At 72.4% G+C, this 57,029-nt stretch carries 50 protein-coding genes, 3 tRNA genes and 2 pseudogenes (1 of these 55 running past the window's edge); 26 read left to right on the forward strand and 29 right to left on the reverse strand.

Features of this window, described 5'->3' with window-relative positions; all coding sequences use genetic code 11:
• A pseudogene (locus AB0A97_RS22500) lies at positions 1–318 on the reverse strand (DUF4232 domain-containing protein); the annotation flags it as partial.
• A 569-nt stretch (positions 319–887) separates the two neighbouring features.
• Between AB0A97_RS22500 and AB0A97_RS22505 the strand changes: the two are divergent.
• The 5 genes from AB0A97_RS22505 (at position 888) to AB0A97_RS22525 (ending at position 7,957) form a co-directional block, all read left to right on the forward strand.
• Positions 888–4,265 (forward strand): ALF repeat-containing protein, encoded by a 3,378-nt coding sequence (locus tag AB0A97_RS22505; protein WP_361152731.1) that lies wholly within the window; start codon positions 888–890, stop codon positions 4,263–4,265.
• A gap of 72 nt (positions 4,266–4,337) precedes the next feature.
• Entirely contained in the window at positions 4,338–4,739 is a 402-nt protein-coding gene (locus AB0A97_RS22510) for a hypothetical protein (protein ID WP_361152734.1), read from the forward strand.
• A gap of 114 nt (positions 4,740–4,853) precedes the next feature.
• Entirely contained in the window at positions 4,854–5,360 is a 507-nt protein-coding gene (locus AB0A97_RS22515; RefSeq protein ID WP_361152736.1) for a hypothetical protein, read from the forward strand.
• 427 nt (positions 5,361–5,787) lie between these two features.
• Positions 5,788–6,984, forward strand: coding sequence for an acyltransferase (locus AB0A97_RS22520; RefSeq protein ID WP_361152738.1), 1,197 nt, complete (start codon positions 5,788–5,790; stop codon positions 6,982–6,984).
• A gap of 22 nt (positions 6,985–7,006) precedes the next feature.
• Positions 7,007–7,957, forward strand: coding sequence for a pirin family protein (locus tag AB0A97_RS22525; RefSeq protein ID WP_361152741.1), 951 nt, complete (start codon positions 7,007–7,009; stop codon positions 7,955–7,957).
• 90 nt (positions 7,958–8,047) lie between these two features.
• Here the strand turns inward: AB0A97_RS22525 and AB0A97_RS22530 are convergent, their stop codons facing one another.
• Entirely contained in the window at positions 8,048–8,455 is a 408-nt protein-coding gene (locus AB0A97_RS22530) for a hypothetical protein (RefSeq protein ID WP_361152743.1), read from the reverse strand.
• Positions 8,456–8,546: 91 nt separating this feature from the next.
• Positions 8,547–8,789 carry a Sec-independent protein translocase subunit TatA gene (gene tatA, locus AB0A97_RS22535; RefSeq protein WP_361152746.1) on the reverse strand — a complete coding sequence of 81 codons (243 nt, stop codon included), beginning with the start codon at positions 8,787–8,789 and terminating at the stop codon, positions 8,547–8,549.
• 182 nt (positions 8,790–8,971) lie between these two features.
• Between tatA and AB0A97_RS22540 the strand changes: the two genes are divergently transcribed.
• Positions 8,972–10,606, forward strand: coding sequence for an LCP family protein (locus tag AB0A97_RS22540; RefSeq protein ID WP_361152748.1), 1,635 nt, complete (start codon positions 8,972–8,974; stop codon positions 10,604–10,606).
• Here the strand turns inward: AB0A97_RS22540 and AB0A97_RS22545 are convergent.
• The gene (locus tag AB0A97_RS22545; RefSeq protein ID WP_361153373.1) at positions 10,597–13,566 is read right to left on the reverse strand and encodes a cation-transporting P-type ATPase; all 2,970 of its coding nucleotides are present in this window, start codon (positions 13,564–13,566) and stop codon (positions 10,597–10,599) included. The two genes, AB0A97_RS22540 and AB0A97_RS22545, sit on opposite strands and share 10 nt — an antisense overlap.
• A gap of 100 nt (positions 13,567–13,666) precedes the next feature.
• A complete protein-coding gene (locus AB0A97_RS22550) occupies positions 13,667–14,035 on the reverse strand; it encodes a metalloregulator ArsR/SmtB family transcription factor (RefSeq protein WP_361152751.1) in 369 nt (122 codons plus the stop codon).
• 615 nt (positions 14,036–14,650) lie between these two features.
• Between AB0A97_RS22550 and AB0A97_RS22555 the strand changes: the two genes are divergently transcribed.
• The 7 genes from AB0A97_RS22555 (at position 14,651) to AB0A97_RS22585 (ending at position 20,794) form a co-directional block, all read left to right on the forward strand.
• Positions 14,651–14,815 carry a hypothetical protein gene (locus AB0A97_RS22555; protein WP_167745376.1) on the forward strand — a complete coding sequence of 55 codons (165 nt, stop codon included), beginning with the start codon at positions 14,651–14,653 and terminating at the stop codon, positions 14,813–14,815.
• 82 nt (positions 14,816–14,897) lie between these two features.
• Positions 14,898–15,191: a Dabb family protein gene (locus AB0A97_RS22560; RefSeq protein WP_030017599.1), complete on the forward strand. Its 294-nt coding sequence runs from the start codon at positions 14,898–14,900 to the stop codon at positions 15,189–15,191.
• Between the two features lie 212 nt (positions 15,192–15,403).
• Complete coding sequence (locus AB0A97_RS22565) at positions 15,404–16,213, forward strand: RNA polymerase sigma factor SigF (RefSeq protein ID WP_031012303.1); 810 nt, start codon at positions 15,404–15,406, stop codon at positions 16,211–16,213.
• Positions 16,214–16,404: 191 nt separating this feature from the next.
• On the forward strand, positions 16,405–17,241 hold the full coding sequence (locus AB0A97_RS22570; protein WP_030017597.1) for an RNA polymerase sigma factor SigF: 837 nt from the start codon (positions 16,405–16,407) through the stop codon (positions 17,239–17,241).
• A 478-nt stretch (positions 17,242–17,719) separates the two neighbouring features.
• The gene (locus AB0A97_RS22575) at positions 17,720–18,334 is read left to right on the forward strand and encodes a hypothetical protein (RefSeq protein ID WP_361152755.1); all 615 of its coding nucleotides are present in this window, start codon (positions 17,720–17,722) and stop codon (positions 18,332–18,334) included.
• Positions 18,335–18,534: 200 nt separating this feature from the next.
• Positions 18,535–19,638 carry a methyltransferase domain-containing protein gene (locus AB0A97_RS22580; RefSeq protein WP_361152757.1) on the forward strand — a complete coding sequence of 368 codons (1,104 nt, stop codon included), beginning with the start codon at positions 18,535–18,537 and terminating at the stop codon, positions 19,636–19,638.
• Positions 19,639–19,834: 196 nt separating this feature from the next.
• Positions 19,835–20,794 (forward strand): serine protease, encoded by a 960-nt coding sequence (locus tag AB0A97_RS22585; RefSeq protein WP_361152760.1) that lies wholly within the window; start codon positions 19,835–19,837, stop codon positions 20,792–20,794.
• Between the two features lie 9 nt (positions 20,795–20,803).
• On the opposite strand, the gene AB0A97_RS22590 is transcribed toward AB0A97_RS22585, so the two are convergent.
• Positions 20,804–21,214 carry a hypothetical protein gene (locus tag AB0A97_RS22590; RefSeq protein ID WP_361152762.1) on the reverse strand — a complete coding sequence of 137 codons (411 nt, stop codon included), beginning with the start codon at positions 21,212–21,214 and terminating at the stop codon, positions 20,804–20,806.
• Positions 21,215–21,420: 206 nt separating this feature from the next.
• On the reverse strand, positions 21,421–22,065 hold the full coding sequence (locus AB0A97_RS22595) for a CatB-related O-acetyltransferase (RefSeq protein WP_361152765.1): 645 nt from the start codon (positions 22,063–22,065) through the stop codon (positions 21,421–21,423).
• 222 nt (positions 22,066–22,287) lie between these two features.
• On the opposite strand from AB0A97_RS22595, the gene AB0A97_RS22600 reads away from it, so the two are divergent.
• From AB0A97_RS22600 to AB0A97_RS22610, 3 genes and pseudogenes are all read left to right on the forward strand, one after another.
• Positions 22,288–22,737 (forward strand): cupin domain-containing protein, encoded by a 450-nt coding sequence (locus AB0A97_RS22600; RefSeq protein WP_361152767.1) that lies wholly within the window; start codon positions 22,288–22,290, stop codon positions 22,735–22,737.
• An 88-nt stretch (positions 22,738–22,825) separates the two neighbouring features.
• On the forward strand, positions 22,826–23,275 hold the full coding sequence (locus tag AB0A97_RS22605) for a MarR family transcriptional regulator (RefSeq protein ID WP_361152770.1): 450 nt from the start codon (positions 22,826–22,828) through the stop codon (positions 23,273–23,275).
• A 133-nt stretch (positions 23,276–23,408) separates the two neighbouring features.
• A pseudogene (locus tag AB0A97_RS22610) lies at positions 23,409–23,965 on the forward strand (Uma2 family endonuclease).
• A 75-nt stretch (positions 23,966–24,040) separates the two neighbouring features.
• Here the strand turns inward: AB0A97_RS22610 and AB0A97_RS22615 are convergent.
• From AB0A97_RS22615 to AB0A97_RS22630, 4 genes are read right to left on the reverse strand one after another with little or no spacing between them, the layout of a single operon-like run.
• Positions 24,041–24,352, reverse strand: coding sequence for a hypothetical protein (locus AB0A97_RS22615; protein WP_361152772.1), 312 nt, complete (start codon positions 24,350–24,352; stop codon positions 24,041–24,043).
• A gap of 54 nt (positions 24,353–24,406) precedes the next feature.
• Positions 24,407–24,607, reverse strand: a complete 201-nt coding sequence (locus tag AB0A97_RS22620) for a GntR family transcriptional regulator (RefSeq protein WP_361153376.1) — start codon at positions 24,605–24,607, stop codon at positions 24,407–24,409.
• Positions 24,555–24,911: a GntR family transcriptional regulator gene (locus AB0A97_RS22625; protein ID WP_361152774.1), complete on the reverse strand. Its 357-nt coding sequence runs from the start codon at positions 24,909–24,911 to the stop codon at positions 24,555–24,557. Before AB0A97_RS22625 ends, AB0A97_RS22620 begins: the two co-directional genes overlap by 53 nt.
• 15 nt (positions 24,912–24,926) lie before the next feature.
• On the reverse strand, positions 24,927–25,220 hold the full coding sequence (locus AB0A97_RS22630; protein ID WP_361152777.1) for a winged helix-turn-helix domain-containing protein: 294 nt from the start codon (positions 25,218–25,220) through the stop codon (positions 24,927–24,929).
• Positions 25,221–25,655: 435 nt separating this feature from the next.
• Here AB0A97_RS22630 and AB0A97_RS22635 point away from each other — a divergent pair, with 435 nt between their 5' ends.
• Positions 25,656–25,832, forward strand: coding sequence for a hypothetical protein (locus tag AB0A97_RS22635; RefSeq protein ID WP_361152780.1), 177 nt, complete (start codon positions 25,656–25,658; stop codon positions 25,830–25,832).
• 191 nt (positions 25,833–26,023) lie between these two features.
• Here AB0A97_RS22635 and AB0A97_RS22640 read toward each other — a convergent pair whose 3' ends face one another.
• From AB0A97_RS22640 to AB0A97_RS22650, 3 genes are all read right to left on the reverse strand, one after another.
• Positions 26,024–26,245 (reverse strand): hypothetical protein, encoded by a 222-nt coding sequence (locus AB0A97_RS22640; RefSeq protein WP_361152782.1) that lies wholly within the window; start codon positions 26,243–26,245, stop codon positions 26,024–26,026.
• Between the two features lie 107 nt (positions 26,246–26,352).
• Complete coding sequence (locus AB0A97_RS22645; RefSeq protein ID WP_361152785.1) at positions 26,353–26,706, reverse strand: RidA family protein; 354 nt, start codon at positions 26,704–26,706, stop codon at positions 26,353–26,355.
• 77 nt (positions 26,707–26,783) lie between these two features.
• Positions 26,784–28,295, reverse strand: coding sequence for a monooxygenase (locus tag AB0A97_RS22650; protein ID WP_361152787.1), 1,512 nt, complete (start codon positions 28,293–28,295; stop codon positions 26,784–26,786).
• A gap of 64 nt (positions 28,296–28,359) precedes the next feature.
• Between AB0A97_RS22650 and AB0A97_RS22655 the strand changes: the two genes are divergently transcribed.
• The 4 genes from AB0A97_RS22655 (at position 28,360) to AB0A97_RS22670 (ending at position 33,410) form a co-directional block, all read left to right on the forward strand.
• Positions 28,360–29,064: a TetR/AcrR family transcriptional regulator gene (locus AB0A97_RS22655; RefSeq protein ID WP_361152790.1), complete on the forward strand. Its 705-nt coding sequence runs from the start codon at positions 28,360–28,362 to the stop codon at positions 29,062–29,064.
• 227 nt (positions 29,065–29,291) lie between these two features.
• A complete protein-coding gene (locus tag AB0A97_RS22660; protein WP_361152792.1) occupies positions 29,292–29,765 on the forward strand; it encodes a MarR family transcriptional regulator in 474 nt (157 codons plus the stop codon).
• An 11-nt stretch (positions 29,766–29,776) separates the two neighbouring features.
• Positions 29,777–32,341 (forward strand): MFS transporter, encoded by a 2,565-nt coding sequence (locus tag AB0A97_RS22665; protein WP_361152794.1) that lies wholly within the window; start codon positions 29,777–29,779, stop codon positions 32,339–32,341.
• Positions 32,342–32,552: 211 nt separating this feature from the next.
• A complete protein-coding gene (locus AB0A97_RS22670) occupies positions 32,553–33,410 on the forward strand; it encodes a YceI family protein (protein ID WP_361152796.1) in 858 nt (285 codons plus the stop codon).
• Between the two features lie 99 nt (positions 33,411–33,509).
• Here AB0A97_RS22670 and AB0A97_RS22675 read toward each other — a convergent pair whose 3' ends face one another.
• The 7 genes from AB0A97_RS22675 to AB0A97_RS22705 form a co-directional block, all read right to left on the reverse strand.
• Positions 33,510–33,746 carry a chaplin gene (locus AB0A97_RS22675; RefSeq protein ID WP_361152799.1) on the reverse strand — a complete coding sequence of 79 codons (237 nt, stop codon included), beginning with the start codon at positions 33,744–33,746 and terminating at the stop codon, positions 33,510–33,512.
• Between the two features lie 303 nt (positions 33,747–34,049).
• Positions 34,050–34,931, reverse strand: coding sequence for a TetR/AcrR family transcriptional regulator (locus AB0A97_RS22680; protein WP_361152801.1), 882 nt, complete (start codon positions 34,929–34,931; stop codon positions 34,050–34,052).
• 43 nt (positions 34,932–34,974) lie between these two features.
• A complete protein-coding gene (locus AB0A97_RS22685; RefSeq protein WP_361152803.1) occupies positions 34,975–36,591 on the reverse strand; it encodes an MFS transporter in 1,617 nt (538 codons plus the stop codon).
• 116 nt (positions 36,592–36,707) lie between these two features.
• Positions 36,708–38,912, reverse strand: coding sequence for a glycosyltransferase family 39 protein (locus tag AB0A97_RS22690; protein ID WP_361152805.1), 2,205 nt, complete (start codon positions 38,910–38,912; stop codon positions 36,708–36,710).
• Positions 38,909–40,396, reverse strand: a complete 1,488-nt coding sequence (locus AB0A97_RS22695; RefSeq protein WP_361152808.1) for a bifunctional glycosyltransferase family 2/GtrA family protein — start codon at positions 40,394–40,396, stop codon at positions 38,909–38,911. The genes AB0A97_RS22690 and AB0A97_RS22695 overlap by 4 nt, the downstream gene beginning before the upstream one ends.
• 26 nt (positions 40,397–40,422) lie before the next feature.
• Positions 40,423–42,078 carry an ATP-binding protein gene (locus AB0A97_RS22700; RefSeq protein ID WP_361153378.1) on the reverse strand — a complete coding sequence of 552 codons (1,656 nt, stop codon included), beginning with the start codon at positions 42,076–42,078 and terminating at the stop codon, positions 40,423–40,425.
• A 414-nt stretch (positions 42,079–42,492) separates the two neighbouring features.
• Positions 42,493–43,242, reverse strand: a complete 750-nt coding sequence (locus AB0A97_RS22705; protein WP_361152811.1) for a response regulator transcription factor — start codon at positions 43,240–43,242, stop codon at positions 42,493–42,495.
• A 253-nt stretch (positions 43,243–43,495) separates the two neighbouring features.
• On the opposite strand from AB0A97_RS22705, the gene AB0A97_RS22710 reads away from it, so the two are divergent.
• Positions 43,496–44,065 (forward strand): NAD(P)H-dependent oxidoreductase, encoded by a 570-nt coding sequence (locus AB0A97_RS22710; protein WP_361152813.1) that lies wholly within the window; start codon positions 43,496–43,498, stop codon positions 44,063–44,065.
• Here AB0A97_RS22710 and AB0A97_RS22715 read toward each other — a convergent pair.
• The 3 genes from AB0A97_RS22715 to AB0A97_RS22725 are packed head-to-tail and all read right to left on the reverse strand — an operon-like array spanning position 44,032 to position 46,935.
• Positions 44,032–44,916 (reverse strand): amidohydrolase family protein, encoded by an 885-nt coding sequence (locus tag AB0A97_RS22715; protein WP_361153380.1) that lies wholly within the window; start codon positions 44,914–44,916, stop codon positions 44,032–44,034. The genes AB0A97_RS22710 and AB0A97_RS22715 overlap by 34 nt on opposite strands.
• A 37-nt stretch (positions 44,917–44,953) precedes the next feature.
• Positions 44,954–45,904, reverse strand: coding sequence for a DUF2797 domain-containing protein (locus tag AB0A97_RS22720; RefSeq protein ID WP_361152815.1), 951 nt, complete (start codon positions 45,902–45,904; stop codon positions 44,954–44,956).
• On the reverse strand, positions 45,901–46,935 hold the full coding sequence (locus AB0A97_RS22725) for a helix-turn-helix domain-containing protein (RefSeq protein ID WP_361152818.1): 1,035 nt from the start codon (positions 46,933–46,935) through the stop codon (positions 45,901–45,903). Before AB0A97_RS22725 ends, AB0A97_RS22720 begins: the two co-directional genes overlap by 4 nt.
• Before the next feature lie 79 nt (positions 46,936–47,014).
• Between AB0A97_RS22725 and AB0A97_RS22730 the strand changes: the two genes are divergently transcribed.
• Complete coding sequence (locus tag AB0A97_RS22730; protein ID WP_361152821.1) at positions 47,015–47,794, forward strand: NAD(P)H-dependent oxidoreductase; 780 nt, start codon at positions 47,015–47,017, stop codon at positions 47,792–47,794.
• 64 nt (positions 47,795–47,858) lie between these two features.
• Here the strand turns inward: AB0A97_RS22730 and AB0A97_RS22735 are convergent.
• From AB0A97_RS22735 to AB0A97_RS22750, 4 genes are all read right to left on the reverse strand, one after another.
• Positions 47,859–47,932 (reverse strand) — tRNA-Met (locus AB0A97_RS22735).
• A gap of 188 nt (positions 47,933–48,120) precedes the next feature.
• Positions 48,121–48,193, reverse strand: a tRNA-Arg gene (locus AB0A97_RS22740).
• 133 nt (positions 48,194–48,326) lie between these two features.
• On the reverse strand, positions 48,327–49,067 hold the full coding sequence (locus tag AB0A97_RS22745) for an HD domain-containing protein (protein WP_361152823.1): 741 nt from the start codon (positions 49,065–49,067) through the stop codon (positions 48,327–48,329).
• 318 nt (positions 49,068–49,385) lie between these two features.
• Positions 49,386–49,476 (reverse strand) — tRNA-Ser (locus AB0A97_RS22750).
• Between the two features lie 340 nt (positions 49,477–49,816).
• Between AB0A97_RS22750 and AB0A97_RS22755 the strand changes: the two genes are divergently transcribed.
• From AB0A97_RS22755 to AB0A97_RS22765, 3 genes are all read left to right on the forward strand, one after another.
• Positions 49,817–50,335: an SSI family serine proteinase inhibitor gene (locus AB0A97_RS22755; RefSeq protein ID WP_361152826.1), complete on the forward strand. Its 519-nt coding sequence runs from the start codon at positions 49,817–49,819 to the stop codon at positions 50,333–50,335.
• A gap of 193 nt (positions 50,336–50,528) precedes the next feature.
• A complete protein-coding gene (locus AB0A97_RS22760) occupies positions 50,529–54,854 on the forward strand; it encodes a PAS domain-containing protein (protein WP_361152829.1) in 4,326 nt (1,441 codons plus the stop codon).
• Positions 54,855–55,066: 212 nt separating this feature from the next.
• Positions 55,067–55,696, forward strand: coding sequence for a DUF6886 family protein (locus tag AB0A97_RS22765; protein WP_361152832.1), 630 nt, complete (start codon positions 55,067–55,069; stop codon positions 55,694–55,696).
• 24 nt (positions 55,697–55,720) lie between these two features.
• Here AB0A97_RS22765 and AB0A97_RS22770 read toward each other — a convergent pair whose 3' ends face one another.
• Positions 55,721–57,029, reverse strand: partial view of a long-chain fatty acid--CoA ligase gene (locus AB0A97_RS22770; protein WP_361152834.1) — the 3' portion only. It continues 344 nt past the right edge of the window; 1,309 of the gene's 1,653 nt are visible here — the last part of the coding sequence; its start codon lies off the right edge, out of view; the stop codon is at positions 55,721–55,723.

The following is a 57,029-nucleotide window of genomic DNA, read 5'->3' on the forward strand; positions in this document are numbered from 1 at the left end:
CGCGCCGCCCGGCTTGGCCCCGGCCTTCGCCCCGGCACCGCCCTGCGCCCCCGAACCCTGCGTGCCACCGGAAGAGCCGGAGCCCGTGCCGCCGGTGCCCGTGCCACCGGAGGAGCCGGAGCCTGTGCTGTCCGGGTCCGTGCCGCCGACGTTCGCGGCGGCGGCTTCCGGGTCCAGGTGGGTCGCGGCCTTGGTGCCCGTGCCGGTGTCCGTGCCGGAGCAGGCGGTCAGCGTCAGGCCGGCGACCGCGGTCAGGGTCGCGGCGGCGATGCGCAGGGTGCGGCGACGGGCGGTGCGGGCGGTGGTGGTGGCGGTCATGGCGGGCCCCCCGGGGCGGTCGGTTTTCCGTGGTCTCCTCGGTACGTCACCCACTCTGTCCACCGGCCTTGGCACCGGGCTGCCGCACCGCTAACACCCCGCTAACGCCCACGCGGACCGGCGACAACGGGACTTCGCCACGCACAAGGGCCCAGTAGGCGCGAGAAGTTGAACGGCTACTGCTACTCCCATCCGTCCCGCTCCGACGCCTGCCCGCTCGGCGCCAGCGGCTGCGCGCATGCGCGTCCGCCTCCTTCCCGCAGGACGTCACCGCCATCGGCTACGTCGTCGCCGACTTGCCGTCACATCCCGTACAGGGGGCGGGGCCTGTCGCCGCCGTCACTGTCCCCCCACTGCCGCCGCGCCCGCCCCGCCAGCCCTACCTGCCAAAGCCCGCCCCTCTCTCCCGGACTCCGTAGGGATACCTGTACCCATCAGGTAATGTGCCCGCCGGTTGTCCCAGATGCAGCATGAAGCCCAGAACTGCCACCGTTTCCCAAGTTTGCGGCTTCCCGTGCGCGTGTGAACGCAAAAACAACAAAGAACTCTGCATGAGAAGGATGTGCGTTTTGACGACGTCGTTATGGAGCAGACGCCGCTTACTCACCACGCTCGCCGGGGCGGCCGCGGTCCCCGCCCTGCCGTCCATCCTCACCTTGTCCGCCGCTCCTGCCAGCGCCGCCGGGGCCGACGGCGGCGCGCCGGACGACGTGCTGCCCGACACCGAGCGCGGCCGGGCCGTATGGGCGTACAAGACCGGTGGCCGGGCGGTCCGGGAGGCGGCCGCCACCGCGCTGATCGGCGGGCCGGCCGTCGTCTCCGCGTTCCTCGCCCGCGACCTGCCCACGGCAAAGGCCGAGGACAATCGTTTCGCCCTCCTCACCGGCATCTCCCAAGCGGGCAAAGCCGTCAGCGAGACGGGCGGCGCGGCGCTGACCGCCGGTGACGCGGCAGTCGCGGCGTACCTGAGCGACGGGTACAAGAAGCCCGTCGAGGAGGACCTGCGGGCAGCCGTCTTCACCGTCATGAACAACAGTGGTGCCGCTGTGCGGCGGGAGGCCGCCAAGGCTCTGGAGCAGGGCACCCCGAAAGCCTTGAAGCAGTTCCTCGCGGAGACGCAGTACACCGCGCAGCAGGAGGACGAGCGGGTGGAGGTCTTCTCCATCCTCAGCAGCGCCTCACCCGAGGTGAAGAAGTACGCGCAGCGTGCCATGGACGACGGGTCGCCCGAAGCGGTGCACCAGTTCCTCACCTCCGGCCAGTTCATCGCCCGCGCACGCGACGAAGAGTCCGCGACCATCGACCAGTTGGTCACCATCGTGCAGCGCGAGGGCCGGCTGGCGAAGCTGCAGACCGAGCAGGCCGTCACGGCCTCCGCACGCGCGCAGGCCGCCGCCGAAAAGGCCAAGGAAGCCGCGCTGCGGGCAGCGAAGGAGGCGAAGGAGGCCCAGCAGGACGTACGCAAGTCGGCTCTGGCCGCGAACAACGCCGCCAGAGCCGCCGGCGGGGCCGCCGACGCCGCAGCCGCCGCCATCTCCGCCTCGCGCACCGCCCAGTCCGCCTCCCACCGCGCCGCCCAGGCGGCCCAGGCCGCCGCTGCCGCCGCCGCGATGGCCGGCCACGCCGCCGCCCGTGCCTACAACGCCGCCATAGCCGCGTCGAAGGACGCGTCCAAGGCGTCCGCCGCTCGGGCCGCCGCCCAGGGCGCGAGGGACGCCGCCGCCCGTGCGCGTACGGCGGCGCAGGCAGCCGACCAGGCGACGATCGCCTCCCGGCAGGCCGCCGACGCCGGTTCGTCCGCCGCGGGGGCGGCCCGGAACGCCGCCGCGGCCGCCCGGGCTTCCGCCGAGTCCGCCGCTGCCGCCGGTGCCGCCAAGTCCGAGGCGGCCAAGGCGCGCCAGGCCGCCGCCGAGGCCGATGCCGCCGCCGCGCGGGCCACCCGGGCCGCGGGTACGGCCCGCACCTTGGCGAACGCGGCCGCCGACGCCGCCCGCGTGGCACGCGATGCCGCCTACAGTGCCGCCGCCCACGCGGAGAAGGCCGCGGACGCGGCGGACGAGGCGGCGAAGAACGCGGGCAAGGCCGTGGAGTACGCCAAGCGGTCCACCGCCTTCGCCGAAGCCGCGATGACGGCGGCCACCACGGCCGCCGACGCGGTCAAGAAGGCCCAGCAGGTCGAGAAGGCGGCCCGCGAAGCGGAAGCCGCCCGGATCGACGCGGACACCGAGCTGGGCGTCGCGGAGGCGCGCCTCAGGGCGAAGGCGGAGACCGAGGACACGAACCGGGCCGACCGGCAGCGTACGCAGGCGGCACGGATCGCGCAGGACGTCACGGACCTGATCACCGCCGCGGAGACGGCGCTGCGGGCCGGTGACACCGCCAAGGCCGTCTCCGCCGGACGCCAGGCCGCGGTCGGACTGCTGGACTCGACGGGCACCTGGACCCGGGAGGCCGCGGAGTTCGCGCTCGCGGGCACCGACCAGGACGTGGCCCACTGGATCGACACCGACCGCCTCATCGCCCAGCAGCAGGACGACCGGGAAAGCGTCCTGGCCATCGCCAAGTCGGCGACCGCCGCCGTCGCCGACGCCGCGCACAAGGCGCTGGCCGCCGACACCCCGGACGCGGTCCGCGGTTTCCTGGACCACGGGATCACCGACGCGGCGGCCACGGACAACCGCGTCACCGTTTTCAGGATTCTCAACGAGAACCCGGGCGCGGCCGTCAAGGCGAAGGCCGAGGCGGCACTGAGTGACGGCAGCCCCGCGGCCCTGCACCGCTTCCTCAGCCTGGAGCTGGCCGAAGCGGTGAAGGAGGACGACCGGGTCGAGGTGTTCGCCCTCCTCGAATCGGGCGGCCCTTACATGCAGTCGGCGGCGAAAATCGTCCTGGAGGGCTCGGCCCGTATGCGGCGTGGCTTCGTCAGTCACGACAAGTACGACATCGCACGGCTCGACCAGGACCGGGCGACCCATGTCGCCGCCATACGGGCCTCCATCGCCCTCGCCGCCAAGACCGCCGCGGAGGCGCTGGAGAACGCCGCCCGGGCGTCCAAGGCGGCGGCGGACGCCCGCAACGCGGCGGCCGAGGCGACCTCCTGGGCGGCCAAGGCGAAGGGCTATGCCGAGGACGCCGCCGGATCGGCGAAGGAAGCGCGCGCCAACGCGGACGCCGCCGACAAGTCGGCCGCCGCCGCGGCCCAGTCGGCGAAGGACGCGAGCAAGGCCGCGCTGACGGCACGCGGAGCGGCCCGGTCGGCCAACTTCTCGATGCGGCAGGCGTCGGCGTCCGCGCAGCAGGCGGTGGCCTCCGCGTGGCAGGCCCAGGCCTCCGCCTCCCGGGCCCAGGCCGCCGCGACCCAGGCGGGCAAGGACGCCAAGGCCGCTGCCGCGGCTGCCGGCGAGGCCCGCCAGATCGCCCTGGCGAAGCGGAAGGCCGAGGTCGAGGCCGAGGCGAGGCGGGCGGCCCAGAAGGCGAAAGAGGATGCGGCGAAGGGGACCCATCCGTCCCAGGGCGCGGACAGCGACAAGCCGTGGTACGTGGAATCGGGCATGTGGCCCGAGGACGCGTCCAGCGTCAAGGACTGGGCCCAGGTCACCGGGCACTGGAGCACGGTCGTCGGTTCGGCCGGGCTGGTGCTGGCCGCCGGTGGCGTGTTCTTCCCGCCCCTCGAAGCGGTTGCCGGGGCGGTCGGCCTGGTGTCCTGGGGCCTGCAAGGAGTCAGTGCCGTACTGAACGGGTTCGGCAACGGGTGGGGCAGCCCGGAATTCATGCAGGCGGTCGGCGCGTTCGCGCTCGGCGGTATTTTCCAGGGCACGGGAGCCGTGCTCAAGAAGTTCGGAGAGTTGCCGGAGTTCGGGGCCCAGGTCGGCAAAAAGGTCGGGGAGAAGGTATCCAGCGTCGCGCACGACGTGACGACCACCGTCGTCGGCTGGCTCACCTGGTAGCCCTTTTCCCCGTACCGCCCGGGTGAGGCGGGGCCCGGCCCCGCCCACTCCGCACTGCTTGTCCATCCGGCTGTGAAGAAGAGAGAAAGTGCCGTGCTGACCTCCACGCTGACCACCACCGCCCAGTGGTGGGTGGCCGCCGTCGTTTCCGGGATCGCGCTGGCCGTGGCCGCGCAGTCCATGGCCACCACCGCGCGCGACCGAGTCATCGCGGCCTCGCTCCCCCTGGTCGGCGCCGCGGCGATCGCCGTGAATTCGGCGGTGCGCGGTTACGAGGGGCGGCTGCCGCTGCTCCTCTACACCGCCACCATGGTCATTCTGGTGATCCTGCGGTGTCTGTTCGCCGGATACGTCAAGCGCCAGCTCGCCCTGAAACGCTCGGGGAAGCCGATGGACGAGGTCACGGGCAAGCAGAAGGCCATCTTTCTCCTCACCTTCATGGCCACTCTCGCCCTCGTCGCTTTCGCCATATGAAGACCGTCATCTCCGGCTACGGCAGGCGCCTTTTCGGCACCGGCCGAGCCACTCCCGGCCGGCCGTGAATCCCCTGGCCCGGCCCGTATTTCCCTTACCCACGAAGGAGAAATCATGAAAACGGCACGACGCGTCATCGTCACCGGAACGGCCATCGCGGCCTGCGCCGCCACCGTCGTCACCGTGGCCCATGCCACCGAGAACCCGGCCACCGCCCGGCCGGCCGGCGCCTCCGCCGACCAGCCCGGATACGCCGTGGAGGACTTCGCCTACCCGGGGGCCGACAAGATCGAGAAAGAACGCGGCATCATACTCAAGCGGGGCGACGGGCACATCGTGCTCGCCGACTGCACCTCCACCGGCGAGCTGATGGAGGTGTACGCGCGAGGCAAGGACAGGATCTGCTTCCGGGTCACCGGGCGGACCGGCTATCTGAGCCTGGAGATCCCGGGGGTGTACGGCGTGAAGGCGGACGCCGCGCACAAGGCGGAGATGACGCTGACCGCCGACGGCAACAAGCAGAACATCAGCCTGGCGAAGAACCAGTGGAAGGCGGCCGGAGAGACCGCCGACCCGCAGGGCCGTCCGCACTTCCTCATGGAGATATCCACCTCCCTCTGACCGGACGGCCACGGGCCGGACGACCATGGCGCGGGCCCCCGGCGGCACGGGGGCCCGCAGCGTGCTCACGGGCGGCCGGTCACGTACGAGCGGCCACTCACGTACGGGCGGCCGATCACGTACGAGCGGCCGGTCACGCACGTACACGCCGCACCCGCCGCCCCACCGCCCCCGCCCTCACCCGGACTTGCCAAAGCTGCCACAGGTCTCCTATTGACCGTTTCGAGATGAACCCCGCCCGCCCCGCGCTCATCATCATCGGCAGACGCGACCGGCTCTGCCGGATTTTCCAAATTTCGCATCCATCACCTGCTGACCGGTGAATGCAGGAGACGCAGACGTCCCGGGCACCGGTCCCCGCGACCGGTGCCCGTCTCCATCTGTAGGCATGAAGCGCCCGTGACCCGGGCGTTCAAGGGGGTACACGATGGCCGGGCTCCGCTCGGGAAACAGGCTCGCCGCGCTGGACGGGCTACGGCTGCTGGCCGCGCTGATGGTGGTCTTCTACCACTACGTCGCACTCGCCCGGCCGTGGGGACACGACACGAGCACGATCTTCCCGGCCGTGCGCGGCCCGGCCCAGTACGGGTGGCTCGGCGTCGAGGTCTTCTTCCTCATCAGCGGCTTCGTCATCTGCATGAGCGTGTGGGGCCGCTCGCTGGGCGACTTCGCCGTCTCCCGCGTCTCCCGGCTGTTCCCCGCCTACTGGGCGGGCATCCTGCTCACCACGCTGGTCGTCAAGATGTGGCCGGAGGTCGATTCCTTCCGCGGCCTGGACCGGGTGATCAACAACCTGTCGATGCTCCAGTCCGGGGACGACTCCCCCGACGTCGACCCGGTGTACTGGACGCTCTTCGTGGAGCTCAAGTTCTACCTGATCATGGTCGCGGTGGTGTGGTGCGGAGTCACCTACCGCAACTGCCTGATCCTGTGCGGCGTGTGGACGGCGGCCGCCGCGCTCGCCCCGGGCCTGAACACGCCGCTGCTGACCGCGTTCGCGATGCCGCAGTACGCGCCGTTCTTCATCGCGGGCATCGTCTTCCACCTCATGCGGCGCCACGGACAGAACGCGGTCCTGTGGGCCCTGATCGCCGTACAACTGGTGCTCGCCCAGCGGTACATCGACTACCGCATGGCCACGAGCCTGGGCAAGGCCGCCGCGTCCGCCCTGCCCGGCTGGCCGGCCCGCCTGGTCATCATCGCGGGCTTCGCCCTGGTCGGCGCGATCGCCCTCGGCGCCTTCGACCGGATCCGGTGGAAGTGGCTCACCACCGCGGGCGCGCTCACCTACCCGCTCTATCTCATCCACATGAACATCGGCATGACCCTGATCCACCATTTCCGGAACCGGGTCTCCGCGCCGCTCCTGGTGATCTCGGTGACGGCGCTCATGCTCGTCGCCGCCTGGCTCATCCACCGCTTCGTCGAACGCCCCTTCGGGAAGTGGCTGCGGACCGTCCTGCGGAAGGGCGTCGACGACGCCCGCCGGCACATGGCTCCGCGCCGCAAGCCCGCCCGGCCGCCCGAGGCGCCGCCGGTACGGGTGTCGGTACCCGCCGGTTCCCGGGCAGCGGACAGCGCCAGGGGCGAAGAAGTTGAACGTACAATTACCATGTCACGGTGACCCGCCCGGGAAGGCTGCGCACATGAGCAACGAGTACGCCGGGCCTGCCGAGTTGCCCGGCATCGACGTCCTCACCCCCCGCGACGTCCCCCTGGGCGGCCCGCGGGCGATGACCGTGCGCCGTACGCTGCCGCAGCGCTCCCGCACCCTCATCGGCGCCTGGTGCTTCGCCGACCACTACGGCCCCGACGACGTCGCCGCGACGGGCGGCATGGACGTCGCTCCGCACCCGCACACCGGCCTGCAGACGGTGAGCTGGCTGTTCAGCGGCGAGATCGAGCACCGCGACAGCCTGGGCACCCACGCGTACGTACGGCCCGGCGAGCTGAACCTCATGACGGGCGGCCACGGCATCAGCCACTCGGAGGTCTCGACGGCGCGGACCACCGTGCTGCACGGGGTGCAACTGTGGGTCGCGCTCCCCGGCGAACACCGGCACACGCGGGCGGACTTCCAGCACCACGTGCCCGGTTCCGTACGGGTCGGCGGGGCCGAGGTCAGCGTCTTCCTCGGCACCCTGGCCGGGGTGACCTCCCCGGTACGTACGTCCAGCCCGCTGCTCGGCGCCGAGATCGTCCTCGCCCCGGGGGCGACGGCCACCCTCGCCGTCGACCCGGCCTTCGAACACGGCCTGCTCGTCGACCACGGCACCGTCCGCCTGTCCGGCACACCGCTGCGCCCGGCCGAACTCGGCTACGCCGCCCCCGGCCGCGACGACCTCACGCTGACGAACGCGTCGGACACGCCCGCGCGGACGGTCCTGCTCGGCGGCCCGCCGTTCGAGGAGGAGATCGTCATGTGGTGGAACTTCGTGGGCCGTTCCCAGGAGGACGTCGAAGAGGCCCGGCGGGACTGGATGACCGGCTCCCGCTCCGGCTCCCGGTTCGGCGAGGTCCGCGGATACGACGGCGGCCGGCTGCCCGCGCCCGAACTCCCCACGGTGGCGCTGAAGCCGCGCGGCCGGGTGCGCTGAGCGGCGCAAGACCCCGGCAGCACGGCGCCCCCGCCGCGAGGCCGGGCTCGCGGCGGGGGCGTCGCGGACCGCTCGGTGCCGCGCGGGACGTCAGCGGTTGCGGCGGCGGAACGCCTTGCGCACGAAGTGCACGATCAGCCAGATCACCACGATGATGACGACCAGGAAAATGATCAGCAGCACGATGAGGAAGATACCGAGCTTCTTGAAGAAGCCCTTTTTCTTCTTCTTGTCCTTCTTGTCGCCGTCCTTGTCCTTGGACCCGAAGGCCGCCGTCGTCACGTGATGGGCGGAAGCCGGAGCGGCCTCCGCCTGCGCGGCCGGTGCGCCGCCGGCCTGCTGCTGGACACTGCGGGCGACCGCCGGAGCGGCGGGCGCCGCCGCTGCCGCCGAGCCCGCGGCGCCCATCAGGCCGAGCAGCAGGGCCACGACCACCGCGGTGACCCGCCTGCCCCTTGCGCGTACGGCGTGTTCGGAAGGCTTGCGCTCGGTGCTCATCCGGTCCGGTATCCCCTCGTGGTCGGTGCGGGCGCGGCACGCTGATCGCGACGCGCGTCAACCATTATGGAACTCCGGGGCGACCGGCCGGTCAGTGAGCCGCCGGGCCGCGGTCGTTCGCGGCCGCCGTCTCCCCCGCCCGCACGACTCCCGCGCCCGGCCCGTTCCTGTCGTCGCCGTTCTCGTCCTTCATCGCCTTGGTCTCGCTCTTGAGGATGCGCAGCGACTTGCCGAGGGCGCGTGCCGTGTCCGGCAGCTTCTTCGAGCCGAACAGCAGGATCACCACGATCGCCACGATCAGCAGGTGCCAGGGCTCCAGTCCGTTCCGCAGCATCGCCGTCCCGCCTTCCTCTTCCGTCTGCTTCCGTCTGCCCACGCGTCCGGCCGCCCGCATGTCCGCTGGTCCGCGTGGCCGCTTGTCCGCTTTATAACTTGCTACATTGCGCAACTGTACAACCAACGGGCCGGATCTTCCGTCTTCCCCGGTACGAAGAGCCACGCGGGTGAGGTGCACACATGACAGCAAGCAGCCACAAGGCGGTGGCCGCGAGCTCCGGGCGGTCCGGGAGGACGGGCCGGAGCGGGGCGGGCCGGGCGCAGGGCCGGACCGTACGCGGCAGGCGGCGCCCGCTGCGGACGGCCGGCATCGTCGCCGTCTCGCTGCTCGTACTGATCACCGCGGGCGCCGGCTGGTTCTACTTCAAGCTCAACGGCAACATCACCACCTTCGGGGCGGAAGGGGTCAGCCCGCAGCGCCCCGCCGAGGGCGCCGGCGGCCAGAACGTCCTGGTCATCGGCTCCGACTCGCGGTCGGGCGACAACAGCTCGCTGGGCGGCGGCGAGGGCGACGTGGGCCGCTCGGACACCGCCTTCCTGCTGCACATATACGGCGACAGCAAACACGCGGTCGCCGTCTCCATACCCCGGGACACCCTGGTGGAGATACCCCCGTGCCGGCTCCCGAACGGCAAGTGGACGGCGGCGCAGCACAACGTCATGTTCAACGCGGCGTTCTCGGTCGGCGAGAGCGCGCGGGGCAACCCGGCCTGCACCCAGAACACGGTGGAGAAGCTGTCCGGCGTACGCGTCGACCACACCGTCGTCGTCGACTTCGAGGGCTTTTCGAAGATGACGTCCGCGGTGGGCGGCGTACCCGTCTGCCTGCCGAAGGACATCTACCAGGGCGACCTGAACCCGAACCGGCACTCCCGCGGCGAGCGGATCTTCGCCAAGGGCCCGCAGAACGTCTCCGGCCGGCAGGCGCTCGACTACGTCCGCATCCGGCACGGCCTCGGCGACAACTCGGACATCGGCCGTATCCAGCGCCAGCAGGCGTTCGTCGGCTCCCTCATCAAGAAGGTCAAGGAGCAGGGCTTCAACCCCACCACCCTGCTGCCGCTGGCCAACGCCGCCACCCAGTCCATGACCGTCGACCCCGGCCTGGACTCGGCCGACAAGCTGCTCTCCTTCGCGATGTCCCTGAAGGACATCGACCTGCACAACACCAAATTCGTCACGCTGCCCTGGCGCTACCAGGGCGCCCGGGTCGCCATCGTGCACCCGGCGGCGGACGCGCTCTGGGCGGACATCAAGGCGGACCGCACCCTGGACGGGAAGGACGCGGGCGGGCCGGGGTCGGCCGGGGGCGGCGGAGCGGCGTCCCCGGGACCGTCACCGTCCTCTTCCGCGGATGCGAAGGCTCCGGGTACGGGCACCGGCCCCGGTACCGGTACCGGTACCGGTACCGGTACGGGCATCAGCGTCACCGTCTACAACGGCACCACCGCCACCGGCCTCGCCGCCCGCGCCGCCGACCAGCTCAAGTCCGCGGGCTTCACCGTCACCGGCACGTCGACCGCGCGGACCCAGGACCACGCGACCACCGTCGTGGAGTACGGCGCGGGCAAGGAGACCGAGGCCAAGACCGTCGCCGCGCACTTCCGCGGCGCCCGGCTGGTGCCGACGGCCACCGCGGGCGTCAACGTCGTCCTGGGCACCGCGTACGCGTCCGACCCGGCGCTGGAGTCCCCCGCCGCCACCGCCCCGGGCCCGGCCCCCTCGCCCGGGTCGTCGGCGTCCGGATCGTCGGAGATCGCCGGCAAGGCCCGCTCGGCCGACGACAACATCTGCTCGGATTTGTCCTACGGCTGAGGTGACGCGCCGGGGCCGGGGCCCGTGTTCTCCGCGGGCTCCGCGTCCGCTGCGGCCGCTTTACGGTCGTACCGGTCCTTGGCCCGTGCCAGCCCGGCCCCGTACAGCACCAGCACCGCCGCCAGCAGCCCGTAATAGAGGGGAGGCAGGGGTGCCATCCCCAGCAGCGGGCCCAGCGGCGACGGGGGCAGCAGCAGCCCGATGACGGCGAGCGCGCAGACCGCGATCCGGATCGGGCCGGGCGCCCGGCCTTCCGCCGAGCGGCGTCCCGTCCGCAGCAGGTACATCACCAGCGCCTGCGTCAGCAGGTTCTCCGTGAACCAACCCGCGTGGAACGCGTCCTGGCCGCCCGGATCACCGGAGCCGTGCACCGCGAGGACCAGCACGCCGAAGGTGGCCAGGTCGGCCGCCGCGTTGAGCAGGCCGAAACCGGTGATGTAGCGGAGCAGGTCGGCGGGGCGCAGGGCCGCCGGCCGGCGCAGCGCGGCGGGACCCGGCCGGTCGAAGGCGAACGCGAGCTGGACCGCGTCGAAGCACAGGTTCTGCACCAGGACCTGCGCCGGAAGCATCGGCAGGAACGGCAGCAGCAGCCCGGCGCCGAGCATCGCGATGACGTTGCCGAGGTTGGAGGAGAGGGTGATGCGCAGGTACGTGGCGATGTTGGCGCTGCTGCGGCGGCCCGCGACGATCGCGCCGTCGATGGCGCCGAGGTCCTTCGAGGCGAGGACCACATCGGCCGCCTCACGGGTCACGTCGACGGCGTCGCGCGGGGCGATGCCCACGTCGCAGGCGTGCAGCGCGGGCAGATCGTTGACACCGTCGCCGAGGAAGCCGACGGTACGGGGCGGGGTCGCCGCGGTATCCGGACCCACCGCCGCACCCGGGCCCTGACCTGTGTCCGGTCCCGGGCCCGCGCCCTTTCCCGGCCCCGCGCCCGCCCGCAGGGCCTCCACGATCCGCGCCTTGTGCTCCGGTGTGCAGCGCGCGAAGGCCGTCGTGCGGGCGGCGAGCCGGGCGAGTTCCGCGTCCGTGAGGCCGTCGGTCCGGTCGGCCGTGACCACCGCGCCGGGGCCGGTGTCGAGTCCGAGTTCCCGGCAGACGTGGGTGACGGTGCCCGGGTGATCGCCGGTGAGGATCTTCACCGCGACGCCGCGACGCGCGAGGCCCGCGCAGGCCGCGGCGGCGGTCGGCGTGAGCGCGTCGCGCAGGCCGACGAAGCCGACGAGGGTCAGGCCGCGCTCGTCCGCCGGCGTGTAGCGGCGGCCGGGCCTGGCGGGCCGCTCGGCGACCGCGACGGCCAGCAGCCGCAGCCCGTCCGCCGTACGGTCCGCGACGAGCCGGGCCAGGCGGGCGCGGGCCGCGTCGTCCAGGTCGGTGTCTTCGAGGGGGGCGGGGGTTGCGGGGGAGGCGGGGCCGTCTCCCCCCGTACGGACACGGGCACAGCGCTCCAGTACGTCCTCGGGCGCGCCCTTGACCACCAGCGTGTGTGCGCCGAGCCGGAGGTCGGCCCCCGCGGCAGCGTCCGTACGGACCACCGCGCACGACGTACGGCGTACCGGGTCGAAGGGCAGCGCGGCGATGCCCTCGTACGCCAGCAGTTCGTCGAAGTCGTTCTCGGCCGCCTCCAGGACCGCCTCGTCGAGCGCGTCCGGCGTCGGCAGTTCGGCGAGCTGGAGTGTCCACAGGCTGTTGACAGCCGCCCAGTGCAACGGCCCGGGCGCCGGCCGGCCGTCGGGGCCGAAGGAGCAGTCCAGGACCGGGCGGTCCTGGGTGAGGGTGCCGGTCTTGTCCGTGCACAGCACGTCGATCGCGCCGAGGTCGTGCAGCGCGGGCAGCCGTTTGACGATCACCTCGCCGCCGCGCGCGAGCAGCGCCGCGCCCCGGGCGAGCGCGGTGGTGACGATGACCGGCAGCATCTCGGGCGTGAGCCCGACCGCCACCGCGACGGCGAACGGCAGCGTCTCCAGGCCGCGGCCGCGCAGCGCGGCGTTGGCCATCAGCACCAGCGGCGGCGTGAGCAGCATGAAGCGGATGAGGGTCCAGGAGACGCCGTTCACGGAGCGGTCGAAGGCGCTCGTGGGGCGCGTACGCCGGGTGCCGCGCGCCCCGGACGCGCCCTTTCCGGACGGCCGCCGGTACGTACCGGTCCGGTACGTACCGGCGAAGACCGTGTCGGCGCCGGTCGCCAGCACCACGGCGGTGGCGCTGCCGGACGCGACGCTGCTGCCCTGGAAGCACAGCTCGGGCCGTTCGAAGAGGTCCGGGCCGGTACCGGAGGCGCCGGTACCGAAGGCCCCGCTGCCGGAGGTGTCGGTACCGGAGATGTCGGTACCGGCCTCCACCGGATGCTTCGCCACCGGCGCCGACTCCCCCGTCAGCGGCGCCTGGCGTACCGTCAGCCCGCTCGCGCGCAGCAACCGCAGGTCGGCGGGGACCAGGTCGCCCGGCCCGAGGCGGATCACGTCGCCCGGCACCAGCTGATCGACCGGTATCTCCCTGGTGGTCACCTCTCCCGAGAAGCCCGCGCCCTGTGACGCACCCGGAGCCCGCGCCGCCCGTACGCCGAATGCCGCGACCCCGGCAGCCCCGCCCTCCGGCCGCCGCTGCACCGTCGCCGTCGTGGCGATCAGCTCGCGCAGCGCCGCCGTGGACCGTTCGGCGCGGTACTCGCCGCTGGACCGCAGCACCGCGCTGACCACCACCAGCACCGCGATCACACACGCCGCCCCCCAGGAGGCGACGGCGGCCGAGACCAGGGCCAGACACAGCAGTACGGTCGTGAACGGATCGCGCAGGCTGCGCACGAAGCGCCAGGGCCGGCCGGCGGGCCGCCGTTCGGGCACCGCGTTGTCGCCGTACCGCAGCAGCCGCTCCTCGGCCTGCGTCTCGGTCAGGCCGCGCGGGCCGCTCTCCAGGGACCGCAGGGTTTCCAGCGCCGTGAGGCCGGGGGTGTCGCGCAGCCGGGCGCCGCCGTCCGCCCGTACGCCCGGTGGTGCGGTGGTGCGCCGGCCCGGCTCCGTCTGCCCTTGCGTACGAGCGGACGCGGAGCCCACGGCCCTCTCAGGCGCCCAAGCCACGGACGCGTCCCGGCACCACCGGGCCGTCGGCCCGGCCCGTCCGGTCGGTCAGCTGCCCCACCAGCCACCGCACCATCGACACCACGTCGGGGTCGTCCACCAGGTACACCACGCGGCGGCCCTCGCGCCGCGACCGCACCAGCCCCGCCAGCTTCAGTTTCGCCAGGTGCTGGCTCACCGCGGGCAGCGCGCCGCCCACCCGCTCCGCCAGCCCGCTCACGTCGCACTCGCCGCCCGCCAGCACCCAGACGATGTGCAGGCGCGCGGGCGACGCGAGCAGCCCGAACGTCGCCGCGGCCTCCGTCAGCACCTCGGCCGACGGATCCGCCACGTCCTCGACGCCACTCGTCACAGCCGCTCTCCATCCGCCCAGGGCCGCCCAGGGACGGGCCCGTGCCCCCGAAAGGTCCCAGTCTAGGCGCCGGGCGCCTTGCACTCCCGTACGAACGGGGGCCTGCTTCCGGCCCCGCTCCCGAACGGCAGAAGCCCCGGTCCCGGGCCCGGGGGCCCGGAGCCGGGGCTCCGTCGTACGGTCGGGGGAAACGGCAACGGGGGGACATGCCGTTTCCCCCGATGGTGGACCGGGCCTCAAAGTCCGCGCCGCCGTCAGGGGGGAAGCTTGCGGCGTGGACCCCGCAGTGAGGCTCGGGTCCCGTACCCCGCGCATTCCTGCCAGATCCGCCGGGCACACGACCATCCTGCTCCGCGCGCCCCTTTACCGGACGCAGGCAAAGGGCCTGCCTCCAAGGGCCTTTGGTCCTTAAAGTCCCGGTCAGCACGCGAACCCCACCTCTCACACCTCTCTCCTTCTTCCCCTCACCTCTCCCGCCTCCTTCTCCCCCTCCTCCCGCCTCCCGCCTCCCTCCCGTCGACTCCACCCCCTGTTACGGAAGTGGTTACACTCACCCGGTCTGCTCTCTGGGGAAGGGCGGGCGGGAGCTGCCGTAGGGGAGACGGGGACAGTCAGATGGCGCAAGCGAAGAAGATCGCGCTGTACGTGGTCGTCGTCTTCGTCCTGTACACGATCATCACGTCCCCGGCACGCGCCGCCGATCTCGTGCAGATAGGGTTCGAGGGCATTTCGTCGGCCGCGCACGGCGTCGGCGAGTTCATGACCCAGCTGATCTCGTAGGACGCGCCGGCCGTACGCAGACGTACGGAGCGGGACGTACGGCGCGGGACGGCCACGGGCCGACCGTACGGAGGACCGCCCAGTGATACGCCACCTGGTTCTTTTCAAGCTCGCCGAGGGTGTCGGACGTGACGAGCCGCGGGTCGTGGCCGGCGTGAAGGCGTTCCAGGAGCTGGCCGACCAGATTCCCGAGCTGGAGTTCTGGGAGTGCGCCTGGAACATCACGGACCGGCCGATCGCGTACGACTTCGCCGTGAACTCCGCCGTGGCCGACACCGACGCCCTCAAGCGCTATATCGAACACCCGGCCCATCAGGCCGCCGCAGGGCAGTGGCGCGAGTTCGCCACCTGGGTGATCGCCGACTACGAGTTCTGAGCCGCGGCTCCGGCCGCGCGCACGTCCCTCGTCCCGCCCCTCGTCCCGCCTCGCGGGCGAGGGGCTTCGTCATGCCCGGTCCCGGCCGTGCGTACGCCTGCTCGTCGATCAACTCTGCGATCAACACGGCGTTATGCGGTGCTTGCACACAGTGCACATGTCTTGTGATGCTATGACCGCTTTTGCCGGTTGAATGGACTGAGAAGGGTGGCGTGACCGTGACGGCCCGAACTGCGCCCAAGGCGCCATCCCGCGAGAGCAGGAGCGCGGACACACGGGCACTCACACAGGTGCTGTTCGCCGAGCTCACGAGCCTGGAGCCGGGCACGCCGGAGCACGCCCGGGTGCGCGCCGCCCTGATCGAGGCCAACCTGCCGCTGGTCCGGTACGCGGCGGCACGTTTCCGCAGCCGTAACGAACCGATGGAGGACGTCGTCCAGGTCGGCACGATCGGCCTCATCAACGCCATCGACCGCTTCGACCCCGGCCGCGGGGTCCAGTTCCCCACCTTCGCGATGCCGACCGTGGTCGGCGAGATCAAGCGCTATTTCCGGGACAACGTGCGCACCGTCCACGTGCCACGCCGCCTCCACGAGCTGTGGGTGCAGGTCAACGGCGCCACGGAGGACCTGACCGTGCTGCACGGCCGGTCGCCGACGACCGCGGAGATCGCCGAACGGCTCAAGATCGGCGAGGACGAGGTGCTGGCCTGTCTGGAGGCGGGCCGCTCGTACCACGCGACCTCCCTGGAGGCCGCTCAGGAGGGTGACGGCCTGCCGGGCCTGCTGGACCGGCTCGGGTACGAGGATCCGGAGCTGGCCGGGGTCGAGCACCGGGACCTCGTCCGGCACCTCCTCGTCCAGCTCCCCGAGCGCGAACAGCGCATCCTGCTCCTCCGTTACTACAGCAACTTGACGCAATCTCAGATCAGCGCCGAGCTGGGGGTGTCGCAGATGCATGTGTCGCGGCTACTGTCGCGGAGCTTCGCACGACTGCGGTCCGCAAACAGGATCGAAGCCTAACCGGGACGGGCTACCCGTTCCTGCACAGATATGTCGACATGGCGCTACAGCGTGTTGCCGACATGTGACATTCTGCAGGAACCGCGTTTGCCGTGGCGCCGCCTCCGGTATTCAGGTGGAGGCATAAGTTCTCGGTTCCGCCGCGGACCGAGGGCGCCGCAGCGACCCGACCGCGACCTCAAGGGGGTGGCATGTCCGTAGAACTGGGCAGCTCGAAGGTGCTTCCCGCGATTCCCGCGCCGGCACCACATGTGCACGACGACGACGCTCTCAACACCCGTACGCTCTCCCGCTCCCTCTTCCTGCGGCTGGCCACGCTCGACAAGGACAGCCCGGAGCGCACGTACGTACGCGACACCCTCATCGAACTGAACCTGCCGCTGGTGCGTTACGCGGCGGCACGTTTCCGCAGTCGCAACGAGCCGATGGAGGACATCGTCCAGGTCGGCACGATCGGCCTGATCAAGGCCATCGACCGTTTCGATTGCGAACGCGGTGTCGAATTCCCGACGTTCGCGATGCCGACGGTGGTCGGCGAGATCAAGCGTTTCTTCCGCGACACCTCGTGGTCGGTCCGCGTCCCGCGCCGCCTTCAGGAGCTGCGCCTGGCCCTGACGAAGGCCAGCGACGAACTGGCCCAGAAGCTCGACCGCTCCCCCACCGTCACCGAACTGGCCCAGTGCCTCGGCGTGTCCGAGGAGGACGTCGTCGACGGCCTCGCGGTCGGCAACGCCTACACCGCTTCCTCGCTCGACTCCCCCTCCCCCGAGGACGACGGCGGCGAGGGCTCCCTCGCGGACCGACTGGGCTACGAGGACAGCGCGCTGGAGGGCGTGGAGTACCGCGAGTCCCTCAAGCCCCTGCTGGCCAAACTCCCGCCCAGGGAGCGCCAGATCATCATGCTGCGCTTCTTCGCCAACATGACACAGTCCCAGATCGGCGAAGAGGTCGGCATCTCCCAGATGCACGTCTCCCGCCTGCTGACCCGCACCCTGGCGACGCTGCGCGACGGCCTGATCTCGGACTGAGCCGGGGCGAGGCCCACACCCTCGGGCGGCTCGGCCGGCCGGCACCGTCCGGCTCCCCGCTTCCCGTACGGGCCGACGCCCTGCCGTACCGGGCCTATGCAACTGACGCGCCGTCAGTGACACTGGCCCGATGCGACGGATCACGCGCGCCCTGAGACCCGCAAGTGCTCCCCGTAATCCCCGCAATCCCCGTACTCCGCACGCCCAGCAGCCACACCTGCCCACGCGCGCACCACACTCCCTGTGTGCCCCGTGCCTCCCGCGTGTCGCATTCCTCCTGCGCGCCCCCTACCTCCCGCGCGCATCACACTTCCCGCGCGCCCTTCTGCCGGTCACCGCCCTGTGCCTGGCCGCGCTGCTCAGCGCCTGCGGCAGCGACGACGGCCGCGGCCACGCCGCGGTGGGCGCCGCCGGCCCGGCGGACGGCCGGTCCCCGACGAGACCGGTACCCCCGCACGACGGGATCACCCTCACTCCCTTGGACGGAGCCGGCACCCCCGCACCCGGCAACGGCTCGCCCCCGTACGCCTCCCCACCTCCGGCGGCCCCCGGCACGGCCAACACCCCCGACTCCGGCCCGGCTCCCCCGGCCACCCCCCGGAACCAAGCCAGAGGCAGCGGCACCGATCGTGACGCCGACCACGACACCGCCTCCACCCCCGGCCCTCCTCCCGGCCACCCCTCCGGACACCCTTCTCAGCGGCCCTCCGCCACACCCCCCGCCTCCAGGCCGGGCCCCAACCCCGACCCGAGCCCCACCCCTTCGCCCACCCCCAAGCCCGACACCCCGCCCCACCTCACCACCGGCCCCGTCAACCGCACGGGCACCGACGTCCGATGGTGCGAAAAGGTCTCCGTCTCCCTGCACAACACCGGCGACCGGCCCGTCACTTCGGGCACCATCACCTTCGGCACCCACATCATCGGCGCCCTGGGCATCGACTGGGCCACCCGCACCTCCACCCACCCGCTCCCGGCCCCCCTCACCGGCCACGCCCGCCGCACCGCCACCTGGCGCGTCTGCGTGTCCGCCTGGCGCGTACCTCTGGGGATGCACATCGAGACCCGGGACGTGGATGTCGATTGGCGCTGACGGACCAGGGCGGCCGGGGCGGAGTGATCGGGGGCGGGGCAGACGGAACCGCGGCACACGCTGCCGGCACAAGGAGCTGGAACCTATGGGCTCACACGGTAAGCCGCCTCCCCCGACCCCCCCCGGCCTCAGCAGCCGTCGCCACGGGACAGTGACGGGCAGCACCCTGACGTGTCCGAGCCCGGTGGCGGCAAGCACCGGTGACGACCGACCTGTCGCACCACCACACCCGGACCCTGCGTCTGCTCGACGCCCGGGACGCGTTCGCCCCCGACACCGTCTGGGTGTGGCACCCCGACGACGACCGCAACCACCCCGTCGCCCGCGCCGACGACGAGCAACGGTGGGCGGCGCCGGTTCACCACCCCACCGAGCCCGTGGTCACGCAGGTGGACGTCGGCCGGCCGGTGCACGCCGACGGTACGGGCCGGCTGCCCACCAGTTCGCTCAGCGCGGCCGATGCCGTACTGACCACCCTCGCCGCCACCGACCCGGACGCCGGCAGCCGCGTACTGCACATCGGTACAGGTACGGGCTACGACTCGGCGCTGCTGTGCGAGCGGGTCGGCCACGCCGATCTCACCACCGTCGAGATCGACCGGACGCTGGCCGACGCGGCCCGCACGCGGCTGCCCGGCCTCGGCTACCGGCCCCGCGTGGCCTGCGCGGACGGTGAGCGCGGCCATGCGCAGGACGCGCCGTACGACCGGGTCCTCTGCACGGCGTCGTCGTCCCGCGTCCCCGCCGCCTGGATCGCCCAGTCCGCCCCCGGCGCGCGCATCGTCACGCCGTGGAAGTCCACGCTCCAGCCCGCCGGCCTGGCCGTCCTGACCCTCGGTGCCGACCGCCGCGTCGCCGGCGGCCGTTTCGGCATACCGCTGACCTTCATGGATCTGCGCGGCCGGCGCCGCACCGACAAGCCGCTCCCGCGCGTCTGCACCCCGCGGCGATGGGCGGAGAGCCGGTACGGGACGTCCGCCCTCCCGCCGGACCTCCTCGACGACTTCCACGCCCGCTTCGCCCTCGGCCTCCAACTGCCCGGCGTCCACGCGATCCGTACGCTCACGCCGGACGCCGCCCCCGCCTGGTGGCTGTCCGCGGACGCCGCCTGGGCCTACGTGTGCGCCGGGGAGTCGTACCAGTGGGGCGACCGCGACCTGGCCACCGAGGCCGAACGGGCCTACGCGTGGTGGCTGGAGACGGACAGCCCGGAGGAGTTCGAGTTCGGCATGACGGTGGACGGTGCCGAGCACCGGACGTGGTTCGGCTCGGAGGACGGGCCGAGCTGGCCGGTGGGCCCGTAAGGAGCCGAGGGGGTACGGATGTCCAGGCGTGCGCCCCCGAGAGCGCATCAGGGTCGTCACCCCGCAGGCTGACCCCTGACGCGACCGCAGGCTGACTCCTTCCGCATGCCTGCGCGCTATCTTCAACTCCCGTAACAGTCAGGGGCGCAGGAACGGGCCGAGCAAGCCCCAGCCTGCCGGGAGCGGGGAGCGGCACGTGGGGCAGAAGCAACGACGGTACGGGCTCGCGGAGCGCCGGGCGGGCGGGCGGGCCGGTGTGGCGCTGGGGGCGGCCGCCCTGACCGCCGTCACCCTCTTGGCCACAGCCATCGGCACCGCAGGCCCCGCCCGGGCCATGTCCGGCGGCACGCAGCTACCCCGGCCAGGCGCCGCACCCTGGCTGGCGACGCTGGCCAAGAAAGGCGACACCCCGCTGCTGGACCGGGCGTCCTGCGGCGGCGTCCTCGTCGCGCCCGACCGCGTCCTCACCGCGGCCCACTGCGTGGACGGTGTGGACGTTCACCGCATGGAAGTCCACCTGGGTTCCTCGGTCCTCTCGCAGGACCCCGGCACCGTACGCGACGTACGCAGCGCCACCCTGCACCCGCGCTACAAGCTCCTGCCGTCCCCCGCGGGCCCCGACCACCCGGAACTGTCCTCGGCCGCCCACGACCTGGCCGAACTACGGCTCAGCGCACCGATACGCGGCGTCAAGCCGCTCCCCGTCGCACAGCACCGGCCACGCCCCGGCACCCCCGTATCGATCTTCAGCCACGGCACCACGGCCGCGCCCGACCCGTCCCGGCCCGGCGTGGAGCTACGCGGCGACGTCCTGCGCCGCGGCGACCTCACCGTACGACGTCACGAGCAGTGCGCCGCGCAGACACCCGCGGTGGTGGACGAGGTATCGGTCTTCTGCGCCCGGGATGCGCGCGCCGACCTGCCGGGCCGCACCGCCACGACCATGTGCGAGGGTGACAGCGGCAGCCCGTTGGTGACCTGGGGGCGGCGCGGCCCTGAACTCGCCGGCATCTTCAGCTTCGCCGGCGAGACCGCCGGAAAGGTCTGCGGTCAGCCCGCCGACGCGGCGTTCGCCGACGTACCGGCACTGCTGCCGGGGCTGCTGCCGGGGGTGCGCGCCGCCAACCCGATCCTCCGCCAGGCAGTCGGCACGTGACACGAGTGGTCAGTTGAAAGCGACCGCGGCGGCCCCGCCGAGCGCGGCCAGTACGTACGCCGGCGCCCCCCGCCAACCCGTGCGCGGTGCCCTGAGGCCCCGAGTGCTGAACAGCAGCACGGACTGGCCCGCGTATCCCGGCACCACGACACCGAGTACGCCGAGCACGCCGAGGGTGCGGATGCTCAACTCGAAGTCGGTGCCGCTCAGCACGCCGGTGCCGACCATGGCCAGCGCGGCGACCGCGTACATCAGGCCGGGGCCGGGCCTGACGTCGTCACGCTGGTGGGGAGCGGCTTCGTCCTCCCCGCGAGGCTCTCCGGCGTAGCGCCAGTCCCGCTGTTCGACGCCGAAACAGGCGATCATCAGGATGACGGCCTCCACCGCCAGGACGGCGGCCGCGACAAGTACGAAGGACACGTGTCCACCCACACGAGGTCATGAGCGGTCCTGCCTTCTGCATGGCGTGTGCCGATGAACACCCTCACGGCTTCGCGCTCCTTGGAACTTACCGGCATGCTCCCCATGAAGCGCCGGTCGATCCAGGCCGTCTTCTTGGCTCCGCTTGACCCGCGTCCCACGCTGCACACCCCACACCCCACACCCCACGCCCCGCGGCCTACGGCTTACGGCTTGGGCGCCACCGCCGCAAGCTCCGCCACCGACCCCGACATGATCGTCCGCACATGCTCGGTGATGTGCTCGACCGGCCAGTCCCACCAGGCCAGTTCGAGCAGCCGGCCGATGTCCGCCTCGTCGTAGCGGCGGCGGATCAGCTTGGCCGGGTTGCCGCCGACGATGCCGTAATCGGGTACGTCGTCCACGACGACGGCGCCGGACGCGATGACCGCGCCGTGGCCGATCCGTGCGCCCGGCATGACCATGGACCGGTACCCGAACCACACGTCGTTGCCGACCACCGTGTCGCCCTTGCCCGGCAGCCCGCTGATCAGGTCGAAGTGGTCGGACCACGACCCGCCCGTGATCGGGAAGGGAAACGTCGAGGGCCCGTCCATCCGGTGGTTGGCGCCGTTCATGATGAACCGCACGCCCTCGCCCAGCGCGCAGTACTTGCCGATGATCAGCTTCTCGGGCCCGTAGTGGTACAGCACGTTCCGCGTCTCGAACGCGGTCGGGTCGTCCGGGTCGTCGTAGTACGAGAAGTCGCCGACCTCGATGAGCGGCGAGGTGACGAGGGGCTTCAGCAGCACCACCCGCGGCTGGCCGGGCATCGGGTGCACGACGTTCGGGTCAGCGGGGACTAGTGGCATGGGGCAGCGCCCTCTCATAGGGGGTGAGCGGTGGGATACGGACCGGGCCGGTGCCTCGGGCCCGCCCCTCGCGTCATGATCGCAGCCACCGCCACCGCAGGCGATCGGTTAACCGTCCACCGGACCCAAGTTGCCCATCCGGCAAGGGAACTTGCCGGCCCGTAGAGGCGGGCGCAACCTGTTGCCCGCTGAAGGCCGTAGCGCGAACCAGGGGGCACCACGATGACCAGCCGGCACGACACCGGGACCACACCGGACGCCGGAACCGACCCCGACGCGCCACGCGGCAACCGCGTCCGCCTCGTCCGGTCCGGCGAGCTGGACGGCCACGCGGCGATCAGCGGCTGCACCGTCGGCTCGAAGCGGCTCTGGACGGGAAGGGCCGAGAACCCGCCGCTCAGCTCGACGGACAACCACCACCACGGCGCGTCCGGAACGGGAATCCACGTCGTCAGCGGCCATCCCGTCTTCGTCCACCACGACGGCGAACAGGAGGTACGGATCGCCGCGCACCCCGGCGACTTCGTACTCGTCCCGCCCTTCGTCCCGCACCGCGAAGAGAACCCCGGCCCGGACGAACCGGCAGTCGTCGTGCTCGCCCGCACGGCGCAGGAGCCGATCAAGGTGTCCGTACCCGAGCTGTACCGGGACGAGGAGACCGGGCCGCGGTAGCCGACCACGCCGGGCCCGGCCCCCGCCACCTGGGACACTGGTACCGGAAGAGCCCCGTACTCACGCACACCGGTAGGGAGAGTCACAGGTGAGCAAGGCGCCGGAGAGTGCCCTGTCGACCGTCATGATGGTGATCGCCACCGGAAGGCGTCTGCAGGAGCGGCTGGAAACGCGGCTTACCGGCATCGGCCTGTCGATGCGGCTCTTCGGGGCGCTCGGGCACATCTCCCGCGACCCCGACCTGTCGTACAGCGATCTGGCCCGTCGCGCGGGCGTGACGAGCCAGAGCATGCGCGCCACCGTCCTCATGCTGGAGGAACTGGGTGCGGTACGGCGCGACCTGCAGGGGCAGGGGCACCGCGCGCGGCTGGAGCTGACGGACGAGGGCCATACCCTGCTCGACCGGGCCCGGGCCATCGTCGCCGAGCTGGACGAGGAGTTCCTGAAGGCCGCGGGGCAGGATCAGAAGGCGGCCCTGGACACCGCCTGCGAGCGCGCGCTGGACCCGGGGGGACCGTTTCCCTTCCGGGCCGAGTAGCCCGCGCCCATGGCTCCGCCCCGGTGCCGTACGAACTCGGCCGGGTGAGAGCCCGCCTTCGACGTACCTTACGGACGGGTGGTGGCGTTGAATGGCCAGGTGGCCACCCGTCGCTCTCCGGGAGGATGTGCACATGAGCGTCGAGTCGGCCGACCACAGCCGCGGCGTCTATCCAGAACATGCCCTGAAGTGCGCGGTCCAGCATGTTCGCGGCGACCGGGTCCAGGTCATTGAGGGAATCATCGAGCCGGTGTCGCCAACCTGGGACCACTGATCCACCGCCGACATCCTCCGTGACCGGGTTCGCGCCCGCGCCCGCGAACTCGGTTGCATGATCGGCTCGGGCAGCCTCGGCCTGCCCGGCTCCCCCAACTGGTACGTACCCGACCTCGCCGTCGTCCGGCCGCCGCGGCCAAGGGCGCCGGCGCCCTTCTTTCCGACCAGACACTGCTGGTCGTGGAGGTCACGTCGCATTCCGACGCCGACACCGACCGCGTCGTCGAGCGCCGCCGCTCCGCCGAGTACGGTGCGCCCCTGTACCTGCTCGTGGACCGCCAGCAACGCGCCCCCACCCTGTTCGCCGAACCGGGCCGTCTCGGTTGCACCCGGATCACCGGCCCGCTGCCGTACGGCGCCTCGCTGCACATCCCGGACCCGTTCGCCCTGGACCTGGACACCAGCGTCTTGTGACCCGCACGGCAGGCGGCGGACCACCACGCACCACGCCGGCCCTCCGGTGACCGATCGCCCGTACAGCCGTGCCTGTCAGCTCCAGTCCACGGTCCCGGACTGGACGATGCGTCCCAGGAAATCGATGGCGGCGATGTCGGTGCCGCCGCACTGGTTGACCGACCCTCCGAAGGGGAGCGCGGCCAGGTTGCCGTCACCGGTTCCCGCACCGCGCGTGGCAGCGCCTACGGCGTGGGGCGCGGTGTCCTGGATGACGCAACGCGTACCGAACGCCGGGGAGAGAAAGGCGCCGACGCCTCCCGCGAAGGCCGGTACGGCGACGGCGAGGCCGCTTGCGTACGCAGCGATGGTGACTCCCAGTACGGTACCGATTCGAGCCGTGTCCACGAGCGACGAACGACTGCCCGCGCGGCTTGGTCACCACCACTTCCACCGGGCGGGCTACTCCCTCTCGGGACTCCGGCCCCCGCCGGTCGTTCCCTCGGCCGCCACGAATGACCCCGTGCCGGGTGTCGTGATGATCAGCCCCTCTTCCCGGAGCGCGGCGGTGGCCTTCCGGACGGTCACACGCGCCACGCCGAACTCCTGCTCAAGCTTCACCTCGGAGATCAGGTGGCGTGGCGGGTACGCACCGCTGGTGATGCGCGACCGTAGTTCGTCGGCGACCTGCTCCCACTTCGAGCGCGGACGCTGCTTGCACCTGTTCGTTTCCCGCCGCCGCTTGCCGCAAGACGAAAGACCCGAGACCGGGTTCGGTGGTGATCAAGCCCTCCGCCCGCAGCCCACGGTGCACCTTGTGGGCGGTGACAGCCGCGATGCCGAACTCTTCCTCGAGTTGGAGGACCGACGGGACGCGTTCCCCGAGGCCGTACGTACCGTCGGAGATCCGCTCCCGGATCACTTCGGCGATCTGCATCCACTTGGGCCGCGTCGGGTCGAACTTCATCGTGAGGGCGACCACTCACGCCCCGCCGGGGCCCTCGTCGCGCTGCCTCGGCAGATCCTTGGAGACGAAGGACCCCACGCCCGGCTCCGTGTAGATCAGGCCCTCCGCGCGGAGGCCACGGTGCACCTTCTGGCCCGTGGACGTGGAGATCCCGAACTCGTCCAGCATCTCCGTCACCGAGGGAACTCGCGCTCCTGGCTGATAGACGCCGTCTTCGATGCGCTCGCGGATGACCCGCGCGACTTGTCGCCACCGCGGCACGTCAGGGGCAAATTCGATCACAGGACCAAGGTCAGCAGACTGCAACATGGCATGCGAGGCCTAGTTCGGTCGCTTTGGTAGCTCTGGTCGCTAGGGGGCAGCAGGGCTACTAGGGCCACGGACAGTAGACCCCGGCGAGTGCTAGCCCACTCCCGGGGCGTGGCCAACGCTGCGCAAGGAGCGCCGACATGCGTCACCGTATTCTTCGACTGGCGGCATGGGCGGGGAAACTCATCTCGCCGCCGCCCATCACGCCCTTCACGCCCCCCACGCGCCCCTGCGCCCCTCCCCCACCGCAAGGCGCGAACGAGCCGCCTCCCACCCGCTCGACACCCCCCTGAACGTCGACGCCCCCCTCGTACGCCCGTACCTGACCGCCTGCGAAGTGCGGGTCGGCGATCAGCAAGCTCGACGCTTCGCGCGCATGCGCACGATGCACGGGGAGTTCGCCGTACGAGCGCGCCGGAAGGGCCCGTACCGGGCATGCGCCTGTTGCCCTGGTCGCAGGAGGGCGGGAAGCGATGTCTGCTGTCGACGGACGGCGACGGCTACGTGGCGCGGTTCGCGGACGACATGGAGGCAGCACAGCTCGACATGGGTACGGAGCTGCTCGATCACGCCGGGGCGATGCTGGGCGAACCCGACGCATCGGCCGGTTAACTGCGCTTTCTCGCCAATCGATTGGTCGAGGCACTGCACGACACGTTGCGGGTGGCCGACAGCCGAGGCCGGCGGGTTCCCGGCCTGGGCGGTGCGAGCGGAAGGGGGGCGTCGGCCGCTTGGCGGCGGCCGGGTGAGGGGACGTCAGGCCGGACCGGCCCCGTACGGGACGCGCGGGCCGGGAGCGGCCGTCAGCTCAGGGCGAGCCACGCCGCGCCGACGACGACCGCGATCGCGACGATCACGCCGATGACGACGCCGACGCGGGGGCCGCCGGACGACTGCTGCTGAGCCGCTGCCCGGCGGCCACCGGACTGCTGGGGGGCGCCCTCGTCCACGAAGGCGCGGAACATCTGCGTGCTGCCGGCCGGGTCCTGCTGGCCGTTGGCCGGGTTCTGCTGGTAGTTCGCCATAGGCCAGGACACTAGCGAACCCGGCATGAGCGGCACACCCCTGGGCCTCGTGCGTCACAGCACAGTCGCCCGGCGATCCGCTCCACCGGCCCCGGGCTCCACGGGCCCTACCGTGTGCGCAATGCCGCTACCACTTCGACTTCCAGCAGGTACTCAGGTGCGAAGAGGGCGGCGACGCCCACCAGCGTGCTCGCCGGTGCCTTGGTGGTGCCCGCTCGCAGCGGGGCGAAGATCTCAGGGAGCAGGGCGGGGGTGTAGTCCACCACGTAGACGGTTTCCTTGATGATGTCGTCCCGGGTGGCGCCGACCGCCGCGAGGGCCGTATCCAGGTTGCGGGCTATCTGGGCGGCCTGGGCCGCGTGATCGCCGGGTCCGACGGGCCGTCCGTCGGCGTCCCAGGCGACCTGCCCCGACAGGTGCGCCAGCCGGACGCCTTCGGTGACGACGACTTGGCTGATCAAGGGTGCCGGGTCGGGTAGGGCGGACGGATTGAGGCGTTGTGGGGGTGTGACGGCGCTGCCCTCTCGGGGCCTGGGGTTCACGACGGCGCACCCGCCCAGGCCGTGAGCGCCTCGTGCCGTTCGGCCTGACGGGCGCGGATGTCGGTGGTACGGGTGGCCCAGGCCACGTGGCCGTCGGGGCGTACGAGGATCTCGGTGACGCCGTCCAGGTCGGGGTGGGTGTCCCGAGTGGTGACGGTGACGGGGGTGACGCGGGCGCCCCAGCCCGCGGCGACCGCCGACCCGAGGCCCGGGGCGTCGCCCGCGAGGTCGAGGTGGACGTACCGGCCGGCCGGGAGGAGTTCGTACACCCGTACCGCCTCCGACCCGGCGGCGGCCAGGCCGATGTCCGGCATCCGGTGCCCCACCAGCGGATCGGCGCCGGGCGTGGTCGGCGGGTAGGCCGTGCCGAGGGCGGAGACCCGGGCGGCGAGGGTGCGGTTGACCTGGGACATGCCGAGGAGTTCGTCGAAGAGGGCACGCAGGGCCGCGGCGGGGCGCTGATACCGCGGTACGAGGGTCAGTTCGGCCAGCAGGGTCTGGACCTCGGTGTTCTCGGTGACCGACTGCCCGACCGGCCGCCGCTCCCCGTCGTACGTGTCCAGCAGGCCGGGCGGGGCCCACCCGTTGACCTCGGCGGCCAGCTTCCAGCCGAGGTTCATGGCGTCCTGGAGGCCGGTGTTGAGGCCCTGGCCCGCTGCGGGGAAGTGGATGTGGGCGGCGTCACCCGCCAGGAGGACGTGGCCCGCGCGGTAGCTCTCGGCGAGCCGGGTGGCGTTGCCGAAGCGGGAGAGCCAGCGGGGTTCGGCGACACCGCAGTCGGTACCGCAGAGCCGGGTCAGGGACTCGCGGAACTCCTCCAGGGTCACGGGCTCTCCGGCCGGCACGCGCATCCGTTCCGGGTCGATGAGGACGAGCCGGACGATGCCGTCCTCCATCGGGGCGACCAGTACGCCCCGCTCGCGGGCGGCGTCGAGGGCGGCGGGGTCGGTGACCGCGAAGTCGCCGAGTACGCCGGTGAGGGTTTCGTCCGTACCCGGGAAGGCGATTCCGGCGGACTGCCGTACGACGCTGCGGCCGCCGTCGCAGCCGACGACGTAACGGGCCCGTATCGTCGCAACGCTCCCGTCCCGGCCACGCACCTTCAGATCGACCCCGTCGCCGTCCTGGCCGATCCCGGCGACCTCGTGACCGCGCTCGATCTCGACGCCCAGCTCCCGGGCGCGCTCCGCCAGCAGCGCCTCGGTGTGCGCCTGAGCGAGGAACAGCGTGTAGCCGTGCCGGGAGTCCAGTACGGAGAAGTCCAGGTGGGTGGGGAGCTGGGCGAAGTGCCAGCCGGGCACGGGCCGGCCGAGCGGGAGGAAACGGTCGAGCAGTCCGCGCTGGTCCATCAGCTCCACGCTGCGCGGGTGCAGGCTCAGGGCCCGCGAGTCGCGCTGCGGCTCGGTACGGCGCTCGAAGACGCGGGTGCGTACGCCGGCCAGCGCCAGTTCGCAGGCGAGCAGCAGGCCGGTGGGGCCCGCGCCCACGACAGCCACATCAACATTCATCGGAGTGACCCTCCCTATTTAGTGAACAACGTTCACGTGAACAGCGTTCACTATAGTGAGGGTCATGAGCTCCCCGTCAACCCCGGCTCGCGGCCGCCCCGCCCGGCTCGACCGCACACGCACCCTGCGAACCGCCCTCGACCTGCTGGACCGATCGGGCCTCGACGCACTGACCATGCGTCGGCTCGCCGACGCGATGGGCGTACAGGCCGGCGCCCTGTACCGCTATTTCGCGACCAAGCAGGATCTGCTCACCGCCATGGCGGAGCGGATGATGGAGGGCGCCGCCGAGGCTGCCGTCACCGCATCGGCGGCCACGGCGGACGGCGGCGACTGGAGTGAGCGGCTGACCGCCCTCGCCCGCGCCGCGCGCAGCGCCCTGCTCACCCACCGCGACGGCGCCCGCGTCTTCGCGGGTACGCACGCGACCGGCGAGAGCGTCCTCGGCTTCGCCGACGCGCTCGTGGGCGTCCTGCGCGAGGCGGGCTTCAGCGACGACGCGGCGGTCCGGGCGCTCTACACGGTGGTCAACTACACCGTGGGCCACACGCTGGAGGAGCAGGCGGCCCTCCAGGCGCAGGACGAGAGCACCGAGGACGCAGGAGCACTCCGCGACGCGGTGACCGCCGGGACATACCCCCACCTCGGCGCCACCCTCCCCACCCTCACCAGCACAGACTTCACCGGCCTCTTCGAGTTCGGGCTCGACCTGATCGTCGAGGGGCTCCGGGCGCGGCAGGCGCCGTCGGCGGCCACCCCTGCGGAGTAGTGCAGGCACGGCGGTACAGCGAGGGCCGGAGCCCTCGCTCCGTTCAGGTGGGGGCGGCAGTACCCGCCCCCACCTGCGCCTTTACACCCCCACCCGATCCCCTTGACCGTTGATCTTGCCAACCTTTTGGGTTCCTTTACCTTCCTCGCCCCGAAATCGTTTGCCTTCAGCAACCAAGTGGTTCTACGGTTGCTCAAGGCAACAAAAGAAGAAGTGCGGAGGTGCCCATGGCCGCTCAGAGTCAGTACGAGGAGCTGGCCCGGCAGCTCAGTGCCATCGGTGCCGTCAAGCGTGAGATGGGGCGGATTCTGCCGCCCGACTGCCCGCCCGCCTCGGCCGGTGTGCTCACGCTGCTCGACCGGTACGGCGAGATGCGGATGAGCAAGCTGGCGGAGCTGCTCGCGATCGACATGTCGGTCACGAGCCGGCACGTGGCCCACGCCGCCGAGCGCGGCTGGATCGAGCGCGAGCCCGACCCGCTGGACAAGCGGTCGCGGCTGCTGCGCCTGACGCCGAGCGGCCGGTCGCTCCTCACGGAGCTCTCCGAGCGCTACACAGCATCACTCGCCCGGTATCTGGACGACTGGTCCGACAGCGACGTCGGCCGTCTCAACGAATTGCTCGCCAGGCTCCGTACGAGCTTCGGCGACTGCCGGACCCGGGCGCATCACGAACCCACCACCCGCACACCCGCGGAATGAAAAGGAACTACATGGCTACGACCACACCATCCGGTGTGCGGGGCGGCCACGCCAAGCACGGGGGCCACCCGGCTCCCGACGGGGCGCCCATGTCGCACCGTCAGATCATGGAGGCGATATCCGGGCTGCTGCTCGGCATGTTCGTCGCCATCCTGTCCTCGACGATCGTCTCCAACGCGCTGCCCGAGATCATCCACGACCTCAAGGGCGGCCAGAGCGCCTACACCTGGGTCGTCACGGCGTCGCTGCTGGCGATGACCGCGACCACCCCGCTGTGGGGCAAGCTGTCCGACCTGTTCAGCAAGAAGCTGCTGGTCCAGGTCGCGCTGGTGATCTACGTGGCGGGCTCGGTGGTGGCCGGTCTGTCGCAGAACTCCGGCATGCTGATCGCCTGCCGTGTCGTCCAGGGCATCGGCGTGGGCGGTCTGTCCGCGCTGGCCCAGATCGTCATGGCCGCGATGATCTCCCCGCGGGAGCGCGGCCGTTACAGCGGCTACATCGGCGCCACCTTCGCGGTCGCCACCGTCGGCGGCCCGCTGCTGGGCGGCGTCATCACCGACACCAGCTGGATGGGCTGGCGCTGGTGCTTCTACGTCGGCGTGCCGTTCGCGGTGATCGCCCTGATCGTCCTCCAGAAGACCCTGAAGCTCCCCGTGGTCAAGCGGGACGTCAAGGTCGACTGGGCGGGTGCCTTCTTCATCAGCGCCGCGGTCTCGCTGCTGCTGGTGTGGGTGACCCTGGCGGGCGACAAGTACGACTGGATCTCCGGCCAGACCTTCGCCATGGTCGGCGGCGCGATCGTGCTCGGCGCGATCTTCGTGTTCGTCGAGTCCCGGGCGAGCGAGCCGATCATCCCGCTGCGGCTGTTCCGCAACAAGACGATCACCCTCGCCTCGCTGGCCTCGCTGTTCGTCGGTATCGCGATGTTCTCCGGCACCGTCTTCTTCAGCCAGTACTTCCAGCTGGCGCGCGGTGAGTCGCCGACCATGTCCGGGATCATGACGATCCCGATGATCGGTGGTCTGTTCATCTCCTCGACCGTCTCCGGTCAGATCATCACCAAGACCGGTCGCTGGAAGGCCTGGCTGGTCTCCGGTGGCGTGCTGGTGACCGCGGGCCTCGGTCTGCTGGGCACCATCCGGTACGACACCGAGTACTGGCACATCGCGATCTTCATGGCGCTGATGGGCCTCGGCATCGGCATGATGATGCAGAACCTGGTGCTCTGCACGCAGAACCAGGTCGCCCCGAAGGACCTCGGCTCCGCCTCCTCCGTCGTGACCTTCTTCCGCTCCCTCGGTGGTGCGGTCGGCGTCTCGGCGCTCGGTGCGGTGCTCGCCAACCGCGTCACGCACTACGTGAAGGACGGCGTCCAGGAGCTCGGCCCGCAGGCCGCGGCGAAGTTCGCGCAGGGCGGCGCCGGCGGCGGTGGCGGCATCCCGGACCTGGACGCCCTCCCGGCCCCGTTCCGGACGATCATGGAGAGTGCCTACGGGCACGGCGTCGCCGACGTCTTCCTGTACGCCGCTCCGTGCGCGCTGCTCGCCTTCCTGGTGACGCTGTTCATCAAGGAGGTCGCGCTGAAGACCAGCGGCGGCCTGGCCCAGGCGGGCGAGACGGAGGCGGCTCCGGCCGCCACCGGCGCCGCCGCGGTCGCGCCGCAGCCGGAGCCCGCCCTCGTGGGCGCCGGTGCCCCGGTGGGCCAGGACGACGGCCAGGCGCCCTCCTGGGCGCAGCAGCCGTCCGCGTCGGCCACCACCCAGCCGCTGGCGGCGTACGCCTCGGCGGGCGGCGGTGACGAGGTCCCGGCCGGTCCGGCGATCCACGGCTCGGTCCGCAACGCGGAGGGCCACCCGGTCGCGAACTCCGCGGTCACGCTGATCTCGCTCAGCGGGAGCCAACTGGGCCGCTCGGTGGTCCAGGCCAACGGCTCGTACGTACTGAACGCCCCCGGCGCCGGTTCGTACGTGCTGATCGCGGCCGCCGACGGCCACCAGCCGCAGGCGTCCACGGTCGTCGTCGGCGAGCAGGCCCTGGCCTACGACATCCTGCTCAGCGGCACCAGCGGCCTGGGCGGCCAGGTCCGCAGCGCGGTCACCGGCGAGCCGGTGACGGACGCGATGGTCGTGGTCACCGATGTGCGGGGCGAGGTGCTGGCCACCGGCAAGACCGGCGAGGAGGGCTTCTTCTCCTTCGACGAGCTGGCCCCCGGCACCTACACCGTCGCCGTCAACGCGGCCGACTTCCGGCCGACGGCACTGCCGGTCGAGGTCGGCGGGCAGGGCACCACCCGGATGGAGATCGAGCTGCTGGCCGGCGCCCGGGTACAGGGCGTCGTACGGGCCGGAGCCGACCGGCGTCCGCTGCCGGACGCGCGGGTCACGCTCGTGGACGCGGCGGGCAACGTCGTGGCCACCTCCACCACCGGTGAGGACGGCGCGTACGCCTTCACCGACCTGGACGCGGGCGACTACACGGTCATCGCGAGCGGCTACCCGCCGGTCGCCAACGGCCTGACGGTCGACGCGCGCGGGGTCGACGGCTACGACGTCGAGCTCGCCCACCCCGGCGAGTGATCCCGGGCCCGGGGGCCGGCCGCACGGCGGCGGGCCCCCGGGAGCCCCGGCTCACCCCGGGGCGCACGAACCCCGGTCCGCTGTCCTTTTGAGCGGAGAGGCAGCACGGACCGGACCCCAGGGCTCCGGCGGCGGTACGCGCACAGGCAGGGGACGGCCTGCGTGCCGCCGCCCGGAGCCCGACATGTGAGAGGCAAGAACGGGAGTGGGAATGACTTCGACGGGCGCGGCAGCGGGAGCGGCCAACGGCGCGGGCGTACGCGCACAGGTCCGTACACGGGACGGCTGGGCGGTGCAGCACGCGGTGCTGACCGTCACCGACATGACCGGCACCCAGGTGCTGCGCGCGGCGGCCGACGAGGACGGTGCCGTACGGGACACGCAGCCGCTGGCCCCCGGCCCGTACACCGTGATCGTGACGGCTGTCGGCTACGCGCCGGTCGCCTCCAGCGCGATCGTCACGGCCAGCGGCCGGATGGACGTCGGCAACGTGACGCTGGCACGCCAGGGCGGGGCCGAGCTGCCGCCGCCCGGCGCCTGGACCATCGACCCGATGCACTCGACGGTCGCGGCGACCGCCCAGCACCTGGGCATCACCAGCGTGCACGGCCGCTTCCTGGACTTCGCGGGCCGCATCGAGATCGCCGAGGACCTGGACAAGTCGTCGGTCCGGGCGGTCATCAAGACGGCCTCGATCGACACCGGCAACGGGATGCGCGACGGGCACCTGCGGACCGGGGACTTCCTCGACGTCGAGCAGTACCCGGAGATGACCTACGTCAGCACCGGCCTGGAGCCGGCCGGCCCGGACCGCTGGACCGTGCACGGCGACCTGTCGCTGCGCGGCGTGGTCCGCCCGGTGGACCTGGACCTGAGCTACCTCGGCACCGGCCCCGACCCGTGGGGCGGCGTGCGGGCGGCCTTCAACGCCACCGCGGAGCTGCGGCGCGAGGACTTCAAGATGAACTACAACCAGGTCGTCGCCGCCGGTATCGCGGCGATCGGCACGACCCTGCGCGTCGAGCTGGACATCCAGGCCGTACAGGGCGAGACCCTGCCCACGGCCTGACGACCCGCGGCCCCACCCCCCGACCGACCGGGGCCGCACGCGACGGTGCCCCGCCCTTTGCATCGCAAGGGGCGGGGCACCGTCGTGCAGGGGGTTCCGTCAGTTGGTCTTGCACTTGTTGCCCGTGGCGGGGTTCAGCAGTCCGATGACGTCGATGGTGTTGCCGCACAGGTTCAGGCCGAGGTCGATCGGAACCTGGATGGCGTTGCCCGACAGGATGCCGGGCGAGTTGGCGACCTTGGCCCCCGCACCGGCGTCGGCGACGGCGGTACCGACGCTGCCGAGGACGGCCGCGACGGTCAGGACACCCGCGCTGATGGTGGTACGAACGCGCATGTGGAGCTCCTTACGCTGCGCTGAGAAATGATCAGATAAGAGGTAGACACGGCGCGGTGGTCGAAAACCGCCGCGCCCGTCGATGCCCACGTTCGGCGGGGCCCCTTCATCCGTTCGGACGCGCGGGGAGCACGGGGTGAGGCGGGGAGTGGTAGGGGCGGTGGGGCCGGCCTTGAGGGCCGGGCTGCGGGCCGCCTCGGTGCCGGGCTGCGCGCCGCCTTGGGGGCCTGACCACAGCCGACCTCAGGTGCCGGGCCGTGGCCGCCCTCGGGTGCCGGGCCGTGGCCACCTCGGGTGCCGGGGCTACCGGTTCGCGGTGCCCTGGTCCGTACTGTCGGAGTCACCCGTACTGCCGACGTCGCCCGCACCGTCGGCGTCCCCCGCACCGTCGGAGCGGTCCGCGGCCGCGGCAGCCGCCGCCCGCTGCCGCTCCCGCATCGCCTCGATGCCCGCGATCTGGAGCTCCAGGGCGAAGGCGAAGTCGTCGTCCAGCATCCGCTCGGCGGACATGCCCTCGCGGGTGTACGTGCCGTTGCCGGACAGCTCCAGCGTCTCCGCGAACCGCGGATGGCCCTGCGCCGCTTCCACGACCCGGTGGAAGTACTCGTCCAGGGTGGTGCCCTCGGCCCGGCAGCGGGCCCGGTGCTGGCCCTGGATGCTGCAGAAACCGTAGACGAACTGGTAGACCGCCGCCAGCGCGCCCGACGTCGACTCCTTCGACAGGCCGCTGCGCGCCATCACCCGCAGCGTCGCGTTGGAGAACGCCATCGAGCGCGGCCCGAAGTTGAGGTACTCCCCCAGGAGCTTCGGCAGCCACGTGTGGGCGAGCAGCAGCTTGCGGTACTCGAAGGCGAGGTGGCGCAACTGGTCGCGCCAGTCGGCCCCCTCCTCGGACTCGTCGGGCAGGTCCAGCTCGCCGGCCACCGCGTCCATGGCCAGTTCCAGGAGGTCGTCCTTGGTGTCGACGTACCAGTAGACGGACATGGCCGTGACACCCAGTTCGGCGGCGAGACGCCGCATGGAGAACTTCGCCAGGCCCTCGGCGTCCAGCAGCCGGACCGTAGCCGCGACGATCTTGTCGAGGTCCAGTCCGGCCGGCTGGTCCGCCTTCCGTTTCACCGGGGGGCGCTCGGTCAGCCAGACACTCTTCGGCTGTTTCCCGGCGCGACTCGAAGTGGCTGCCATCTCGCGCCCTCCCTTTCGTTCACGCAGTGGTACGGAGTCGATGCTATTCCGGCCGGGCGGCGGCCGGTCCCGGGCGTACCGGTCCGGCTCCCGGGGCGGCTTCCGGTTCGGCCTCCGGTTCGGCTCCCGGGGCGGCGGACGCGGGTGCGCCGGAACCGGCGACGGGCCCCCCACGCTCCGCGCGGCGCAGCAGGAACGCCGCGAGCAGGCCGCCGAGGAAGACGGCGGCCGCGCCCACCAGTTGGCTGGTGCCGATGCCGGAGGCGAACGCGTCGTGGACGGCCGCCCGGTCCGCGTCCGTACGGGCCATGGCCAGCGCGGCCGGCAGTGAACCGGCGCCCAGCGCGACCGCGGGCAGCAGCGCGGCGAAGCGGGAATTGAGGACCGCGCCGAGGACGGCGACGCCCAGGCCCTGGCCGAACTCCATCAGTGTGCCGTTCACGCCCGCGCCCACACCGGCCTTCTCCACCGGGATCGACGACATGATGGCGTTGGCCATGGTGGGCATCGCGAACGCCACACCGACGCCCATCAGCAGCAGCCCGAGCAGCATGCCGCCGTAACTGTCGCTCCCGAGGGTCGCGATGGCGGTCAGCCCGCCGGCGAGCAGGCTCATCCCGACCACGATCATGCCGGGGGTGCCCAGCTTGGGCAGCAGCTTGACGCCCAGACCGGTGAAGTTCAGCGCGACGACCATCAGCGCCAGCGGCGCCATCCGCAGTCCGGCCTCCAGCGGCCCGTACCCGAGGACGAGTTGCAGGTGCTGGGTGAGCAGGAACATCGAGCCGCCCAGGCCGAACGCCACCAGGATGCCGCCGGACACCGCGCCGATGAACCGGCTGTTGCGGAAGAAGTGCATGTCCAGCATCGGGTTCGGTATGCGCAGCTCCCACAGCGCGAAGACCGCGAGGCCGACGACGCCGACCGCGGCGGAGATCAGCACCCGGCCGGAGAGCCAGCCGCTCTCGGGACCGGAGATGATCGCGAAGACCACACCGACCATGCCGATCATGGAGAGCAGCGCGCCCACCAGGTCGGGACGGTCCCCGTGGGAGCTCTTCGACTCGGGGACGAGCCGCAGCACGGCGACGAAACCGATGAGCGCGACCGGAATGTTGATCAGGAACAGCGAGCCCCACCAGTAGTGGGCCAGCAGCGTGCCGCCGATCAGCGGCCCGGCGGCGAAGCCGAGCGAGTTCACCGAGCTCCAGATGCCGATGGCCTTCGGGCGCTCGGCGTCGTCGAAGATCTGCATGACGACGGCGAGCGTGGTCGTCATCAGCAGCGCGCCGCCGACCCCCATGGCGGCGCGGGCCGCGATGAGCTGGCCGGGCGACTGGGCGAGGGAGGCGGCGAGCGAGGCGACGCCGAACAGCACCAGGCCGGCGGCGAGCATCTTCTTGCGGCCGTACCGGTCGGCGGCGTTGCCGGCGGTGAGCAGCAGGCCGGACTGGACCAGGGAGTACGCGTTGAGCATCCACTGGACGTCGGCGGTGGTCGCGCCCATCTCCTCGGTGAGCGAGGGGACCGCGACGTTCAGGACGGTGTTGTCGAGCAGGACGGTCAGCTGCGCGAGGCAGATGACGGCGAGGATGAGCCAGCGGGTCGGATTGCGGGCCGGGCTCAGGGGTGGGGTGGCGCCGGAGGCCACGGAGGACATACAGGCTCCCTGTACGGAGTGATCGAGCGGATCAGCGGGACATCTACACCGTACAGGGAGTGCTATACGCCGTACATCTCCTTATCGGGGAGCACGGTCGGGCGTTCTCGACTACGTCACGAGGCGGGTTTCGTCAGGTCGTACAGCGTCGTACCTCCGACGGTCACCTTCTTGAAGTTCTTCTCGACCCAGCTCGTGATGTCGGCCGACGTGGACTTCTGGGCACCGTTCGACCCGAAGAAGCCGCCGCCCGCGCCCCCGCCGACGAAGTAGTGGATCTTGCCTTGGCGTACGTACTCCTTGAACTGTTCGAGCGTCGGTGAGGGGTCGCTGCCGTTGAACCCGCCGATGGGCATGACCGGCAGTTGGGTGGCGAGCTGGTAACTGGCGGCGTTCTGGGAGCCGATGGCGGCGGCGGCCCAGGTGTAGTCGGCGGCGTGCTCCCGGAGGGCGGCCTTGGCCTTGGCGCTGACCTGCTGGCCGTTGAGGAGGCCGCCCAGGGTGTTGTAAGGGTTGCCGGTGCGGCCTCCGGGGCCGGCGGGGCCGCCGGGCTGGGCCTGGCCCTGGCCCTGCCATCCCGGGGTTTGGCCTTGGCTCTGGCCGCCGGGCGGCGGGCCGCCCTGGCCTCCCCTGCTCCCCTGCCCCCCCTTGCCGCCTTGGCCTCCCGTGTTCCCCTTGCCGTCAGGTCCGGGCCCGCCGACGATGATCATGCCGCCGCGCCGGCCCCCGGCGCCCTCGACCTTCGGGCCCGCCGTCACGATCGACCCGGTGTGCGGAGTGGCGACCGTGTTCGCCGCGTACGCCACCGGCCCGCCCAGCCCGGCGGCGACGCCCAGCCCCGCGGCCACCACGGCCAGCCGCCGGCCCAGCCGTACGGACAGCAGCAGACCCAGCGCCGCCACCGCGCCCACCGCCACCACCGACCACCGCAGCCACGGCAGCCACTGCGGCGAGCGGGCCAGCAGGACGTACGCCCAGGCCGCCGTCACCGCGACCGTCCCCGCCAGCACCAGCACGGCGGCAGTACGGTCCCGCCGCCGCCACAGCAGCGTCGCCCCCATCGCGACCAGCGCCGCGATGTAGGGGGCCAGCGCGATGTTGTAGTACTGGTGGAAGATCCCGGACATGAAGCTGAACGTCGCGAACGTGATCAGCAGCGCGCCGCCCCACACCAGGAACGCCGCGCGCGCGGCATCGGTCCGCCCGGCCCGCCGCAGCACGACCAGCCCCGCGACCAGCAGGAGGGCAGCGGCGGGCAGCAGCCAGGCGATCTGGCCGCCCATGTCGGAGCCGAAGAGCCGGGTGAAGCCGGTGTCGCCCCAGCTTCCCCCGCCTCCGCCGGGGCGGCCGCCGCCGACGCTGCCCGTCTCGTTGCCGTTGATGCGGCCGAGCCCGTTGTAGCCGAAGGTCAGCTCCAGGAAGCTGTTGCTCTGCGAGCCTCCGATGTACGGTCGCGAATCGGCCGGCCACAGCTCGACGATCGCGACCCACCAGCCGCCGGACACGACCATCACCAGCCCGCCGAGCAGCAGTTGACCGAACCGGCGGCGCAGACGCGTGGGCGCGCACACCGCGTACACGAGTGCCAGCGGTGGCAGGATCAGCCACGCCTGCAACGTCTTGGTCAGAAAGGCGAAACCGAAGCAGACACCCGCCAGCAGCAGCCATTTCGTACGGGCGTCCTCCAGCGCGCGCAGCACGCCGTACACGGCGCAGACCATCAGCAGGCACAGCAGCGCGTCCGGATTGTTGAAGCGGAACATCAGCGCGGCGACCGGTGTCAGGGCGAGCAGCGCCCCCGCGAACAGCCCGGCGCCCGCGCCGAAACGGCGTCGTACGGCCGCGTACAGCACCCCGACCGTGGCGACGCCCATCAGCGCCTCCGGCACCAGGATGGACCACGAGCTGAGCCCGAAGAGCCGTACGGACAGGGCCATCGGCCACAGAGCGGCCGGGGGCTTGTCGACGGTGATGGAGTTGGCGGCGTCGGAGGACCCGAAGAAGAGCGCCTTCCAGCTCGCGGAACCGGCCTGGGCGGCCGCCGAATAGAACTGGTTCGCGTACCCGGAGGCACCGAGGTCCCAGAGGAAGAGGACGGCGGACGCCAGGAGCAGCGCGACGAGGGCGGGGCGGGCCCAGCGGGGGGAGTCGGGTGGTGGTGGGGTGGCCTCCTGGGGGGTCTCCTGGGTGGCCTCCCGGACGCCCTCTTGGGTGGATTCGGACTGCTCGCGCGCCTCGGACGGCTCAGGCGGCTCGGCCTCCTGGGCGCCGGGCCCGGACGGCTCGGCCGGTTCCGTGAGGCGGGGGTGGTGCGTGGTCATCGGGTGCTCCTGCCGGGGTGGTGCGGTGCGGCGGTGGGGTGCGGGACATCCGGCGCGGGGGTGGGGTGGTTCCTTACGGGGGTGGGATGGTCCGGTACGGGAGTGGGGTGGTCGGGTACGGGGGTGGGGTGTTCCCGTACGGCCGCGGGGCGGTCCGCTACGGCGGTGTGGCGGTCCTGTACGGGTACGGCGTCCCCACCGTTCCGCGCCCGGTCCTGGTCCCGCTCCCGGTCCCGATCCCGGTCCGTGAAGACCCATGCCCGGAAGAGCAGGAACCGCAGCAGCGTCGCCGCGAGGTTCGCGGCCACCAGCACGGCCATCTCGGTGCCGTGTGCGGGATCGCCGGTCGCGGCGTCCAGCGCGGCCAGCGATCCGCTGGTCAGGGCCAGCCCGATGCCGAAGACGACGAGCCCCTGGGCCTGGTGGCGTACGGCGCGCTCGCGGCCCCGTACGCCGAAGGTCAGCCGGCGGTTCGCCGCCGTGTTGCCGATGGCCGACAGCAGCAGGGCCGCGGCGTTGGCCGGCTGCGGCCCGACGCCGAGCCGGAAGAGCGAGTAGAGGCCGAGGTAGAGGAGGGTGCTCAGGGCGCCGACCACGCAGAAGCCCATGATCTGGCGGGCCAGCCCGCGCGGTACGCCCGCCAGCTCGCGGTCGCGCGGATCGTCGCCGAAGGGGCGCGCGAGCCGGTCCAGCGGCAGCGCTCCGGTCGCCAGCGCGCGCCCCACACGCCACACGCCCTTGAGGTCCTCGGTGGCCGTCCGCACGATGTGCACGGTGCTGTGCGGGTCGTCCACCCAGTCCACGGGGACTTCGTGGATGCGCAGCCCGGCACGTTCGGCGAGCACCAGCATCTCGGTGTCGAAGAACCACCCGCTGTCCTCGACCATGGGCAGCAGCCGCTCGGCGACATCGCCCCGTACGGCCTTGAATCCGCACTGCGCGTCGGAGAAGCGGGCGGCCAGCGAGCCGCGCAGGATGAGGTTGTAGGAGCGGGAGATGAACTCCCGCTTGGGGCCGCGCACCACCCGCGAACTCCGGGCCAGGCGCGAGCCGATCGCCAGGTCGGAGTGGCCCGAGATGAGCGGGGCGACCAGCGGCAGCAGCGCGTTCAGGTCGGTCGACAGGTCGACGTCCATGTAGGCGAGCACCGGGGCGTCGGAGAGGGACCAGACGGTGCGCAGCGCCCGGCCGCGGCCCTTCTCCTCCAGGCGTACGGCCGTCACCTCGTCGATCGTCTCACCCAGCGACGCGGAGATCTCGGGCGTGCGGTCCGTGCTCGCGTTGTCCGCGACGGTGATCCGGAAGCCGTAGGGGAAGGTGCGGGAGAGGTGGTCGTGGAGCCGGCGGACGCACGGCTCCAGGTCGGACTCCTCGTTGTAGACGGGGATCACGACATCGAGCACCGTGTCGATCTGGCCGAGGCGCAGATGCTCACGGGGCGGCAGGGAGCCCAGGGGGGTGTGGGCCGGCTGTGTCGTCGTCATGACACCGACGCTTCCGGAGTGCGCTGTCACCCTTGTGTGGTGCCGCTGTGCCCGGCCTGTGAATGGGCGTATTCAAGGGGCGCATGGGAATGCCGGGGGGCGCGTGTGGTGCCGCGCGCCGGTCCGTCGGCGGGCAGCCGGACCCGGAAGACGGTCCGCCCGGGGACGCTCTCCACCCCGACCGTGCCGCCGTGCGCCGCGACCACGGCCTCCACGATCGCCAGCCCCAGGCCCGTACTGCCGCTGCTACGGGCGCTCGTGCTGTTCGTACCGCCGGTACTCCCCGTACCGTCTCCGCCGCCTGTACCGCCTGTACCGCCTGTACTGCCTGTGCTGCCTGAGTCCCCCGTCCCGCCCGTCCCGTTGCTGCTGCCGCGGCCCGTACGGGAACGGGACGCGTCGCCGCGGGCGAACCGTTCGAAGACATGCGGCAGCAGCTCGGGCGGCACACCGGGGCCGTCGTCCCGCACCTCCAGCCGGACGAAGTGCCCCGCCCCCGGCATCGGCATCTCGCGCCGCAGGCAGGCGACGACCGTGGTGCTCTCGGGGGTGTGCGTACGGGCGTTCGCCAGCAGATTGACCAGGACCTGGTGCAGCCGGTCGGCGTCGGCCCGTACGGGCACCGGGTCGGCCGGCAGCTCCAGGCGCCACTTGTGGCGGGGCCCGGCGGCGCGGGCGTCGCTGACGGCGTCCACGACGAGCGGCACGAGATCGGTGCACTCGTACGACAGCGGGCGCCCGGAATCCAGCCTGGCGAGCAGCAGCAGGTCCTCCACCAGACCGGTCATCCGCTCCGCCTCGGACTCGATGCGCCCCAGGGCGTGCCGGGTGGCCGGCCCCGGCTGCTCGCGGCCGCGCCGGGTCAGCTCGGCGTACCCGCGTATCGAGGCCAGCGGTGTCCGCAGCTCGTGGCTCGCGTCCGCGACGAATCTGCGGACCCGTGTCTCGCTCTCCTGCCGGGCCGCGAGCGCCGACCCCACGTGCCCGAGCATGCGGTTGAGCGCCGCGCCGACCTGCCCGACCTCCGTACGCGGGTCGGCCTCGGCGGCCGGGACGCGCTCGTGCAGTGCCACCTCGCCCCGGTGCAGCGGCAGTTCGGAGACGCGGGTGGCGGTGGCGGCGACCCGGCGCAGCGGCCACAGCGCGATACGGACCGTGGCGGCGCCGGCGAGACCGGCGGCCACCAGGCCCGCGGCGGTCACACAGACCTCCACGACGACCAGCCGCGTGACGACGTCCTGCACCTCGCCCGTCGGCAGCCCGACCAGCGCGGAGTCGTCCGGCGCCGATTCGACGCGGTAGTCGCCCAGGTCGGGGAGGGAGACGGTGTGCGGGCGCCCGTCCCGCGGCACGGCGGCCAGTGCCTGCTTCTGCTCGTCGGTCAGCGTGACCAGGTTCTGCGCGGGCAGCGGGTTGCGCGCGTCGATACTGCGGGCGGCGGCGGTGATGTCACCCTCGGCGGAGAGCCGCGCCCCGACCGTGCCGATCGGCTGGCCGGGACCGGCGATGAACCCGAGGTCACGGTGTCCGGTGAAGTCACCCTGCCGGCCGACGGAGTGCTGGGCCGACTCGCGCAGTTTGCCGTCGAGCTGATTCTGGAGGTACGAGTGCAGCGCGATGGCGGTGACCGTACCGATCACCGCGCACACCACCGCGATCAGCAGAACCGCCGACACCACCAGCCGAGTCCGCAGACTCCACCGCCGCGGCCGCAGCCTGAACTGCCGGGGACGCCGGTGCCGGTGCACACGCGGTCCGGTGGGAACGGCCCCGCCGCTCGCCCGGACAGCAGTCGGCGAACCAGCACCCGCCGCCCGCCCGGCGATCGGCGGGCCAACGCCCGCCGCCCTTACCGCCCCCGGCGGACCGGCACCCGACGCCCGTCCGGCAGTCGGCGAACCAGCACTCCGCGCCCGTACCACCATCGTCGGCCCAACATCCGGCACTCGCCCGGCAGCCGGCGGCCCGGCACCCGCCGCCCGTTCGGCCACCGGCGGACCAGCACCGGCCGCCCGTACCACCCTCGGCGGACCAGCGTCATCCGCCCGCCCGGCAGCCGGCGGCCCGGTTCCAGCCCCCGCTGCCCCGGACACCCGCTACCCGCCGGGCTTGATCAGATACCCGGCGCCCCGGCGTGTGTGGATCATCGGGCTGCGGCCCGCGTCGATCTTCCGGCGCAGGTACGAGATGTACAGCTCCACGACATTGGCCTGGCCGCCGAAGTCGTAGCTCCACACCCGGTCCAGGATCTGCGTCTTGCTCAGCACCCGCCGCGGGTTGCGCATCAGGTAACGCAGCAGCTCGAACTCGGTGGCCGTCAGGTGGATCTCCCGGCCGCCCCGCCACACCTCGTGGCTCTCCTCGTCGAGCAGCAGGTCGCCCACCGCGAGCAGCGACTCACTGCGGCCCGCCGCCGCGCCCGCCCGGCGCAGCAGACCACGCAGCCGTGCCACCACCTCCTCCAGGCTGAAGGGCTTGGTCACATAGTCGTCGCCGCCCGCCGTCAGCCCGGCGATCCGGTCCTCGACCGCGTCCTTCGCGGTCAGGAACAGCACCGGCACCTCGGGCAGTTCGTGGCGCAGCCGTCCCAGTACGGTCAGGCCGTCCATGTCCGGCAGCATCACGTCGAGCAGCACCGCGTCCGGCCGCCACTCACGTGCCGCCCGCAGCGCGGCCGTGCCGTCACCTTCGGCGCGGATGTCCCAGCCCTCGTAACGCAGCGCCAGGGAGAGCAGCTCGGCGAGCGACGCCTCGTCGTCGACGACCAGCACCCGCACCGGGCTCCCGTCGGGACGCAGCAGCTCAGCACGCTTCTTGGCGGTGGATGTGGACGCTGTCACGGTCATGCTGTCGAGGCTGACCACCCCCTCTGAGAGCCGTCTTGCGCGTATCTGTGAATCTCCTGAGAAACACCCGTCACCACAGCACGGTTGCGGTGGAACCGGACTGGGCCGCCCCCCGCGCGGTCCAGCCGGTCACCACTGGAATCAGCATCGCACCCACCACTGACAATCGCCCTGACCTGCACATTTACCCTCCCAGGGGCGTCCGGCTCCCGCCCCTTCCCTTCACCCCGACGTCAATCCGTACCGTCACCGCATGAAGATCCTCGCCCTCAACGGCAGCCTGCGCACCCCTTCCCGCAACGGCGCCGTCCTGCGGTCCGCCCTCGCCCTCACCGACGCCACGTCAGCCACCGCCGACCTCGCCGCGCTTCCCCACTTCCAGCCCGACCAGGACGCCGAGGGCGCCACGCCGCCCGCCCCGGCGGCCGCCCTGCGCCGCGCCGTGGCGGACGCGGACGCCGTACTGATCGTCAGCCCGGAGTACGCCCATGGCGTCCCCGGCGTCCTCAAGAACGCTCTCGACTGGCTGGTCAGCAGCGCGGAACTCCTGGACAAGCCGACCGCGGTACTGACCGCGTCACCCTCACCGACCGGCGCCGCGTACGCACACGAGCAGTTGCGCGAAACCCTGCGCACGATGTCCGCCGCCGTGGTCCCGGACGCCTGCCGCGACCTCGCAGCCATCGGCCCGAAGACCGACCCGGCCACCGGAACCGTCACCGACCCCGCCACCCTCCAGGACCTCCGCACAGCCCTGGCAGCGCTGACCGAGGCGGCCGTACGCCCCGCTCAGAGCCCGAACAGCCGCCGGGCGTTCCCGTGACAGACCCCGCGCAGCCAGTCGTCCCCCGTCTCCAGCCGCGCCAGCACCTCCAACGCGTGCGCGTATCCGTACGGGAGGTCGGGGAAGTCGCTGCCGAACAGGATCCGCCCGCCCAGGTCCGCGAGCCGCCCCCGCTCCGTGCGGGGGATGGGCGCGGCCCGCTCGGCGAAGTCCGTGAACGCCATCGTCGTGTCCAGGTGCACGCCCTCGTACCGTTCGGCCATGCCGAGGAAATCGGTGTACTCGGGCATCCCCATGTGCGCGACGACCAGCCGCAGCCGAGGATGCCGGGCCAGCAGCCGCCCGACCGGCTCCGGCCCGGTGTGCTTGCCCGGCGCGGGACCGGACCCACAGTGCACGACGACCGGCGCCCCGGCCTCAGCGAGCGCCCCCCACACCCCGTCGAGCCGCACGTCCCCGGGGCCGTACGCCCCCACCTGCACGTGTGCCGTTAACACGCGCGCTCCGGCGCCCAGTTCAGCCCGTACGTAGTCCTCGGCCCCGGCCTCCGGGAAGAACGTGGCGGTCCGCAGACAGTCCGGCGTACGGGCCGCGAAGCCGGCCGCCCAGCCGTTGAGCCACTGGGCCGTGCCCGGCTTGTGCGGAGAGATCATCAAGGCGAAGGCGCGGACTCCGAAGCCGCGCAGCACGGCGAGCAGTTCGGCCTCCTCGTAGCGGTACGCGATCGGCCACGCGCGCCCCACCAGCGGCCCGACCGCATCGAAGTACGCCCACACTTTGGCCGGCACGCGTTCCGGCATGAAGTGCGTGTGCACGTCGATCAGCCCCGGCAGCCCCAGCCCCAGCCCCAGCCAGAAAGCCTCGACCCGCTCATCACCGTCCACCACCATGCACACGCCCCCTCCCTCCCACCCGGCCCCTCCCCCCTCAGAACAAACTCCCCTGCGCCCCTTCCACACCACCCGCCTCTTCTTTCCCGGCCGCCCGCACCTCCGCCGTAGTCACTCTGCCCCCGCCCAACCCATCCACCGCACCACGCAACTCCCACCCCGCCAACAACCGCCCATCCACCACAAACACTCCGGCCCCTCCCGCTCCCCCGGCATCCCGCACATACACATCAGCCCCCACCCCGGCCACCACAGTCCCCACCACCTCGTCCCCCGCGGCCAATCCCGCGATCTCACCGACCCCCGCCGCCGGAATCCGATCCAGCCCGAACACCTCCGCATGGTCCGTCCACGCGAACGCGACCGGTTCCAGCGCCTCCGGCCACCCCGCCAGCTCCCGCGCCGCGCCATGCAGTCCGGCCAGCGCCGCAGCCCGCTCCGGCACCGGCGGCAGCGCGGTACGCGCCACCCGCTTCTCCGTCTTGCCGAACCGGTCCCGTACGTCCAGGGCGGTGCCCAACAGCGCCTCCGCCCGCCGCGCGGCCATCAGCGGCCCGTACCCCAGCCATGCGTACGTGATCGCCCCCTGCTCCACCAGGCGCGCCGCGCCGCGCTCGGCCGCCGTGATCCCCACCTTCAGCAGGCCCGGCCCGAAGTACGCCAGGTAGACGCCGTACGTACGCGGATCGTCGGCCATCGTGTCCGCCGCCACCGACCGCGAACGGTCGAGCCGCGCACAGTCCGCGCACTGGTCCCGCGCGCGCCCGCCGTCGATCACCGCCCCGTACGGGCAGACCGTCCACCGCGCGCCCCTCCGCACCCCGAGGCACCGCCGCTCACCCACCACCGCGAAGGCCAGGGCCTTGCCGGCGGGCAGGGCGCTGCGCCGCCGTACACCCCGCTCCGGGGCACACCAACCAAGCCCCGGCTCGTCCCCGTCCCAACTCGGCCCCGTGCACCACCAGCCACCCGCCGCCGCCTCACTCACGTACCGACACCCGCCTCCACCCCACCGTCCCCCCGATAAGTGCTGCGATACGCACTCGGCGACACGCCGATCGCAGCCTGGAGATGCTGCCGCAGCGAGGCCGCCGTACCGAACCCGGCGTCCGACGCCACCCGGTCCACGGTCAGTTCCGTCTCCTCCAGCAACTGCCGCGCCCGCTCGACACGCTGCTGCGTCAGCCACTGCAACGGCGAGACCCCGACCTCCTCCCGGAACCGCCGGGTGAAGGTCCGTACGCTCATGGCCTGGCACGACGCCAGTTCCCGCAGGGTCACCGGCCGGTCCAGGTGCTCCAGCGCCCAGGCCCGGGCCGCGGCCGTGGAGGAGTACTGCGGTTCGGGGACCGGTCGGCGGATGAACTGGGCCTGCCCGCCCTCCCGGTGCGGCGGCACGACCGTACGGCGGGCCACCTCATTGGCCACCGCCGCTCCGTGATCGCACCTGATCATGTGCAGGCACAGGTCAATCCCGGAAGCGACACCCGCCGCCGTGAGCACACGCCCCTCATCCGTGTACAGAACATCCGCGTCCAGCTCGATATCCGGGAACAGCCGCCGGAACTGCTCCGCCGACCGCCAGTGCGTCGTCGCCCGCCGCCCCTCCAGCAGGCCGGCCGCCGCCAGCACGAACGACCCCGTGCAGATCGACGCCACCCGCGCATTTGGACGGAAGCGCGCCACCGCCCGCGCCACCGCCTCGCTCAGACACCCCTCGTCCGTCCCGTAATCCTGCTGCGAGGCCGGCACCACGATCGTGTCCGCTTCCGCGAGGGCTTCGGGCCCGTGCCGCACATTGACCGTGAAATCCACGTCGGTACGGAGTTCCCCCGGCTCCGGCGCACACGTCACCACCTCGTACAACCGCCGGCCGTCGGCCGTCTCGGCCTGCCCGAAGATCCGGTGCACGATTCCCAGCTCCATCGGCAGCAGGCCGTGCCGCACCAGTACGGCGACCCGATGCCGCCCGTCCTCCGCGAAGACACCCATGGCCCGATCCTCACACACCTTGGCCATCCGGCCACTCGCCCGGCCCCCACGCCCCACCAGAAGATCGATCCACCCCCAAAAAACACCCCCTTCCCTTGGAGCCCCCATGAAGGTCCTATGGCTGGCAGCCCACCCCGAGGAACGTTCCCTCAACGGCTCCCTCAAGACCGAAGGCATCCGCACCCTGCGCGACCACGGCCACGAGGTCCAGCTCTCCGACCTCTACGCCATGAAGTGGAACCCGGTCGTCGGCGCCGACGACTTCGACCACTCCCCCACGGAACGTCTCCACATCAGCAGCGCCGCGCATCACGCCTACACCAGCGGCACCTTGAGCCCCGACATCCGCGCCGAACAGGAGAAGGTCACCTGGGCCGACACCCTCGTCGTCCAGTTCCCCCTCTGGTGGTTCGGAATGCCCGCGATCCTCAAGGGCTGGTTCGACCGCGTCTTCGTCAGGGGCTTCGCGTACGGCATCAACGACCCCGCCACCGGCCGGACACTCCGCTACGGCGACGGCCCGCTGACCGGCAAGCGCGCCATGACCGTCGTCACCGCCGGCGCCCGCCCCTCCTCGATCGGCCCCCGCGGCGTCAACGGTGACCTCGACGACCTGCTCTTCCCCCTCCACCACGGCACCTTCTGGTACACGGGCATGAGCGTGGCCCCACCGTTCCTCGTCCCCTCGGCGAACCGGACGTCCCCCACCACGTACGAGGACATCGCCGCCCACCTCCGCACCCGCCTCCTGGACCTGCCCTCGACCCCACCCCTCCCCTTCCGCCGCCAGAACTCCCCCGACTACGACCCGGAAACCCTCGCCCTCCACCCGGACCTCGCCCCACACACCACCGGCCCGGCCCTGCACTACACGGACGCCCCGTAACCCGAGCGCGCCCACGCAAAAAAGACCGGCCCGGCACGTTTCCGTGCCGGACCGGTCTTCGCAGTAGCGGGGACAGGATTTGAACCTGCGACCTCTGGGTTATGAGCCCAGCGAGCTACCGAGCTGCTCCACCCCGCGTCGGTTCGTCAGACTCTACGCCACACCCACCCCAAAGGGAAATCGTTCCCCCACCCCCTGCCCACCGGGCCAAAAACGGGGGCGGACAGGACTCCACACCGGCGGATTGCTGCAACCGCGGGCCTTCACTGCCGTACGACACGACAAAGCCCCCGTCCGGAGAACCCGGCGGGGGCTTTGACCTGCTGTGCGCTCGGCAGGATTCGAACCTGCAACCTTCTGATCCGTAGTCAGATGCTCTATCCGTTAAGCTACGAGCGCTTGGCTTTCCGGCGGTTTTTCTTGCCGGTCGGCGTTGCAGAAAGAACATTACACGAACCTCGCCGGGAGGCGAAATCCGATCACGGCACCCTCCCTGACCTGCGGAAACGTGGTGGAGGTGGGGCGGTGGGGGCTACTCGGGCCAGGCGGAGTCTTCGAGGATCCGTACGAAGTCCGGACGGGTGTGGTCCGGATCGAGGTGGGCCAGGACGTCGGCCTGGGGGGTGCCTCGGGCGGTTTCCGGGCGGTGGGCGAGGGCCCGGTGGTAGGCGCGGAGGATGTGGCGCTTGAAGCCGGGGCGGGGGTGGGCCGTGAGGATCTCTTCGCGGGTGTCCGGCGGGAGGGTGTCGTAGCCGATGCCGAGGACGTCGAGTTCGTAGCCGGCCGCGAGGAGAGCGATCTCCGGGGCCATGCGGTGGGGGATCTCCGGTGTGGTGTGCAGGGCGACGGCTTCCCAGGTGAGGCGGGTGCGGGCCGGTGGGGCGCCGCGGGCAGTCAGGAAGCGGCGGGCCTCGTCGGCGCCGTCCAGTTCGAAGCGCTGCCGGGAGCCGTGGAACCGGTCGGTCAGGCCGAGGCCGTGGAAGAGGGCGGCGATGTAGAGGATTTCCGCGTCGAAGGGCAGGTTGCGCTCGCGGCCGTGCCGGGCGCCGAAGAGGTAGACCCGGCGGGAGTGGTGGTAGATCAGCTCGTCGGTGGTGTTCCGGATCAGCTCGGTGGCTTCTCCGGCCAGGGCGGAGTCCGGGAAGGGGATGCCGGCGACGTGGGTGTGGGTGGTGTGGGCTGTGTGGGTGGAGCGGCGGGTTGCGGTGGGGTCTGGGGACGGAGGAGGGGGAGGGGGAGAGGGGCACGGCTCAGGGCGGGGCTCGGGCGTCATGGGGACAGGGTCGCTCGGGAGCGTGCTCCGCGTCCGGAGCGTTCCGGCCAGGTGGGGAGGGGCCGGGGAGGTCCCATGTGGCGAGAGGGCGGGAGGGGTGCCGGAGAGAGGGGCCGGTGAGGTCCCGTGTGGTGAGGGAAGGGCCGGGGAGGTCCTATGTGGGGAGGGACGGCCCGGGGAGGTCACGTGTGGCGAGGGTGGGCCGGGAGGGTCCCGCGGGAGGGGGACCGGAGGGACCCGTGTGGTGGGCGTGCGCTGTTTCCGGGGAGAAAAGCGTTCAGGCCCCGGTCGGAGTGACCGGGGCCTGAACGAAACGAGCGGAGGCGGAGGGATTTGAACCCTCGATGGGCTTTAAGACCCAAACCGCATTAGCAGTGCGGCGCCATAGACCGGACTAGGCGACGCCTCCACACACCCCGACCGCGCGCAAGCACGATGTGGCGTGACCAGATGATGGCACAGCTCGGCGGGCTGTCACCAATCGACCCCCACGGTACTCGGCAGACGGGCCGCCCGGCAAAGGCCTTTACGAGGTGGTTCGGGGTCGTTCCGCATGAATCAGTGCCCCGCGAATCGAACGGGGTTCAAACATCGCGGCGGGCGGCGAGCCGCGCGCAACGTCGGGCCCGTCGGCGCGTTAAACGCTGCGGAGATGTGAGGGCGGCAGCGGTGGCCCTGCCCCCGTACCTCGCGCCTGCGCCTCGCACCTCGTGTCCCGCCCCGGTACCTCGCACCTTCTGGAGTACGCGATGCCGTTCCACCGGCTGTCCCGCTTCGCCACGGCTGCCACGACCACCGCTGCCGCCCTCGCCACCCTCGCTCTGACGGCCCCGGTCGCCGCTTCGGCCCCGGCCGCGCCCGCATCCCCTGCCACCCCAGCCGACCTCTCCGTCGGCTCCCCCTCCGCCACCGCGCCCCTCCCGCTCCTGTCGCGCTCCTCCGACCACCTCACGATCACGGTCAGCGACTCCGGCAAGGCGGCCACGAACGGTACGTACGAGCTGTACTGCCACCCGGCGCGCGGCACCCACACCGACGCGCGCGGCGCCTGCGCCAAGCTCGACAGCCTGTCGCGGTGGGGCAAGGACCTGTTCGCGGGCGTGCCGAAGGGCAGCAAGTGCACGATGCAGTACGGGGGACCGGCCACCGCGCGGATCACCGGCACGTGGGCGGGACGCCCGGTCAACGCCCAGTTCAGCCGGGCCGACGGATGTGAGATCAGCCGCTGGAACCGATTCGTGCCGGTGCTGCCCTCGGTCGCTTCGTGACGTAGAAGCGGGCCAGTTCAGGACGCGGGGCACATGTCGGGCGTGCGACGAGTCGCACAATCCCGTGGCATTACCTCCTCGTCATCCGTCTCCGCGTCCCCATCCGGTGCCCGTAGACTCCCTTCCAGTGACCCGCGGCGGACGTGGCGGCGGGCTCGGCAAGGTGCGGTAACTGCAGGGAGGAAGCGTCGTCGTGAGCAGCAGGCCATCCCGAGGCGCTGCTCGCCTCGCAGCCATACTCGACGCTCTGCCGGACGCGTTGCTGCTGGTGAACTGCAACGGCACGGTCGTCAACGCGAACGCCATCGCCCTGGAGACCTTCGAGGCCCCGGGCACCGCCCTGGTGGGCCGCGGGCTGCTGGACCTGCTGCCGTCCTTCGACTCCAAGCGCATCCCCGGCTCGATGCGGCGCCACGACGAGCAGGAACACGGCCCGCGTACGAAGCCCACGCGGATGGTGGCGCGGCGTACCGACGGCCGTGAGCTGCTGGTCGAGGTGACCAGCGCGAACCTGGAGGACGGCCGTACCCCGTACGAGTCCGCCTTCGAGGCCGCGTACGCCGACCACCGCAACGGCTACACCGGCGACGAGCTGTTGATGCTCGTCGTACGGGACCTGACCGGCACGCTCGACACCGAGACCGAGCTGGCCCGCCAGCAGCGGCAGACCGAGATGATCCTGCGCGCGGCCGCCGAGGGCGTCGTCGGTGTCGACTCCGAGGGCAAGGTCGTCCTCGTCAACCCGTCCGCCGCGCAGATCCTCGGCTACCGGGCGAGTGAGCTGGGCGGCAAGGAACTGCACCCGCTCATCCACCACTCCCGCGCGGACGGCACGCCGCTGCCCTGGGAGGAGACGCCGCTCGCCGACTCCCTGCGTTCCGGGCGCAAGCACCGGGTACGGGGCCAGGCGCTGTGGGCCAAGGACGGGCGGTCCGTCCCGGTGGACCTGACGACCGCGCCGGTACGCGACGGTGACCAGCTCGTCGGCGCGGTGATGACGTTCACCGACCGGCGTCCCTACGACGCGCTGGCGGCGCGCCACACACAGCTGCTGGCCGTACTGGACCAGTCGCTGCGCGGCCCGCTGGAGGAGCTGAAGGCGGAGCTGGGCACCCTGGCGTCCGACCCGGCCGGCCAGCTGTGGCCGGAGGCGAACCAGATCCTGCACCACCTGGCCGCCGGGTACGCGCGGATGACGACGCTGGTCGACAACGTGCTGAGCTACCAGCGGCTGGACGCGGGCGGCGAACGGCTCACGCGGTCCAAGGTCTCGCTCGACCGGGTCGTGGCGGCCGGCGTCGAGGGCGCGATCGAGCTGATCGGCCCGGGCCGCGCCCAGTTCGCGGTGCACGCCCCGCCGATCGACGCCGAGGTGGACGCGGAGCGGCTCGCGCAGGCGCTGTCCCACCTGATCGCGGATGTCGCGGGCGTGGACGCCACAGGCAAGGCCGGGAGCGGCTCCGAGGCCACTTCCGGGGACTCGACGATCGTGGTGGCCGCGGCTCAGCGCGGCGAGGTCGTACGGATCGAGGTGCGCGGCCCGTACGGCGGCGGCAACCCGGTCCACGCGCCCATCGTGCGCGGCATCGTGCGGCAGCACGGCGGTGTGCTGCAGACGCACCAGGTGCCGGGCGCGGGCGGCAGCGCGTATGTGCTCGAAGTGCCGGTGGCGGCCGGTGGCGCGCCGGTGTCCGGCGCCGCGGGCCCGGCGCGCGAGGTGACGGGCAACGAGACGACGGTCATGCCGGTGCCGGCCGAGCGGGCTCGGGGGACGCAGCAGCAGGGGCAGGGGCAGGGACAGGACCAGGGCAAGGGCAGGGGGCCGGTTCAGGGGCAGGCCGGTGGGGCCGGGGCGCCTGGGGTGCCTGGGACGCCTGAGGCGCCGGGGCAGAAGGCGCGGGCGCAGCGGGCCGGAGGAGAGGCGACCGGCCCCGGTACGCCCGGTGCTGCGGGCAGCGGTACGGGTCGTACGGACGGTGCGGCCGAGGGCACGCCGACCGGGCGGCGCCGGGCGCGGAACGGTGACGTGCCGGAGCAGCAGTCGCAGGGGGAAGACGCCGCGGCACCCGGAAACGGCAACCAGAGCGGCGCCCCGAACGGGAACAGGCACGGGAACGGGAACGGACACGGTCAGGTGCCCCGGGCCCGTAGTGAGGCGGATGTCTCCGGGTCTCAGGGCACGGGCGGTTCCGGCGCAGGCGTACGTGGGGCAGGCGCGGGCGGCGCCGGTCGTCCCGGCGCGGAACCGGGAATGCCCGGCGCGCCCGGGATGCCGCAGGGCATGGCCGGGGCCGAGGTCGTACCGCCGGGTGGTCGGCGCCCGCTCCAGCAGGACGGCCCGGAGGGTGCCGCACGGGCCGCGCTCCCGGCCGCCACCGGCGGCCCGCAGGGCCAGGCGCAGGGGCAGCAGCACGGGCAAGGACAGCAGCACGGACCGGGGCAGGGGCCGGGGCAGGGCCAGGCGGTTCACGCCCAGGCCGGGCACGCCCAAGGGCAGGTACAGGGGCAGGCGCAGGCTCAAGGGCAGGCGCAGGCTCAGGGGCAGGGGCAGGTTCCGCCGTCCGGGCGCCGGGCGCGCAGGGCGCTGGCCGACACGGCCGAGCGCCCCTTCCCGAACCAGGCGCAGGCCCCCGCCCGTACCGCGCACTCGGCCTTCGCCCTGCCGCCCGCCGCCGCCGACCAGCTTCCGCAGTCCCCCCTGCCCGCGTTGCCGGTCCTGCCCGGTCAGAATTCCGGACCGGCCGACGGCCCGCAGGGCGGCACGGGCACAGGTGCAGGTGCAGGTACCAGTGCAGGTACGGGTACGGGCCGCCGTCGCGCGCGTCCCGGTACGGCGGACGCTGCCGGCGACCCGGCCGGTGCGGTACCCGGGCCGGGCGCGCCCGAGGGTGGCTGGGGGCCCGAGCCGACCGGTCGGCGCCGTGCGCGGCGCGCTGCCGCCGAGGAGCGGGCGGCCGCCGCGATGGCCGATTCGGAGTCGACGGGTACGTTCGTCGCCGGTCCGGAGGGGCTGGTGGCGCACCCCGTCGAGGGCGGGCCGACGACCGGTCCCGGCAGTGCTCCGACGAACGGTCCGGGAACCGCCCCGACGGCCACGGACGCGCCCTCTGCGCCCCCCGCACCGACCGGGCGCCGGCGTGGGCGCCCCAGCCCGGTGGAGGCCGAGCAGGGCGCCGGGCAGGAACCGCGGGAGGGGAAGGGCACGGCCGCGCCCGTAACCGACCCGGCCGCTCCCCGGCAGCCCATGCCCGCGCCCGTCTCCCCGGAGACGGCGGAGGGTGACGACATGGCGGGCGGGCCCGCCGCGGGCCATTCCCACGGGCGGGCGTTCAGTGTGCGGACGCTCGGGCAGGGCGTGCCGTTCTCGCAGCAGCTCGCCGGAGCCGAGCAGCAGCAACCGGGCGCAGCCGGAGGCGCCGCACCCGGCGCCCCCGCTCCCGGAAGCGCCGCACCCGGCGCCCCCGCCGCGGGCTCGGGCCGCCGCCGCAAGCTGGCGCAGCCGCCGCAGGAGGGGGAGCGTACGGCCGCGTCCGACGCCTCCTCCGCCGAGGCCCGGCCGCACCCGCAGCCCGGCACCCACGCGCCGGGACAGCCCCAGTCCCAATCCCCGCAGCAGTCCCAGCAGCACCCCCAGCAACAACAACCGCATCAGCAGCACCTGCTGAACACCTCGGAGGGGCGCGCCTTCGCCGTCTCCGCCCCCGACGAGGGCAGCGAGGGCCCCGAGCCGCTGGACGGCCCGAACGGCGCCGTCGAGGTGACCGAGCCGCAGCCGCAGCCGATGGACGACGAGTTGCCGCCGGAGCCGCTGGACAACCCGCGCCGGCTGCTGGTCTGGCCCGCCCCGGACGTCTCCACGCAGCAGGCGCTGTGCGACCGCGGCTACCGCCCGGTCATCGTCAACTCCCGCGAGGAGGTGGACGCGCAGATCGCCGCGTACCCGGCGGCGCTGTTCGTCGACCCGCTGACCGGGCCGATCACCCGTACCGCGCTCCAGTCGCTGCGTACGGCGGCGGTGGCGGCCGAGGTGCCGGTCCTGGTGACGGCGGGACTCGGGCAGGCGACGCGGGAGGCCGCGTACGGGGCCGACCCGGCCGTCCTCCTCAAGGCGCTCGCCCCGCGGGACAGCGAGCAGCACCCGCCGCGGGTCCTGCTGACCGAGGAGAACGACGCCGTCGCCGGGGCGCTGACCGCCTCGCTGGAGCGGCGCGGCATGCAGGTCGCGCGGGCGGCGACGGACGCGGACGCGGTGACGCTCGCGACCCGGATGCGGCCGAACCTGGTGGTGATGGACCTGATGCAGGTACGCCGCCGCCGGGCCGGGATCGTCGACTGGCTGCGCTCGAACGGCCTGCTCAACCGCACCCCGCTGGTCGTCTACACGTCGGCGGACCTCGACCCGGCCCAGTTGCCGGGGCTCGCGGCGGGCGAGACCGTCCTCTTCCTGGCGGAGCGTTCGACGAGCGCGGAGGTCCAGGCGCGGATCGTCGACCTGCTCGCCAAGATCGGCACGAACTGAGCGGGGCCGGCACGAACTGAGCGGGCCGGTACGGTCCGACACGGGCCGAGCGGGGCCGGTACGGGCTGAACGGGGCCGGCACAGGCCGAGCGGCCCGCTTCGGACTGAGCGGCCCGCTTCGGGCCGAGCGGAACCCGTACGCCTGGGCCACCGGGGCGGGCGGCCGTGAAAAAGCCCGGCGGCCCGCCACCGCCCTGCGGTAGAAACGCCCCATGCGCCCCCGCCCCGGTGAAGTCCTGCACTTTTCGGAGGACCCCACGATCGGCACGTTCGTGCCGCACGTCGCCAGGACCGCCCGGCAGGAGGAGGCGTACGTCTGGGCCGTCGACGCCGACCGGGCGCCGGACTACTGGTTCCCGCGCCAGTGCCCGCGGGCCATGGTCTGGTGCGTGCCGGGCACGTCCGCCGCGGACCGCGCGCGCTTCCTCGGGCCGGGCGGCGGCGAGCGGCTGCACGTGATCGAGTACGACTGGCTGGACCGCCTGCGTACCACCGAGCTCTTCGCCTACCGCCTCCCGGCTGCCGCCTTCCGCCCGTTCGGCGAACCGGTGCCGAGCGCGGTCGTGGCGACGGAGCCCGTCGTACCGCTCGGGCCGCCCGAACCGGTGGGCGACCTGCTGAAGCTGCACCGGGACGCCGGGATCCAGCTCCGGGTGCTCGACAACCTCCGGGGCTTCTGGAGCGCGGCGGTCACCAGCACGCTGGGGTTCAGCGGCATCCGCCTGCGCAACGCGAAGCCGGCCCCGGGGGACGGTACGGCAGCGGCGGGTACGGGCCCGGAGCCGCCCGCGCGGACGCCCCCTCCCGTACGCGTACGCCGCCGTCTCAGTCCACCCAGGTGACCCCCGGCCCGGCAGCCGCCCGTCTCACCCCACCCGGGTGACCGTCAGCTCCCCGTCCGCGTACTGCTTGCGCAGCACCTTCTTGTCGAACTTGCCGACGCTGGTCTTCGGTACGGCCGCCACCGCCGTCCACCGCTCCGGGAGCTGCCAGCGCGCCACCCGCCCGCCGAGGAAGGTCCGCAGCTCCTCGAAACCGGCGCTCGCCCCCTCCCGCAGCACCACGGCGGCCAGCGGCCGTTCGCCCCACTTCTCGTCCGGTACGGCCACCACCGCGGCCTCCGCGACCTCCGGGTGGGCCATCAGGTGGTTCTCCAGCTCGACCGAGGAGATCCACTCGCCGCCGGACTTGATGACGTCCTTGGCGCGGTCGGTCAGGGTCAGGTAGCCGTCCGGCGTGATCGTGCCGACGTCGCCGGTGCGCAGCCAGCCGTCGGGGCTGAACTTGTCCTCGGGGCGCAGGTCGGCGCCGTCCGCGCCGCCGTAGTACGCGCCCGCGATCCACGGACCCCGTACCTCCAGCTCGCCCGCCGACTCCCCGTCCCACGGCAGGTGTTCGCCGTCCGGGCCGACCAGCCGGGCCTCCACCGAGGCGGGGAAGCGGCCCTGCGTCGCACGGTACGCCCACTCCTTTTCGCCGCTCACGCCGGCCGGCGAGTGCGAGACCGAGCCGAGCGGGGACGTCTCGGTCATGCCCCAGGCGTGTACGACGCGCAGTCCGTGGCGTTCCTCGAAGGCGCGCATCAGTGCCGGGGGACACGCGGAACCGCCGATGACGACGTTGCGCAGCGAGGTGACGTCGCGCTTCGTGGCGTCCAGCTCGCCGAGCAGGCCCTGCCAGATGGTGGGCACGGCGGCGGCGACGGTCGGCCGTACCGTCTCGATCATTTCGGCGATCGGGCCCGGCTGGAGGAAGCGGTCGGGCATCAGCAGGGAGGCGCCCGCCATGAAGGAGGCGTGCGGCAGGCCCCAGGCGTTCACGTGGAACATCGGGACCACCGGCATGGCGATGTCCTTGCCGCCCAGGGCGAACGCCTCGGCGTTGTTGACCTGCATGGAGTGCAGGTAGAGAGAGCGGTGGCTGTAGGCCACGCCCTTCGGGTCGCCGGTCGTGCCGGAGGTGTAGCAGAGCGCGGCGGCCTGCCGTTCGTCGAGCTCCGGCCAGTCGTAGTGCTCCGGACGGCCGGCGATCAGCTCCTCGTACTCGTGGACACGCGGCCGGACGCCTTCCAGCAGGGAACGGTCGCCCGCCCCCGCCACGACGACGTGCTCGACCGTCGGCAGGTGCGGGAGCAGCGGCGCCAGCAGCGGCAGGAGGGTGCCGTTGACCAGGACG

The organism is Streptomyces sp. NPDC045470 (assembly GCF_040646595.1).
Taxonomy (GTDB): domain Bacteria; phylum Actinomycetota; class Actinomycetes; order Streptomycetales; family Streptomycetaceae; genus Streptomyces.

Excerpts from the sequence above, each read along its gene's own strand:
- AB0A97_RS22515 (WP_361152736.1), top strand. The coding sequence starts at position 4,854 with ATGAAAACGGCACGACGCGTCATCGTCACCGGAACGGCCATCGCGGCC.
- AB0A97_RS22520 (WP_361152738.1), top strand. The coding sequence starts at position 5,788 with ATGGCCGGGCTCCGCTCGGGAAACAGGCTCGCCGCGCTGGACGGGCTA.
- AB0A97_RS22525 (WP_361152741.1), top strand. The coding sequence starts at position 7,007 with ATGAGCAACGAGTACGCCGGGCCTGCCGAGTTGCCCGGCATCGACGTC.
- AB0A97_RS22530 (WP_361152743.1), bottom strand. The coding sequence starts at position 8,455 with ATGAGCACCGAGCGCAAGCCTTCCGAACACGCCGTACGCGCAAGGGGC.
- tatA (WP_361152746.1), bottom strand. The coding sequence starts at position 8,789 with ATGCTGCGGAACGGACTGGAGCCCTGGCACCTGCTGATCGTGGCGATC.
- AB0A97_RS22540 (WP_361152748.1), top strand. The coding sequence starts at position 8,972 with ATGACAGCAAGCAGCCACAAGGCGGTGGCCGCGAGCTCCGGGCGGTCC.
- AB0A97_RS22555 (WP_167745376.1), top strand. The coding sequence starts at position 14,651 with ATGGCGCAAGCGAAGAAGATCGCGCTGTACGTGGTCGTCGTCTTCGTC.
- AB0A97_RS22570 (WP_030017597.1), top strand. The coding sequence starts at position 16,405 with ATGTCCGTAGAACTGGGCAGCTCGAAGGTGCTTCCCGCGATTCCCGCG.
- AB0A97_RS22595 (WP_361152765.1), bottom strand. The coding sequence starts at position 22,065 with ATGCCACTAGTCCCCGCTGACCCGAACGTCGTGCACCCGATGCCCGGC.
- AB0A97_RS22600 (WP_361152767.1), top strand. The coding sequence starts at position 22,288 with ATGACCAGCCGGCACGACACCGGGACCACACCGGACGCCGGAACCGAC.
- AB0A97_RS22625 (WP_361152774.1), bottom strand. The coding sequence starts at position 24,911 with ATGAAGTTCGACCCGACGCGGCCCAAGTGGATGCAGATCGCCGAAGTG.
- AB0A97_RS22630 (WP_361152777.1), bottom strand. The coding sequence starts at position 25,220 with ATGTTGCAGTCTGCTGACCTTGGTCCTGTGATCGAATTTGCCCCTGAC.
- AB0A97_RS22635 (WP_361152780.1), top strand. The coding sequence starts at position 25,656 with ATGCGCCTGTTGCCCTGGTCGCAGGAGGGCGGGAAGCGATGTCTGCTG.
- AB0A97_RS22640 (WP_361152782.1), bottom strand. The coding sequence starts at position 26,245 with ATGGCGAACTACCAGCAGAACCCGGCCAACGGCCAGCAGGACCCGGCC.
- AB0A97_RS22650 (WP_361152787.1), bottom strand. The coding sequence starts at position 28,295 with ATGAATGTTGATGTGGCTGTCGTGGGCGCGGGCCCCACCGGCCTGCTG.
- AB0A97_RS22655 (WP_361152790.1), top strand. The coding sequence starts at position 28,360 with ATGAGCTCCCCGTCAACCCCGGCTCGCGGCCGCCCCGCCCGGCTCGAC.
- AB0A97_RS22660 (WP_361152792.1), top strand. The coding sequence starts at position 29,292 with ATGGCCGCTCAGAGTCAGTACGAGGAGCTGGCCCGGCAGCTCAGTGCC.
- AB0A97_RS22665 (WP_361152794.1), top strand. The coding sequence starts at position 29,777 with ATGGCTACGACCACACCATCCGGTGTGCGGGGCGGCCACGCCAAGCAC.
- AB0A97_RS22670 (WP_361152796.1), top strand. The coding sequence starts at position 32,553 with ATGACTTCGACGGGCGCGGCAGCGGGAGCGGCCAACGGCGCGGGCGTA.
- AB0A97_RS22675 (WP_361152799.1), bottom strand. The coding sequence starts at position 33,746 with ATGCGCGTTCGTACCACCATCAGCGCGGGTGTCCTGACCGTCGCGGCC.
- AB0A97_RS22680 (WP_361152801.1), bottom strand. The coding sequence starts at position 34,931 with ATGGCAGCCACTTCGAGTCGCGCCGGGAAACAGCCGAAGAGTGTCTGG.
- AB0A97_RS22685 (WP_361152803.1), bottom strand. The coding sequence starts at position 36,591 with ATGTCCTCCGTGGCCTCCGGCGCCACCCCACCCCTGAGCCCGGCCCGC.
- AB0A97_RS22690 (WP_361152805.1), bottom strand. The coding sequence starts at position 38,912 with ATGACCACGCACCACCCCCGCCTCACGGAACCGGCCGAGCCGTCCGGG.
- AB0A97_RS22695 (WP_361152808.1), bottom strand. The coding sequence starts at position 40,396 with ATGACGACGACACAGCCGGCCCACACCCCCCTGGGCTCCCTGCCGCCC.
- AB0A97_RS22705 (WP_361152811.1), bottom strand. The coding sequence starts at position 43,242 with ATGACCGTGACAGCGTCCACATCCACCGCCAAGAAGCGTGCTGAGCTG.
- AB0A97_RS22710 (WP_361152813.1), top strand. The coding sequence starts at position 43,496 with ATGAAGATCCTCGCCCTCAACGGCAGCCTGCGCACCCCTTCCCGCAAC.
- AB0A97_RS22715 (WP_361153380.1), bottom strand. The coding sequence starts at position 44,916 with ATGGTGGTGGACGGTGATGAGCGGGTCGAGGCTTTCTGGCTGGGGCTG.
- AB0A97_RS22725 (WP_361152818.1), bottom strand. The coding sequence starts at position 46,935 with ATGGCCAAGGTGTGTGAGGATCGGGCCATGGGTGTCTTCGCGGAGGAC.
- AB0A97_RS22730 (WP_361152821.1), top strand. The coding sequence starts at position 47,015 with ATGAAGGTCCTATGGCTGGCAGCCCACCCCGAGGAACGTTCCCTCAAC.
- AB0A97_RS22745 (WP_361152823.1), bottom strand. The coding sequence starts at position 49,067 with ATGACGCCCGAGCCCCGCCCTGAGCCGTGCCCCTCTCCCCCTCCCCCT.
- AB0A97_RS22755 (WP_361152826.1), top strand. The coding sequence starts at position 49,817 with ATGCCGTTCCACCGGCTGTCCCGCTTCGCCACGGCTGCCACGACCACC.
- AB0A97_RS22765 (WP_361152832.1), top strand. The coding sequence starts at position 55,067 with ATGCGCCCCCGCCCCGGTGAAGTCCTGCACTTTTCGGAGGACCCCACG.